The organism is Pseudomonas sp. NFACC16-2 (assembly GCF_900119205.1).
Lineage (GTDB): Bacteria > Pseudomonadota > Gammaproteobacteria > Pseudomonadales > Pseudomonadaceae > Aquipseudomonas > Aquipseudomonas fluorescens_Q.
Window position 1 is genome coordinate 1 of sequence record NZ_FPIX01000026.1, and the last position, 55,797, is coordinate 55,797.

The window sequence follows — 55,797 nt, forward strand, 5'->3', positions numbered from 1 at the left end:
GATTGCTAAATAATTGCTACAGAAAGGGGGGGGATAGCGCACCTAAGCAAGTAGGGCGGCGTGGGCGGCGGTTAATCGGTCCAATCCATCATCGGGGCGACGGAGAAGCGGCGGGTGAGTGGAGCGGTTTGTAGGGGCATTGGGGAGTCTGAGTTATCGGGGCGAATGGGGCGCAGTTTATCAGGGATGCTTGTCAGGTACTTGGCGGGTTCTCAAGCCTGGCCCTCAATCTTCCGTGACAACCAGAAAGAGCGCCTGCTCGGTTTAGGGTTTCTAAGCAGACCTTGTGTTAACGATTTATTGTGGCTACGATAATTGCATGCAGATTACCTATGACCCAGCCAAAGACGCTCGCAACATCGAAGAACGTGGACTTCCGTTTGCCCTCGTGCGGGACTTTGAATGGTCTACAGCATTGATCCTGGAAGATGATCGATTCGACTACGGCGAGTGTCGTTATCGGGCGATGGGATACATAGGGGATCGGCTGCATGTCGTAGTGTTTACCCCACGGGGTGACGCGGTCCACATCATCAGCTTTCGTAAAGCCAACAAACGGGAGGTCAAAAATTATGACCAAGAAACCCAGTCCTGAGAGGGTCGATACGGCAAACCCCGAATGGTCGACCGAAGACTTTGCCAAGGCCAAACCAGCCAGCGAGGTGCTTGTTGGGTTGTTTGGCAAAGCTCAGGCAAAGGAAATGCTCAAGCCAAAGCGTGGTCGACCCAAGTCGGTAGCCACTAAAGAGCACGTCAATGTTCGTTTCGATGCTGACGTGCTGGAGAGATTCAGAGCTTCTGGCCCGGGCTGGCAAACGCGGATGAACGCCGCCTTGGCTGATTGGCTCAAAACGCATACACCCGAAGAATTGAAGGCTTAGTCGCCAAATATTATTCGCAAAAATAATTAGCCGTCGATGAGGCGGCTTTTTGCTGCCTGCTGATTAGCTTTGTCTCGGTAACGGTATAATAAATCCGTCCACTTTTTCAGGATTTGGAGGCGATCACCGTCTACGCGATACGGAATCAGATAAGACCCGTTTGGGACTGCCCATTCTCGCGTCTGTTTTGATTCCAGCGCCGGGCACGCATCGCTGCCACTTGGTCATCGGAAGCGAATTTGCCTTGGTCAGCTTCCTTTACCGCAAGTTCGATCTGTGTGGTCAGCGCTTTTTCATGTTCGATGTAGTCGCGAAGAACGTCCATCGCCAGGTAGCTCGCACTTTGGCCGTTGGTCTTGGCCAGATCGGCGAGGGAGTTCGATAGGTCTTCGGGCAGATTCAGCGATATGCCGGACATGGCAGCCTTGATGGTGGACGTTTTCGGGCATCTTACGCCGTTGACCGAGCGCTTGAATCAGCAGGCCGTCGCAAGGTATGTCTCGACGTGAATTGTTTCCCTCTTGCGCAGATCTGAAAAGCCTCACAGACGCCGCCGTCGAGGGTACATTTCTGCGGGTAATAGCATGACGTTGATCTCACATCGAGAATCAAAGTAAATGAGACTGCCCCATTCTCACTGGCTCATGCTTATGCTGATTATGGTTTCGGTTTGGATGTCTACCAAGCTCAATGCACCGTCGGAAAATGCGCAGCCAGTGTCGATATATACGACATTGCCCAAGCGCATAATGCTGGGTACTGTTGAATGACCAACATAGAGTCGGTCTATTCCTTTAATGGGCGTGTGGTCGTTTTGCTCGATTTTTTCTCTGGCATACAGGGCTGTCTTCAAGGCTTGTCGCTGATGCTGTGCCCCCGATTTTCCAGTGATAGCATCTTTAGCTTCCTGCCAACCATCATTACTCCTGATGACAGGAGCTTCGGCATGGACTATTCCAATTGTTTGATCACTTGATAAATTTATCTCAATGATCAGTGGAAGTGCTTGCAGGGCTTTTGATAGTTCTTGCTGAATATCGGGTTGTAACTCGTAGAGCCAAGCACCACCGTTTCGGATATGTCGGGGTATGTCACCATGGCCGGAGATGCAGTCAATGAGCATCTGCTCATGATTGCCGCGCACGGCGTGGAACCACGGCTTTTCAAGCCAGTTCAATACGTCCATGGAATCGGGGCCGCGGTCGATAAGGTCTCCCACGGAAAAGATGCGATCCAGCTCAGTGTTGAAGTCTAGTTTGTTCAAGGCTGCTGTTAGAAGTTTGAAATGCCCGTGGATGTCGCCCACCACAAAGTCGCGACCTTTTTTGTTGGGTGGGAAAGATCTCGTCCTGTACATTGTCAGTTCTTTAGCAGACGTTAATTGACGGCGACTGTATCACTTGGCGAAATAAACCGTAAGTCGGTGAGCGAGGGAATAACGTTGTACGGTCAAGCTTGAATCGCCTGCCCGATACATTTCTCAAAAACCTGCTCCATAGGCCCCATGACGCTGTTATAAGCCGCAATGTTGGCAAAGATCCACTCGTCCTTCTCAATCCCCCACCAACTGATTTCAAACCCGGCATTCATGATGAGGTGTTCAAACAGGATGCGTTGCGCACGACCGTTGCCTTCGCGGAAGGGGTGTACGACGTTGATGTCGGAATAGGCCTCTGCAACGGCGACGATCAGCTCAGCCCGCTCCATGCCCTCGAACCAGTTGGCCGCCGTCATGTTCATGAAGATCTTGTTGGCTTCCGCTTGCATGTACTGGGGTTGGCAAAAGCGGGTGGCTTGTTTGGACATGCCAACGGTACGCAACTCGCCGGCCCATTCGAACAGGTCTGAAAAGAGGATTCGATGAATGTTTTGAAGGTAGGCCAGGCTGTAGGGGGGAGGGCTGAATTCGACGTTGTCCGCTGCGATGGCCGAGAGCTGTTGTTCGGCTTCGCTTAGGGTCGGTTCATCACGGATATCGAGTTTGTTGCGAAGGACCGCGGAGCCGGGGTAGCAGTAAGCGTCTTCACCGACTCCATATTTGTCAGCCATCAGGTTCTGGTCTGGGTGAAGGCCTTCAAGACCTCTTCACGCGTTGGCATTTTGCGTTCGCCGTCCGCGAAGGTCGTTTTGAAACCTTCCAGACGGAGGCTGGCCGCGTAGTTGGATCTACGCGTCCTGGCGGCATAGGCCTTTTTGGTTTCAAGGCTGACATTGCCCATGGACTGGACCTCAAATCGCGCTGGTGGGCGGATTATAGCCCATCCCGTTGGCGTGGCCTACGTTGCGCCTGGACGAATCAGGTTTGACTGTGCGAGGCCGTTTTCGGGCTGACTATTCCAGATTGTGAGCAGTCTTTGATAGCAGGCCTGGCGCAGTAGATGGTTGATGATGCCAAGGCGTTGGGCGCTCATTCGTTTCGAGATTTGTCCTTGTCGCCCCTAGCTGCGCAGCCCAATCCATCGCCGGACACCCCCATCGGAAATTTCCCTCAAATTGTGTCGCTCCCCGCTGACTGTCCACCCAATCACCTCGTGCGCTAAGTTCTCTCCGTCGCTGCAAATTCAGCGAGAGGGTGTGGAAGCCCTCACAAAAACCTAGCGCGTTGCACCGCTAAATTAAAAAGCAGACGCTTTTCCTAGGTCTGCTGTTAAATTACGGCGGCTGTACGCGGGGCGCCTTCGGGTGCGCCGGGTCCTAGGTTCTCGGTCTTCCACACCCGCGTACAGCTGCCACCCACCAGGTGGAAGTGGTGAAGGCAGTTCCTTTACATAACCTAGGTACAAGCCAATGAAAAAGCTCACCCCCAACCCTCCGAAAGCCACAACCAATCCAAGGTGGTTTTCGTCTAGCGTCCCCCAAGAATATCTCCTGCCAAATATCCGAATCTCGATCCCGGATTCGCTCTCTTTGCCAGCGGCATCCCAATCCGCCACTGACCTCCCATTCCCGCAGGAGTAACCCCTCATGTCCCGTTACATGCCCATCACCGGTATCGAAAACAATTTCCACGCGCTCTTGATCGACACAGAAGCACCGTTGGACGTGCTGCACGACACCGCCGCTTACCGCATCGCCGCTGTCACTCAGTTGCTGGAAAACCTCGCCATGCGTTCCGACATTAGTACGGACGCCGTGATACTTCATGATTTCGCCCAAGTGCTAGCGATCCCCCTGCGCGATGGGTGTGATTTGCTGGATGTGATTGGGCGGCGATTGCAGGCGCAGGTCTTGGCGTCGTAAGAGAAGTGGGCGACCTCACGAGGTCGCCTGCACTGTCTTGTTCATCACCCTGTGCAGTTTGCAATCCTGTCGGAGCGAGCTTGCTCGCGATAGCGGTGGGTCAGTTGATGGCGATGTTGGATGTGTTGCCGTCATCGCGAGCAAGCTCGCTCCCACAGGTTGATCTGCGTTTCGATGGGTTTGCTTATATCCCCCCTAGGGGGATAGGGTGGCGAGCGTAAATTCATCGAAACCCAAGGCTCAAACCATGACTGAGCACGACCACGAACATCCCCACCAAAGCCATGCGGCGATCATCAAGCGTCTCAAGCGCGCGGACGGTCATTTGCGCAGCATTATCACGATGATCGAAGAGGGCCGTGAGTGCGTCGACATCGCCCAGCAGTTGCATGCAGTGGAGAAAGCGGTGTGCCAGGCCAAGCGGACGTTGATCCAGGATCACATCGATCACTGCCTGGAGGACACCGTTTCGTCGTTGAATAAAGGCGAGCGCGCGCCGCTGGAAGCCTTCAAACAAATCACCAAGTACCTCTAGGCCCGACATGCCCAATTTTGCTGAACTGCTGCAACAGGGTGGCACGCACGCCTGGCTGTATTTCCCCAGCGCTATCTTGCTGGGCGCCTTGCATGGCCTGGAGCCTGGTCATTCGAAAACCATGATGGCGGCGTTTATCGTGGCGATTCGGGGCTCGGTCAAACAGGCAGTGTTGCTAGGCCTGGCGGCGACGCTGTCCCACACCGTCGTGGTGTGGCTGGTCGCCCTCGGCGGCATGTACCTGGGCCAGGGGTTGGACGCTGAAACCACCGAGCCGTATTTCCAACTGGCATCCGCTGCGCTGATCGTTGCCATCGCGCTGTGGATGCTGTGGCGTACCTGGCGTGGCGAGCGGATGTTCAGGTTCGAGCAGGGACATGACCACCATCATCACGATCACGATCACGATCACGATCACCACCACCATGAACATGACCACGGGCATCCCGAACCCAAAGGCCTGGCGCTGTCGCTGGAGGGCTATCAGGATGCCCACGAGCAGGCACATGCCAACGATATCCGTAAGCGCTTCAACAATCGGCAGGTCACCACCGGCCAGATCATCGTGTTCGGCCTGACGGGCGGGCTCATTCCTTGCCCCGCGGCCATTACCGTGCTGCTGCTGTGCCTGCAAGTCAAAGAGGTCGCGCTGGGTGGCCTGCTGGTCCTGTGCTTCAGCATCGGCCTGGCGATCACCTTGGTGACCGTGGGGGCTGCGGCGGCCATTGGTGCACGACAGGCTTCCAATCGCTGGCCTTGGCTGGGCACCGTTGCTCGCCGGGCACCTTACTTGTCCAGTGTATTGATCATCGGCGTCGGTCTCTACGTGGGCATCCACGGCTGGATCGGCTTGAGCGCGTAGCCTCCACCGATCAGTTCGCACCTTCTGGCGCAGTGGGTGCGTTGCCCGGCCGCTGCAGCGAAGCGCCTTCCAAGGTCTTCCACAGCTTACGCATCGTTGGGTTGCGATTGGCAATCGCACAGTACGAGCGAATCTCCAATCGCGTGCTCCATTGCTCGCTACCGGCCCGCACCAACAGTCCGCGCTCCAACTCGTCGGCCACCGCACTCTGCGGCAGCCAGGCCACGCCGTAGCCTTCGATGGCCATGCGCATCAGTAGCATCGCCATGTCCGCTTCATAGCAGCGCTCCAGGGTGATCGGTTCAGGGCCGTTGTTGATGACGATGTCCGCGACGCGCCCCAGGAACGTCGTTGCCGTGTAGGCCAGGTAGGGCACCGGTTTGCCGGCGCGGCCGGGCAGGCGGAACAGCGGTTCGCCCTTGCGGTTGGGCGCGCACAAGGGGATGAACGCATCGTGGCCGAGCACCAGGCTGCCAAAACGCTCGGGGTCCAGCAGGATGGGGGCAAACGGATGGTGATAGACCATCATCAAGTCGCAACTGCCTTCCTCCAGTGCAATGACGGCGTCATGAATATTGGCGGCCACCACCCGGGCGTTGAACTGTTCGTTGTGTTGCTGGAACTGCGAGAGCCACTTGGGCAGGAAGGTCATCGACAGGCTGTGGCCGGCGGTGATCTGGATCGAGCGTCCGGGCATTCGTTCCACGTCGCGCAGCGTCGAGCGCAACCTCAGTAGTCCGGCGAGGGCCTCTCGGCTTTCATCGCAGAAGGTGACTCCCGCGGGGGTGAGTTGGACAGGGTAGGTGCCCCGGTCCACCAGCTTGACGCCCACCCATTCCTCGAGTGAGCGGATACGCCGGGACAAGGCCGATTGCGTCACGCAACGAACCTCGGCGGCGCGGGAGAAGTTTTTCCATTCGCCAATCGCCAGAAGATCATCCAGCCATTTGAGTTGCATATCGGAATCCCCGTTGTGAGCGCTTGATTTTACTGCGCGATCCCCCGGCCCAGCGCAGCCTTTCGCTAACTATTCCAAAAGCGCATGGGGTTAGCAGGATTACTCATCATCCTTCCGGATCCGCTCCTTAGAATCGATCCTGCCAAGTAAAAAAACTCCAAGAACTACTTGAGGACAGCACCGTGAAGAAGAATAAGCTCCCACGTCGAATTGCCATGGGCATTGCCCTGGGCGTACTTGTTGGTTGGGCGTGTCACCATTTCGCAGGGAGCGAGCAAAGTGCCAAAGAGATCGCCAGTTACTTCTCGATGGTCACTGATATTTTCCTGCGCATGATCAAGATGATCATCGCGCCGCTGGTTTTTGCGACGCTGGTCGGGGGTATCGCTAGCATGGGTAGTTCCCGTTCCGTCGGCAGGATCGGGGCTCGGGCGATGGCCTGGTTTGTCACCGCCTCGGTCGTCTCGCTGCTGATCGGCATGGGGCTGGTCAACCTGTTTCAACCCGGTGCCGGGCTGAACATGGACGTGGCCCAGCACGCAACGGCGGCCGTGCCGGTCAACACCGGCGACTTCAGTCTCAAGGCGTTCATCGGTCATGTGTTTCCGCGCAGCATTGCCGAAGCGATGGCCAACAACGAGATCCTGCAAATCGTGGTGTTTTCGTTGTTCTTCGGCTTTGCACTGGCCGGCGTGAAACGGGCGGGTTACACCCGGATCACCGATTGCATCGAAGAGCTGGCGAAGGTGATGTTCAAGATCACCGACTACGTGATGGCGTTCGCGCCGATTGGGGTGTTTGCCGCGATCGCCTCGGCCATTACCACCCAGGGGCTTGGCCTGCTGGTGGATTACGGCAAGCTGATTGCTGAGTTCTACCTGGGAATCCTGATTCTCTGGGCGCTGCTGTTCGGTGCCGGTTACCTGTTCCTTGGACGCTCGGTTTTCCACCTCGGCAAGCTCATCCGCGAACCGATTCTCCTGGCCTTTTCCACCGCCAGCAGCGAATCCGCCTACCCGAAAACCATCGAGGCGCTGGAAAAGTTCGGCGCGCCAAAACGTGTGTCCAGCTTCGTGTTGCCCCTGGGCTATTCATTCAATCTTGACGGCTCGATGATGTACCAGGCGTTCGCCATCCTGTTCATCGCCCAGGCCTACAACATTGATCTGAGTTTCACGCAGCAGTTGCTGATTCTTCTGACGCTGATGGTCACCAGCAAGGGCATGGCCGGTGTCGCGCGGGCTTCGGTGGTTGTGGTCGCGGCCACGTTGCCGATGTTCAATCTTCCCGAGGCGGGGCTGCTGTTGATCATCGGCATCGACCAGTTCCTCGACATGGCCCGTACCGCCACCAACGTGGTGGGTAACAGCATTGCGACGGCGGTTGTCGCCAAGTCCGAACCCCACGAAGAGGCCGACGAGGACGAGGGCGCAGGTGCCCCGGTTCGGTCACGATCCGAGCCGGTGCCGGTGGCTTGAGGATACGTTCATGAAGGCTAAAGCGAAGTCGAGTCACAAGGCTTCTGTGGTGCGCAAGTTGGGCATCGTCGGTGGGCTTGGGTCTCTGGCCGGGGGCGATCTGTTCTTCAAGTTGGTCAAGTCCCGGGCGGTGCTCGAGGATCAGGGACGCTACCATTTCCTGTTCGAACAGCACCCGTTCAAGGACGTGCTGCTGCCGCTGGACCAGGGCGCGAGCATGACGTCGCGCAAGTTTTATGTGTTCCAGGTGTGCAAGTCGTTCGAGGACAGTGGCTTCGATGCGGTGATGCTCCCATGCTTCGCCAGCCATACCTTTCGCGCTGAAATCGAGGAGGAACTGGGCATTCCCGTGCTGGACATGATGGTCGCCTTGACCCGGCACGTCAGCCACACGGTGCCGCCCCAGGCGACGTTGGGGGTGATCGCCTCCGACTTTGTGCGCCATTGCGGATTGTTCGAGCGATATTTCGGGAAAGACTTTCGGATTGTTTACCCCGACGCAGCCGCTCAAGTGGGGTTGATGGAGGCGATGTACGGTCTCAACGGCATCAAGGACGGTCATCTCGATGGCGTGCCGCTTGAGGCGATCTATCGGGCGTGTCTCTCATTGCAGGCCCAGGGTGCGACGGTGATGCTGCCCGGCATGACCGAGCTGTCCCTGGTTTGTGCCGATTTGCAGCGTCGCGGGATCACCGTGCTGGACATCAATGAGATCTACGCCGACTTCGCGACACTGGACCCGCAGCCCAGGCGCCCACCTTTCAAGCTGGGCATCGTGGGAGGCGTCGGGCCTGCCGCCACAGTGGACTTCATGGCCAAGGTGGTGGCCAATACCCCGGCGGGAAAGGACCAGGACCACATCAAGATGGTGGTCGAGCAAAACCCGCAGATACCGGATCGGACGGCCAGCCTGCTGCGCGATGAAACCGACCCGACGATGGCGATGTATGCCACCTGCAAACGCCTCGAAAGTGCTGGCGCCAATGCCATTGCGATTCCCTGCAACACCGCCCATGCCTTCGTCGAGCGGATCCAGGCCCACCTGAGGGTGCCCATCGTGAACATGTTGAGTGAGACGGTGGAGTGGATCGCGCGGACCTATGGTTCGGGCAAGGCGATTGGCCTGCTGGCGACTTCCGGTACGGTGCAGAGCCAGGTCTATCACCAGGCGGCGCGCCATGCCGGGCTCCAGGTCCTCACGCCAGGTGTCGATTACCAGGCGATGGTCATGGACGCCATCTACGGACCGCGGGGTATCAAGGCCGGCTTCACACAGGGGCTCTGCAAGGAGCAACTGTTGCTGGCGGCCGAGCATCTGTGCGAGCTGGGGGCGGGGGTGTTGATCCTGGGGTGTACGGAGTTGCCGCTGGTGCTGGCGCATTGCGAGGCGTTCGATATCAATGGGCACAGGGTGGCGCTGGTTGATCCGACGATGATTCTGGCGTTGAGGTGCGTTGCGTTGGCGCTAAGACTGAAGATCCGATGAGAGTCGTGAAAGCGACTGAAGCCGTGAACTAGGCCACAAATGAATCAGTGGACCAGGTCACAATGAGTCAAACCACCTTGGTGTGGTTGGCCGGCCCACGCAACGCTGCAATGTCCCGCTTGGGCGGCACACCAAACAAACGGGCGTATTCGCGGCTGAACTGGGAAGGGCTTTCATAGCCCACCTTGAAGGCCGCACTCGCCACGTCCACGTGCTCGTTGAGCATCAAGCGTTTTGCTTCGTTCAACCGCAGCCACTTCTGGTATTGCAGTGGGCTCATCGCCGTGAGCTGACGGAAGTGGTGGTGAAACGTCGGCGCACTCATTTGCACCCGCGCCGCGAGGTCGTCTACGTGCACGGGTTCGGTGTAGTTCAATTTCAACCAGTCGATGGCCTTGGCGATCCGGTAGCCCTGGCTATCGACCGAAACGATCTGCCGCAGTCGGGCGGCCTGGTCGCTGAGCAGCAGCCGGTAGTGAATCTCACGCTGGATCAACGGCGCCAGTATGGGGATCGCTTCGGGTTCATCCAGTAACCCCAGCAGGCGTGCGAATGGCGCCAGCAAGTCTGGCGTCGCGGTGCCGATTCCTGCGCCGATCCCGACCGCTCGATCACGCGGCGGCGACAGGCTGCCTTGGGCGATCAGATCGGCCACCATGCGCAAGTCGAGCCTCAGGACCAGGCCCAGGCAGGGCTGTTCCGGGCTGGCCTGCAGCACTTCGGAATTGGCCGGGATGTCCAGGGAGGTCATGAGGAACCGCCCGGTGTCGTAGCCATAGGCTTCGCCGCCGATCCACACCTGCTTCTCGCCCTGGGTCACCAGCACGATGCTCGGTTCGATCATGCAGATCACCGGCGGCGCCGGGGCTTCGCGCCGGAAGAAGGCGAGGCCGGGAATGGGCGTTTCGAAGTCGCCCGGGTGTGGTGCCCAGGCGCTAATGACGGCGGTCATTGTCTCTTGTACGGATCGGCGTTGGACGGCCATGTCGGCTCCGGGTGTCATCTCGGCTCAAGCGCTATAGGCAGAACATTAACGCGCTAAACGAAGCGCTGCCTATGCGCGATGGAAGAACTCATAGGATCAGGCAAGCATCTCAGCGTAATGCGTTAACGGCCGGCTGGATCGAGCGCTGAAAATACTCCCTCACTCAATCCGCCAAGGCGTCTTCCAGGGCGACGTCGAGTATCGCTTCGCGGTCGATAACGCGACGTCGACCGGTTGATAGACGCGTCAACGGATTGCTCGCGTTAGCAATCTGCCTAAGGCGGTGGTGTTGGATGTGCCGCCGTCATCGCGAGCGAGCTCGCTCCCACAGACCCATCAAGCAACACAGGATTGTCATTCAATGACCGATAACCCATTGTCACAAGACCCGCCCGCCTGGGGCGCGGTACTTGCCATGTCGCTCGCCGCGTTCGTGCTCGTTGCTTCGGAGTTCATGCCCGTCAGCTTGCTGACGCCGGTAGCGGCCGATCTTCATGTCAGCGAAGGGCAGGCCGGCCAAGGTATTGCCGTCTCTGGCGCCTTTGCTCTGATCACCAGCCTGTTCATCGCCTCGATTGCCGCACGGGTCGACCGCAAATGGCTTCTGCTGGGGCTGACTTTGCTGATGATCGTTTCAGGCACCGTGGTGGCGTTCGCACCGAATTACCCGGTATTCATGCTCGGTCGCGCGTTGATCGGCGTAGCGATTGGCGGCTTCTGGTCGCTGTCGGCGGCCACGGCCATGCGGCTCGTGCCGGACGCTCAGGTTCCTCGGGCACTGGCCGTCGTCAATGGCGGCAATGCCTTGGCGACGGTGGTCGCTGCGCCGCTGGGCAGCTTCCTGGGGGCGATCATCGGTTGGCGTGGCGCGTTTTTCTGTATCGTGCCCGTCGCCGCCATCGCCCTGGTCTGGCTGCTGCTACGCCTGCCCTCCATGCCTTCGCAGGCGAAGCGGGGCGGCACCAATGTCTTCAAGTTGATGACCCGGGCACCGGTCGCGCTGGGCATGCTGGCGGTCAGCACATTTTTCATGGGCCAGTTCATGTTGTTCACCTACCTGCGCCCGTTCCTTGAAACGGTGACGCAGGTGAGTGTTTCCATGCTGTCCTTCATGCTGCTGGTGATCGGTGTAGCGGGTCTGCTGGGCACCTTTCTGATCGGGGGCTGCTTGAAAAACAACCTCTATCGGACGCTCATCGTCATCCCGCTGTTGATGGCGGCAATTGCCATTGCCCTGGTGGGGTTCGGCGGGTCGGTAACGATCGCGACCTTCCTGCTCGGCCTTTGGGGCCTGGTGGCCACGGCGGCGCCCGTAGGTTGGTGGACCTGGCTTTCGCGAACGCTGCCGGAAGATGCCGAAGCCGGTGGCGGTCTGATGGTGGCGATCGTCCAGCTCGCCATCGCCGCGGGCGCGACAGTGGGCGGCCTTCTGTTCGACCTGAGTGGTTATCGCGCGACCTTCGAAACCAGTGCGGCGGTGTTGGGCGTTGCCGCTGTTCTTGCGTTGCTGGCTGCTCGGTCAGCGGTTCGGGAATCTTCATCGACCACACAAGCAACGTCCTACAGCACGGTGGGTTGAGATAAATATCCGTCAGTCGAGGAAGGACCTGGTGTAAACACCGTTGAAAGGGCGACCTCAAGGGTCGCCCATTTGCGTTAAAGCCCCAGGCCTTGCTCTACCAGCGCGAGCAAGGTGTCCTCGTCCAGCATGACGGGTTCTGGACGCGGTTGTCCGCTCAGGCGCAGGGCCTGGATATGCCAGAGCGATTCACCATGTTCGCCAAGTTTGCGCACGATGCAGTGTTCCTGCCCCTTCATATGAACTTCAATACATCCCTCTCCCTTGGACGAGAAACGTGCAATGGGGTCGAATGAAATGCGCTGATGATTGCCTTCGATCACCAGTTGATCGATCGCGTAGCTGTACGTCGAACCGCTGGAATGACTTTCAAAGACGTGGGTGGGGTTGCGCCGAATGTCCAGGCCCGCCTCGCACACGGGCGCCAGCCATATTTCGATCTGGCGATACAGTTCGTAGACCTGGGCGGGCCAGTGTTCGATCGCCAGGTCGGCGCAGTTGTCGGTATCGGCGCGGGTTTGCTGGGTTTTCCTCAGTTTGGCCGCTAGCTCGTCTGCCTTGCTCATGTCGATTCCCTTTCGTAATGATAGGTTGAGCTTAGCTGATGGGCTGGGGTGTTCATTTGCGCTGGGTCATAGGGTGGAGTGGGGAGCAAGCGCCTTCACGACATGTAAGCGGTGGCTGGGATTCGGTAACACTTAAACTGCCAAGGCGCTGATCACGTGTTTCGGATCATTATGAATCGCTCGCAGCAGCGCTTTGGCGGGGCCGGTTGGCTCGCGTCGTCCTTGCTCCCAATTGCGAAGCGTGCCCAATTGGACGTCGATCAGTGCTGCGAATTTGGCTTGGGTCAGGCCGGTAGCCTTGCGTATTTCTTTCACTTGCAACGCATCGACGATGAATTCCCGGGACGGCTGGCATTCGCCTCGGACGATTTCATCCATCTGTTGTACGCTTTCCATCAGCTCATCGAAAAATTTGCTCATGGTTATCTCCAGTGCTCGACAATCATTTTTAATGCTTTGCGTTGATCGACAGTCAAATCTTGCTGTTCATTTTTCGGGTATATCATCAACAGCGCGATCCGCGAGGCATGGACGAAGTGGTAGTAGATCACCCTGGCCCCACCCCGTTTGCCATGGCCTTTGGCTGCGATGCGGATCTTTCGGATCCCTCCAGTGGCTTCCATTACATCGCCAGCGGAAGGATCACGGACCAGTATTTTCTGTAGGACAGCGAAATCATCGTCATCCATCAGTTCTTTGACCCGACGGGTAAAAATTGGAGTTTCAATCATTGCTAATGTACGCCAGTGGCTTACTTTCGAGCAATCCTATTGAACTTCGCCTTCCGATTCACCCCGTGAGTTGTAACCAAATTCGGGAATGCCCCGATGATCAGGACAGGACACAGGACCGAGCACCCACCATGCGCATGACAGCTCTGAGTAACAACGACCTGGGACCTTTGCGCGATGCGCTCACCCTGGCTGGTCTACCCGTTGACGATCTGGCGTATCCCGGTCGACAGTTCTTCAGCTTCAGCGACCAAGATGTTGTTGTGGCGTTTGGTGGCATCGAGGGGGAGGGGGCTGACCGGTTGCTGCGCTCGCTGGTTGTCCTCGAGGGGCAGCGGGGGAAGGGCGTTGGCGCGGCGGTGTTGGCCGCTATCGAGGCGTTTGCAAAACGTGAGGCTGTAGGGCAGCTCCATCTGCTGACTGACAGCGCCGCCGCGTTTTTTACCGGCCAGGGCTATCAGGCGCGGGACCGATCGCTGGCGCCTGCTTCGATCGGGGCGACGGCCCAATTCAAAACCTTGTGCCCGGCTTCGGCGACCTACCTGGGCAAACGTCTCGTCTAGCGCAGCAAGTGCACCACCAGCCCAGCCAGCCCGCACGCGATCAACATTTGGATCACCCCCAGCTTGTAGCGAAACAGCGCAACGGCCGCTGCGATTGCGATGATTGCCGACGGCCAGTCCAGCGCACCTGCAAAACCATTGGGCCAGAGTACGTGGTAACCGAAGAAGCACGCCAGGTTGAGGATCACCCCGACCACCGCCGCGGTAATCGCAGTCAGCGGCGCGGTGAATTTCAGCGCGTTGTGCGTCGACTCCACCAACGGGCCACCGGCCAGGATGAACAGGAATGAGGGCAGGAACGTGAACCAGGTCACCAGTGTGGCCGCGACGGCCCCGGCGAGAAACGCCTGTTCGGGACCAAACACCTGCATCACGTAGCCGCCGACGAAACCGACGAAGGTCACGACCATGATCAGCGGCCCGGGCGTGGTTTCGCCCAGGGCCAGGCCGTCGATCATTTGTGTCGGCGTCAGCCAGCCGAAGTGTCCGACAGCACCCTGGTACACGTAGGGCAAAACCGCATAGGCACCGCCGAACGTCAACAATGCAGCCTTGGTGAAGAACCAGGCCATTTGCGTCAGCGTGCCTTCCCAGCCGAACACCGCGGTCAGCAGGCCCATTGGCAACGCCCACAACAGGGCACCGATGATCGCCAGGCGGGCGAGGCTGAAAGCGCTGAACCGGACGTGGTCCGGGGGCGGGGTGTCATCGTCGATCAATGCCGGGCCGAAGGATTGGTGCTTGTCATCGTGGCCGCCCAGACTGAATTTTTCCGGTACCCAGCGCCCCCCCAGGTAACCGATGACGGCGGCACCCAGCACGATCAGCGGGAAGGGCACGTTGAAGGCGAATATCGCGGTGAACGACGCCGCAGCGATCGCCCACAGCCAATTGTTCTTGAGTGCGCGGGAGCCGATCCGGTGGGCGGCATGCACCACGATTGCCGTTACCGCTGGCTTGATGCCGTAGAAAATGCCCGCCACCACCGGCACTTCGCCAAAGGCGACATACAGCCAGGACAAGGTGATGAGGATGAACAGCGAAGGCAGTACGAACAATGCCCCGGCGATGATCCCGCCCCAACTGCGGTGCATCAGCCAGCCCAGGTACGTGGCCAGTTGCTGGGCTTCTGGCCCCGGCAGCAACATGCAGTAATTGAGGGCATGCAGGAATCGTCGTTCGGAAATCCAGCGTCGGCGCTCCACCAACTCCTGGTGCATGATCGAGATCTGCCCCGCAGGGCCGCCGAAGCTGATGAAGCCTAGTTTGAGCCAGAACCAGAAGGCCACGCGCAGGCTGACGGCGTCGGGTCGGATCAGGGGCTGTTCGTCATCGGTTCGGGTCGATTTGCTCATGGGCGACGGGGCACGTAAAAGTCAAAGGCGATCTACGTTATGGGGCGTTACGCAATTTAGATAGCCCCCCGGCAAGGTTTGCTTGTAAAAAACAGCCCTTCAGAGATTTGAAACACAAGGTTGGAACAATCATCGCCCGATCATCTTGCTTTCGCACAATCGCCCCAAGGAGTGGGTCAATGAAACAACGTCTTGCCATTGTTGTGCTGATGGTACTGACACTGGGTTCCATGGCCTCGGCCAATGCCCGCGAATCCGGCAATGCACGGGCGCAATCCGTGGCCGGGGTATTCGATTACTATTTGCTGGCGCTGTCCTGGTCGCCGACGTTCTGCCTGACTCACCAGAAGGATGCGCAGTGTTCCGGCAAGGGTTACGGCTTTGTGCTCCATGGCCTCTGGCCGCAATACACCCGGGGCGGCTGGCCGCAATCCTGTGCGCCCCAGGTGCCGTTGACGGCGGCGGAGCAGCAGAAGGGCCTGACCTTGTTTCCCACCCGCAAGTTGATGGCGCATGAATGGTCCAAGCACGGCACTTGCAGTGGCCTGGGCGCCATGGGCTATCTGGAGGTTGCCGACAAAGCCTTGGGCGCGGTGAAAATCCCACCGCAGTTGCAACCGCTCAACGCCTCGTATTATTTCGAGGCTGATGAAATCATCCGGCTGTTCCGCCAAAGCAATCCAGGCATTGCGCCCGACGGCATTGCGGTGATTTGCAGAGGACCTCAATTGTTGGAAGTGCGAGTGTGCATGGACAAGGACCTGGCGTTCGCCGCGTGTGGCAGGGGCGTCAGGACACAATGCCGGGCCGGGGAGATCCGGGTGCCCCCGGTACGATAAGAGTCACAACCCTGCTCTGTGGCGAGGGGATTTATCCCCGCTGGGCTGCGTAGCAGCCCTAAAGCAGTGAACTCAATCTTCCTGGCACACCGAGTTGCCTGGTTTTTTGGGGGGCGCTGCGCGCCCGACGGGGATAAATCCCCTCGCCACAGGGAATTTCTTCGTTCTGAAGAGGGCATTTTTATCGGCTGGCAGGCGGTTTTTTGGATCCACTGCAGCCACCCATCGGCTCTGCTGCACAGGCAAATTGCCGCCTCACAAGCGGTAGGCTAAGCTCACGAATATTGGGGGCTTTGAGCGAATTCGCTCATGTTTTGCCCCCTTCAGGAATTCGCTTGCCTATCCCTATTCTCGATCCTTTCCATGCCCCTGGCGGTGCCTTGAAGCGCCTGCCGTTGCTCAAGGCAGCGGTGACGTTTATCGCGGCGGTGTGCCTGTGCTTGTGCGGTTTGCTTTACCTGCAGCTGGAGCAGTCCCGCAGCCACGATCTGGAGTCGGCCCGCGTCGCTTCGACGACGCTTACCCGGGCCATGGCCCAGCAGGCCCAGGACACCTTTCTCCAAGCTGATCTGGTGTTGGCCAGCCTGGCAGATTGGATCCAAGTCGATGGCTATGGTCCCGCCGTACAGCCGCGCTTGCAGCAAACCTTTGCCCGACGTGTGCAATCCCTTGAGCAATTGCATGGCCTGTTCCTGTTCGACAAGCACGGTCACTGGGTGGTGACCTCTTTTGACAACCTGCACAGAGGCGCAGGGGTGGCGGATCGGGATTATTTTACTTTCCACGAACAGAATGCCTCCTTGATCGCTCATATCAGCCCGGCGATCCGCAGCCGGCAAAACGGCGAGTGGATCATTCCCGTTTCCCGGCGCTTGAACGATCAGGATGGCAACTTCCAAGGCGTGTTGATGGCCGGCATCAAAATGTCGTATTTCGACCGATTTTTCAGGAGCTTCAATCTGGATGATCAAGGCGAGATGGCCCTGGCCTTGTCTGACGGGACACTGTTGGCGCGTCGACCTTTCGATCAGGCGCGAATCGGTCATCCGCTGGGTGAAGAGAATATCTTCAAGCATGACGCGGCAAGCGTGATGGCCGGCGATGCAGTCAGCCGATCAGCCATCGATGGCGTCGTCAGGCTGTATGGGCACCAACATTTACAGGCTTATCCGCTGGTGGTCACCGCCGCGGTGTCCGAAGAAGCGATCCTGTCGGGGTGGCATGACAGGGCTTTCCAATCCAGTCTGATTGTCGGCCTGGTGGTGCTGGGCATTTGCTTGTTCGGCTGGGTATTCGTGCGCCAGGTACGTAACAGCGAACGGATCGAGGCTGACTTGCGCAAGGCTCAGGAAGCGTTGGAGCTGATTGCCACCCATGACAGCCTCACCGGGCTGGCGAACCGGCGTCTGTTCGAACGGGCCTTGGACGTCGAATTCGGGCGGGGCGCCCGTCAGCGCAGTCCCTTGAGCCTGATCATGCTCGATATCGATTTCTTCAAGCGCTACAACGACGCCTATGGGCACGTGGCCGGGGACCATTGCCTGGCGGAAGTGGCCAAGGTGCTCAAGGACTGTTGCCATCGCAAGGCCGATCTGGCGGTGCGGTATGGCGGCGAAGAGTTTGCGGTTTTGTTGCCCGACACCAATCTTTCGGGGGCCATGGCGTTGGCCGAACAGATCCGCCGCAGCGTCATCGACAAGCACATCATCCATTCCGGCTCCCCGACCGGCTACCTCACGGTGAGCCTGGGCTGCTATGCCTTTGTGCCCAGCAGCCTGGACAGCATCGAAGTCTTCATCCAGCGGGCCGATGCGGCGCTTTACCAGGCCAAGTACAGCGGCCGCAACCGTGTGGCGGTGCTATCGACGGAAGGTGGGCTCGATACGCTGGCGCGCTCGGATCGTTGAGATCGGTTGGAATCATCGGCAACGTGCCACGGTCCATTGTTCAGACACTGCGCTGGTGCCATAGACGAGGTGTGTAGGTTCTTTCGCAAAAAACCGTGGGCTCGCCAAATGATCAGGCAGCGGGTGCTAAGGTTGGGAGCATGACTGGCCGCGGATCCTCACCGTTCTCGATCGGAGCCAGCGTTGACAGGACAGGAGCAGATCAATGGATTCCGCTGCCGATACCCCTTCCAACACGGCGCGTCACACACCGATTACCCGTCGCCTGGTTGTGGCGCTCGGGGCATTATTTGTCCTGGGCGTTCTGGTGGCGATTGCCGCGTTGTTCAATATTGCGCAAAAGCTGGACGCGGAGGATGTGCGCAAGACGCATTTCTATATCGAGCGTGCCCTCGAGAATCGCATCACCGCTTCGAAAAACTACATTGCCAGTTATGCCTACTGGACCACGGGCTACGAGCGCCTTAACGGCGAAGTCGACGTGCAATGGGCCTACGCCGAACAGAACATGGGCAAGACCCTGTTCACCAATGATGAATACGAGGGTGTGTTTGTCATTGATCGGCAACGCACCAAATATGCCGTGGTGCGCGGGCGCAATGTCCAAGGTGATGCCGCGGTTTATATGAATGCATCGCTGACGGACCTGGTCGACCAGCTCCAGGCGCAGCCCGACCTGACGATGTCCATGACCCGCTACACCTTGTTCGAGGGCTGGCCGGCCATCGTGACGGCTTCGGTGATCCTGCCCAACGACGAACGGCCCCAGGTCGAGTCCAAAGGCACCTCGGTCTTGCTGTTCGTCGATCAACTGACGCCAGTCAAACTGCGCAAGTTGGGCCAGAGTTATGGCCTCACCGACTTGAATCTCAAGAAAGACACCGAGCTTGAGCCCGGCCAGCCGGCCGTGCCACTGGACAGTACCGGCTTCAGCCTGGTGTCTCGCCTGGAGCGACCGGGCCAGCAATTGCTCTGGTCCCTGTTGCCGCCGCTGGGTGGCGCGTTGCTGATTCTGGCACTGCTGACCGCCTACTTTTCTCGCTATGCGTTGCGCACGGCACGGCATGTGGACGCCAGTTACGACAGCCTGGAACAGTCGGCGCATGCCCTGGAGGCCAGCGAAGAGCGCTTCCGGGCCGTGGCCGAGGCGGCTTCCGACTGGATTTGGGAAATCGACGGGCAGCAACGCATCACTTACCTGTCGGGGCGTTTCAATACGGTCACCGGGTTTTCCGACCAGCAATGGCTAGGGCAGGACATCGAACAACTGCTGTATTGCGACACCACGCCGATTGCCCTCTGGCTGGGCAAGTTGACGGAGGAACAGAACGCCAGCAACTTGCGCTGTTCCTACCGTGATCATTCCGGGCAATTGCGTTTCTGCCGCGTCTCGGCACGCCCGATCTTTAACAAGGCTCAGGTGGTGGGCTATCGCGGCACCGCCAGTGACATCACCGATGAAGTGGCGGCCCATGCCCAGGTCCAGCACCTGTCGATGCATGATGCACTGACCGGCCTGCCGAACCGTAACAAGCTGGCGCGACACCTCGATGATGCGCTGGTGGCCAAGGAGCATTCCGCGCCGCTGACCTTGCTGATGGTCGACCTGGACAACTTCAAGCCGATCAACGACTCCCTCGGCCACCCGGCCGGCGACGCGGTGTTGCTGGAAGTGGCCCAGCGACTGCGCGACTGCACCCGCGAGCAAGACCTGGTGGCGCGCCTGGGAGGGGACGAGTTCGTGGTAGTGCTCAACGGGATGGAGCACACCACTGAGATCGATCGATTCTGCGAGCGGCTGATCGACAGCCTGCAGCAGCCGATCTTCTACGAAACCCATTCGTTGCACATCGGCGCGAGCATTGGCATTGCTGTCAGCCGCCGCCAGGGTTATATACCCGCAGAACTGATCCGCTGCGCCGACATTGCCTTGTACCAGGCCAAGTCCGAGGGCAAGAAAACCTGGTGCTATTTCGCTTCGCAGATGAACGATCAGATCCAGCATCGTCGCCAACTGGAGAGCGACCTGCGCCAGGCGGTGAAGAAAAACGAATTCGTCCTGCATTTCCAACCGCGCTACACCGTCGATGGTCGGGAGATCGTGGCGGTCGAGGCGTTGGTTCGCTGGCAGCATCCGACCCAAGGCTTGTTGAGCCCCGACGCCTTTATTCCATTGGCCGAGCAAACCGACCTGATTGTCCCGCTTTCGCGATGGGTATTGCGCGAGGCCTGCGAAACCGCACTGACCTGGCCGGGAGAATTGATGGTTTCGGTCAACCTTTCACCGGCGCAGTTCGAGCGCAGCGATGTGGTGGAGGATGTGCGACAGGTGTTGATCGAAACCCGTTTCCCGGCGAGTCGCCTGGAACTGGAGATCACTGAAAACGTGATGCTCAACGACGTTGATGGCGCTCTGCAGGTCATGAATGCCCTGAAGGAACTGGGCGTGCGCTTGAACATGGACGATTTCGGTACCGGTTATTCGTCCCTCGGTTATCTGCGCACCTATCCATTCGATGGCATCAAGATCGACAAGCGCTTCATTGCTTCGATGAGCAACAGCAGCAATGACCGCGCTGTGGTGCAGGCGATCATCAACCTGGGCAAGGCCATGGGGCTGACGGTGACTGCCGAGGGCGTGGAAACCCTGGCCCAGCTCGGCTCACTGGGCTCGGACCAGTGCCACGAGGTGCAGGGTTATTTCCTCAGCCGGCCGATCGACAAGCAAGCCTTTGCACACCTACTGGAGAGTAGCCTGCCCCTGCCGAAAACGGGTTCCTGAAAACCTGTTGCAACCACCCAGTCCGGTTGTCGGTCACAACTGTGACTGGGCATTTCGAGTTCTGGCGCTATGAAAAACCTTCGGATCGCGACCTTCAATATCAATGGCATCCGGGCCCGGCTGCCCAATCTGCTGGAATGGCTGGAGCGGGAAAAACCCGACATTGCCTGTTTGCAGGAGCTCAAGGCCGTGGACAATGATTTCCCGGCGGCGGAGCTGGAGTCGGTGGGGTACGGGGCGATCTGGCATGGGCAGGCATCCTGGAACGGCGTCGCGATCCTGGCCCGTGACGCGCAGCCGCTGGAGAGCCGCCGAGGCCTGCCTGGTGGGGATGACGACAGCCACAGTCGCTATCTGGAGGCGGCGGTGCATGGCGTGCTGGTGGGTTGCCTGTACCTGCCCAACGGCAATCCGCAACCGGGTCCCAAGTTCGACTACAAACTGGCGTGGTTCGAACGGCTGATCGACTACGCCCAAGGGTTGCAGGCCAGCGATCACCCTGTGGTGCTGGCCGGTGACTACAACGTCGTACCCACCGACATGGACATCTACAACCCGCGCTCCTGGCTCAAGGATGCGCTGTTGCAGCCAGAAAGCCGCGCGTGCTACCAGCGACTGCTGGACCAGGGCTGGACCGATTCGTTGCGCCACCTGTATCCAGATGAGCGGATCTACACTTTCTGGGATTATTTCCGTCAGCACTGGCAGAAAAATTCCGGGCTGCGCATCGATCACCTGCTACTCAACCCGGCGGCCAGCGCGTACCTGAGCGAGGCCGGCGTGGACGCCTGGGTCCGGAACCAACCCCACCCCAGCGACCATGCGCCCACCTGGATCCGGCTGGCGTCACGCAAGCGGCGGTGACCAGGCGAAACATCCCGGTCGATTGTTGTCTCTGTGAGGGGAATGCCTTATACCTGGCGCCCAACAGCGGTGCGCTTGTCGTGAGCGCAGCGCCGACCCTGGAAAAGGACACACCTCATGAGTCACCTCCAACTGAGCGACACGGCCCGCTATCTGCTGCGCCTGGGTTTCGACGCCCCCCCAGCGCCGACCCTCGACACGTTGCGTCAACTGCAACGGCGCCACACCGCCGAGTTCCCTTTTGAAACCCTGTCGACGTTGCTGCGTCAACCCGTGCCCATTGACCTTGAATCGGTCGAACGAAAAGTGTTCGAACAAGGGCGCGGCGGCTATTGCTATGAACTCAACCAACTATTTTTTGCGCTGTTGCTGGAGTTGGGTTTCGACGCCCGCGGCATCACCGGGCGCGTGGTGATGAACGCGCCTGAAGGCTCTTGGGCTGCCCGGACCCACCGGTTGAGCCTGGTGACGTTAGACGGCGTGCGCTACATCACCGACGTCGGCTTTGGTGGCATGGTGCCCACTGCGCCGTTGCTGCTGGACAGCCGTGAGGCCCAAACCACCCCCCATGAGCTGTACCGCATCGAAACCCATGCGGACGGTTACCTGCTGCGCGCCAACGTCGACGACGAATGGCGGCCAATGTATCTGTTCGATCTGCAACGCCAGGAAGACATCGACTACACCCTCGGTAATTGGTACGTCAGCAGCCACCCGGAATCCCCGTTCATGGGCCGGTTGATGGTTGCACGCACCGGTGACGGGTTGCGCAAGACCCTGAACGGCAACAGCTACGCGGTGCACCGGATAGGGCAGCAGAGCGAACGCCGGGTGATCGCCGATGCCGATGAATTGATTGACTTGCTCGAACAAGAGTTTGGCCTGCGCGTACCGCCGCGCGAGCTGTTGCGGCCGGCGATTGTGAAGGTGCTCCAGCCATAAGAAGGCTGTTGGCCGGGGGTACCTGTTCCTGGGTAGGGCAACAAGTTGTATACAACTATATGGACATTTGTCCTGAGTTTTGAATACAGTGTGCCCATAACAAAAAACAGGGAATCCCCGAACCATGAAAACGCCCCATGTTTCACTCCCACGGCCCGAGGACGAAAACCTTGGCGTCGGCGCGAATATGGCTTACGGCCTGCAACATGTGTTGACCATGTACGGTGGCATCGTCGCCGTGCCGTTGATCATCGGCCAGGCGGCCGGGCTCTCGCCCGCGGACATCGGTCTGTTGATTGCCGCGTCATTGTTCGCGGGGGGCTTGGCAACATTGCTGCAAACCCTCGGCCTGCCGTTTTTTGGCTGCCAATTGCCCTTGGTGCAGGGCGTATCGTTCTCGGGCGTGGCGACCATGGTGGCGATTGTCGGCAGCGGCGGGGAAGGCGGCTTTCAAGCCATCCTGGGCGCGGTGATCGCCGCGTCGCTGATTGGTTTGCTGATTACCCCGGTGTTTTCGCGCATTACCCGGTTCTTTCCGCCGTTGGTCACCGGCATCGTGATCACCACCATCGGCCTGACCCTGATGCCGGTAGCGGCGCGCTGGGCCATGGGTGGCAACAGCCACGCCGCTGATTTTGGCAGCATGGCCAATATCGGCCTGGCGGCGGTGACCCTGGTGCTGGTGCTATTGCTGAGCAAAATGGGCAGCGCAACCATCTCACGGTTGTCGATTCTGCTGGCGATGGTCATTGGTACCGTCATCGCCGTGTTCCTTGGCATGGCGGACTTTTCATCGGTCAGCCAAGGCCCGATGTTCGGCTTCCCGACACCGTTCCATTTCGGCATGCCGACTTTCCACATCGCCGCGATCCTGTCGATGTGCATCGTGATCATGGTGACCCTGGTGGAAACCTCTGCCGACATCCTGGCGGTGGGCGAGATCATCGACACCAAGGTCGACTCCAGGCGCCTGGGTAACGGCTTGCGGGCTGACATGCTGTCGAGCATGATCGCGCCGATCTTCGGTTCCTTCACCCAAAGCGCCTTTGCCCAGAACGTCGGGCTGGTGGCGGTGACCGGGATCAAGAGCCGTTTCGTGGTGGCGACCGGCGGGGTCTTCTTGGTGGTGCTCGGCCTGCTGCCGTTCATGGGCCGGGTGATCGCGGCGGTGCCGACCTCGGTACTGGGCGGTGCCGGTATCGTGCTGTTCGGCACCGTGGCTGCCAGTGGCATCCGCACGCTGTCCAAAGTCGATTACCGGAATAACGTCAACCTGATCATCGTCGCCACCTCCATTGGTTTTGGCATGATTCCCATCGCCGCACCGAATTTCTATGACCATTTCCCGAGCTGGTTCGCGACCATTTTCCATTCGGGCATCAGTTCTTCGGCGATCATGGCGATCGCGCTGAACCTGGCGTTCAACCACTTCACCGCCGGTAACTCCGACCAGCAGTCGGTTTTCGCCGCCGGCACCGAGCGAGTGTTGCGCTATCAGGACCTGGCAGCGCTACGTGAAGGTGATTACTTCAGCGATGGCAAGCTGCACGACTGCGATGGCAACGAGATTCCCGTGGTGGCTGAGCCTGTTCACGGGGCGGCGGAGCATGCGCCGATCCGTCTGAAAAGCAGCGAGCACGTCTGACAATTCCCTGTGGCGAGGGAGCTTGCTCCCGCTGGACGCGAAGCGGCCGTGTTTTAGGACTGCTGCGCAGCCCAGCGGGAGCAAGCTCCCTCGCCACAGGGGTTATCCAGTGGACATGAAAAAGCCTGTGATCATTGATCACAGGCTTTTTCGTGCCGCCCGGGAGCCGGTTACCAGCGACCGTAATGACCGCGCGGCGGACCATAGTAGTAGCCCCGTGGTGGCCCGTAATACACCGGTGCCGGGCGATAGTAGATCGGTCGCTCTACATACACCGGCTGCGGCTGGTAGTAGACCGGTGGCGGGGCCTGGTAGTAGACCGGCTGTGGCTGGACATAGACCGGTTGCTGCACATACACCGGCCGATCACGGTTGATGATGGCTGAGCCAACGATGGCCGAACCGACGATGGCACCAAAAACGGCGGGCCCCTCCCAACCACCACGACCGTGGGCGGATGCCTGGCCGGTGACCGCGAGTGCCCCCATGAGCAGGGCGATGATGGGAAGTCTACGATTCATGGCTGTTCCTCGTTTCGGCCCCGGCGCCTGTGGTCTGCAACAGACCCGATGAGGGTCGCGGGGATACTTGCTCTGACAACGATTTTCTCAGGATTTGCGACGCCGTTGGGTAAATATTGTGTAAGGTCTGTAGGGCTTTTTCTTTACCGCGCCGCGTCATCCAGGGGCCTGAGACCGGGCTGGGCTGGCGGTATCATCATCGAATAAAACCTTTCACAGCGGCGATTCCGTCTGTCCGAAAGTGAATTGCAAGGAGACACGCATGCAGATCAATCCCAACAAAGACACCCAACTGTGCATGTCGCTATCGGGGCGTCCCGGAAACTTCGGCCTGCGTTTTCATAATCACCTGTATGAACAATTGGGGCTGAATTTCTACTACAAGGCGTTTAGCAGCCAGGATTTGCCTGGAGCCGTGGGCGGTATCCGTGCCCTGGGGATTCGTGGATGCGGTGTGTCGATGCCGTTCAAGGAAGCCTGCATTGCCCTGGTGGATGAGCTGGATCCTTCCGCCGCCGCGATCCAGTCGATCAATACGATCGTCAATACCAACGGCCATCTGAAGGCCTACAACACCGACTACATTGCCATCGCCCAGTTGTTACAAAGCCACGCGGTGCCCAAGGACTCGACCTTTGCCTTGCGCGGCAGCGGCGGCATGGCCAAGGCTGTGGCCAGTGCCTTGCGCGATGGGGGTTACCAGAACGGGCTGATCGTTGCCCGCAATGAAGCCGCGGGGCGAGCCCTGGCCGAGTCCCTGGGGTATGAATGGCAAGCTGGCCTGGGTACCCGGCGGCCACAGATGTTGATCAACGTCACGCCGATCGGCATGACTGGCGGCCCGGAGGCCGACCAGTTGGCGTTTGAGCCCGAGACCATCGTCGCGGCCGAGACTGTGTTCGATGTCGTGGCGATCCCGTCGGAAACGCCACTGATCGTGCGCGCCCGCGCCGAAGGCAAGCGGGTCATCACCGGGCTGGAAGTCATTGCGATCCAGGCCCTGGAACAGTTCGTGCTGTACACCGGCGTGCGGCCCAACCTGGAGCAATTTGAAAAAGCCGTGACCTTCGCCCGGTCGGCGTAGGCACTGCTATTCCAGCCGCGACAGGCGTTCTTCCAGGGCTGCGATCCGGGCTTCGAGTTCTTCGATGCGCTCCAGCGAGACAGCGCCACCGGCGCCACGCTCCACCGGATGCTGGCGGGCGGCGAGAATCGCTTCGATGTCCGCCGGATCGCCCATGGCGTGTACATAGCGGTCTTCGCGCTGGCCGGCCTGGCGTGGCACCAGCAACGCCAGACCGCGGGCGATCAGACGTTCGAGCTGGTGCACCACTTGTTCGGCGTCTTCGAAGTCGTGCATCCGACCGCTGCGGGTCAGTAGCTCATTGACTGTTTGCGGGCCACGCAGGAACAGCAGACCCATCAGGACCACCTGGGCTGGCACCAGCTCCAGGGCTTTGTCGACCCGATGTTCCCAGCGGTCGGCGCGGCTGCCCATCACCAGTTTGGTAAAGCCGCGACCTTCCAACGCCCGCAGGCTCTGGCCGACCTGGCCCGGGTTGAGGTTCATCACCGGTTCGCGGCTGGTTTTCTGGTTGCAGGCCAGTACCAGGGCGTTGAGCGTCAGCGGGTAGGTCTCGGGGTTGGTGGCCTGTTTTTCGACCAGCGCGCCGAGGATGCGGATTTCCGTGCTATTGAGCCGTGGTTCTTCAGCCTGGCGTTGTTCTTCGATGCTCATCGCGCGTTCCCTATGCTGTGGAAGCCGCCTAGCCTAATCCTTGCGTAATAAAAGACAAGCTGTGCGACAAGCCGTGGCTATAATCGCAGCCGTTTGATTCATTCTTTCCTGCCACCTGCATGAGATCGCCATGACTATTTCCCTGTACGCCGCTTCCGTCCCGGTTTTCAAGCAGATGCTCAACGCGTTGAGCGACGTTCTGAACAAGGCCGAAGCCCACGCCACCGCGAAAAACATCGACCCGAACGCCTTCCTGCAAGCTCGCCTGTACCCGGACATGTTCCCGCTGGTGCGCCAGGTGCAGATCGCGGTGGACTTCGCCAAGGGTGTATCCGCCCGCCTGGCCGAGGTCGAGGTGCCGAAGTATGAGGACAGCGAGACTACGTTCGCCGAGCTGCAAGCCCTGATCGCCAAGGTCTTGGCCTTTATCGACGGCATCAGCCCTGCGCAGATCGATGGCAAGGAAGGCATCGAAATCGTCACCCGTCCGGGCACGCCGAAGGAAAAGCGCTTCAGCGGCCAGAACTACCTGCTGACCTACGGCCTGCCGCAGTTCTTCTTCCACGTCACCACCGCCTACGCCTTGCTGCGCCACAATGGCGTGGAAGTGGGCAAGCGCGACTACATGGGCGCGTTCTAACCCCGCCGGCATGAAAACGCCCGGGACGGTGTGGGCCGTTCCCGGGCTTTTTTGTGGCTGTCTGGCACATCCTCGGCGGATGTATCACCGCTATCGCGAGCAAGCTCGCTCCCACAGGGGATCTATTGTGCAGCGGCTATTGTGTGAGCGCCGCTGGCCTCTGTGGGAGACGATGACGACCGAATAGCCACCGCAGTTGTTACGCCGTACGCGCGAGCTTCTCTTCCTCACCCAGGCATGCCGCCGCGGTGAACAGCACATCCGTAGACGAGTTCAACGCCGTCTCCGCCGAGTCCTGCAGGACACCGATGATGAAACCCACCGCGACCACTTGCATGGCGATTTCGCTGGGAATGCCGAACAGGCTGCACGCCAGGGGAATCAGCAACAGCGAACCACCGGCCACCCCGGATGCGCCGCACGCGCAAATGGCCGCGACAACGCTCAGCAGCACGGCCGTTGGCACGTCCACCACAATACCCAGGGTGTGTACGGCCGCCAGAGTCAGTACGGTGATGGTGATGGCGGCGCCGGCCATGTTGATGGTCGCGCCCAGGGGGATCGACACCGAATAGGTGTCTTCGTGCAGGCCCAGGCGTTTGCTCAGTTCCAGGTTCACCGGAATATTCGCCGCCGAGCTGCGCGTGAAAAATGCCGTGATACCGCTCTCACGCAGGCAGGTGAATACCAGCGGGTAGGGGTTGCGACGCAGTTTCCAGAACACGATGAGTGGGTTGACCACCAACGCCACGAACAGCATGCAGCCGATCAGTACGGTGAGCAGGTGCAGGTAACCAAGCAGCGCGCCGAAGCCGGAAGTGGCCAGCGTCGAGGCTACCAGGCCGAAGATCCCCAGTGGGGCGAAGCGAATGACCAGGCGCACGATCACGGTCACGCCGTTGGACAGGTCTTCGAGCACGGTGCGGGTGGTCTGGCCTGCATGGCGAATGGCGATGCCCATGCCGATGGCCCAGGCCAGGATGCCGATGAAGTTACCGTCCATCAGCGCCCGGACCGGGTTATCCACCACGCTCAGCAGCAGGCTTTGCAGCACCTCGCTGATGCCCCCGGGCGCCGTGACCGCGACGTCTTGGGTCGATAGCACCAGGCTGGACGGAAACAGTGTACTGGCAACCACCGCGATCACCGCCGCGGCGAACGTGCCCAGCAGGTAGAGGAACAGGATGGGGCGGATATGGGTTTCCTGGCCGTGCTTGTGGTTGGCGATGGATGCCATGACCAGTACGAATACCAGGATCGGCGCTACGGCCTTGAGCGCGGACACGAAGACCTTGCCGATGAATGCGGTGGACTTGGCCACGTCGGGCGCCAGCCATGCCAGGACAATACCGGCGATCAGACCGATGATGATTTGCGTCACCAGGCTGGTGCGTTTGAGGCGTTGCATAGGGGTAACGGACGAAGCTGTCATAGCGGCATCTCTGATTTTATTGTGTGCGACGGTCGACGAGTCAGGGCAACAAGCGGGCAGGCCACATGAGCGGACCGTGGGAAAGTACGGCGTTTGCAGGCCGCGGACTTTATCACAGCCGGTAACAAATCTGACGGACCTGTGACAGTCCGTCACCCTTATCCGGGGCCTGGCATGCGTTTGTAAGACGCGCGCATTCTGTTAGGCTTTGCCGTTCTCACTTTCTTACTGCCAGCGGGCCCTTAGGCTAACGCTGGTGTCGTCGTTTCGCTGGAGTTCTGCATGTTGTTACCCATTTTCCTGTTGTCGGCCGCCGGTTTTACGGTGCTGACCACGGAATTCGTCATCGTTGGCCTGTTGCCCTCTATCGCCCGCGACTTGCAGGTCAGCATCCCCCAGGCCGGGCTACTGGTGACGTTGTTCGCGTTTACGGTGGCGGCGTTCGGGCCTTTCCTGACGGCCTGGTTCGCCCGCTTTGAGCGGCGCAAGTTGTTTATCAGCGTGCTGGTGATGTTCGGTCTGGCCAACATGCTCGCCGCCGTTGCCCCCAACATCTGGGTGATGGCCGTTGCCCGGTTGATCCCGGCCCTGGGCCTGCCGGTGTTCTGGGCGCTGGCCAGTGAAACGGCGGTGGACATTGTCGGGCCACAGTTGGCCGGCCGGGCCATCGCCCGAATCGGCTTTGGCATCGTCTGTGCCACGGTGTTCGGCATCCCCGTGGGCACGTTGATTTCCGATGCGTTTGGCTGGCGCAGTGCGTTCGCGATCCTGGCGGTCATCGCCTTCGCCAAGGCCTTGCTGCTGTTTATCTACTTGCCGAAAACCAACCTGCACCAGCATCAGGTGAGCTTTGGTTCGCAATTCAAGATCCTGCGCAGCCCGTTGATGCAAGGGCATGTGCTGTTGTCGATCCTGGTGTTCAGCGGCATGTTCACCGCCTACACCTACCTGGCGGATATCCTCGAACGCCTCGCTGGGTTCGATGGCACCCTGGTGGGCTGGTGCCTGATGGGCTTTGGTGCAGTCGGGCTATTGGGCAATTCCCTGGGCGGTCGTGCGGTGGACCGGCATCCGTTGATTGCATCGATGGTCTTCTGCCTGTTCCTGATCGGCGGCATGGTGGCGTTGGTGCCGAGCATTCATTCGCCCCTCGCGCTGGCGGCGGCGATGGGCATCTGGGGCGTAACCCAGGCGGCCTTGTTCCTGGTCAGTCATGTGCGGCTGATGAAGGCGGCTCCGCAGGCCCCGGCCTTTGCCGCATCGTTGAACATCGCCGGGGCCAACCTGGGGATTGGCCTGGGGGCGATGGTCGGTGGCCGGGTCATCGATACCCTGGGCCTGGGCAGTGTCGGGTTTGCGGCGGCCGGGTTCATCTTCGTATCGATTCTGCTGGCGTTGCTGCTGATGACCTTCAAACCTCGTGTTACCTGCTAAGTGCTGAACAACTCGCGACGCGCGCCTTCGGCAATCGCGACGATGCCGGGGTGGCTGACCTTGCGCTCCACGGAAATGGCGTAGAAGGATTCGCTCACCGCATCGGTCTGGCCGATCACTTCTACGCCGTACTGGCGCTTGACCTCTTCGGCGATCACGCTCGGGCCGATGAAAATCCCGCTGCCTGATTGGCCGAAGGCCTGCATCAATGCGCTGTCGTCGAACTCGCCGACGATACGCGGCTGGATCTGTTGCTCGGCGAACCAGCGTTGCAAGCGACTGCGCACCACGGTTTCCGGCCCGGGAATCAGCAGTGGAGCGTCATGCAGGCCGTGGGGGAAATCCTGCCCGTAGCGTTCGGCCAGCGCGGCGGTGGCGAAAAAGCTGATCCCGCATTCCCCCAGTTTCTGGCTGTAGCCCTTGATGTCCAGGTGGGTCGGCATCGGGCTGTCGGAAATCACCAGGTCCAGACGCTGGATTGCCAAGTCCGCCAGCAGCCGTTCGAGCTTGTCCTCGCGACAGGTGATGCGCAGCGGCTCACTCAACTCCATGGTCGGCGCAAGCAGCCGGTAGACGATGGATTTGGGCACCACATCCGCCACCCCGACCCGAAACAGGGTTTGCTGCTCGTTGGGCTGGGCTCGCAGCATCAATTCCAGCTCGCCACCCAACTGGAACATGTGTTCGGCGTAGGGCAAGGTCTGGCGGCCGGCCTCGGTCAGTTCCAGTTGCCGTCCGACGCGGCGAAACAGCTTGATGTTATAGGTCTGTTCGAACAGGGAAATCTGCCCGCTGATGGTCTGTGGGGTCAGGTTCAACTGCTCGCAGGCGCGCACGATGCTGCCGGTTTTAGCCACCACCCAGAAATAATGCAGTTGTCGATAATTGAGCATGGGATCACGTTGCTTCGTAAAAACCGAAGTATAACCGCTGAAAATACGAATTTTCCTGAAGTATTCGCGTCTCTAGAATGCCTTGCCATTGGTGGGCCACTTTCGTGCTCCTTTTATTCTCCCAAGAGGCATTCATTCCATGACATACAAATCCCTGGGGCTGGCAGCCCTGCTTGTGATGTCCGTAACGACACTGGCGGGTTGTGAACAGGCTGAGAAAAGTGCCCAGCAACTGATGGGCCAGGCTGCGGAAACCGCCAAGCAGGCCATTGATGACACCCACAAGGCCGCCGAACAGGCGATCAGCGAAGCCACCGGCGGGTTGATCAGCCCGAAGAAAAAACCGGCGGACGAAGCTGACGAAACACAAACCCCGACCAAAACCATCTAACACGTCACATCAGTCAGGACTGACCCATGGATTATCTTCTACAGCTCGCCGCCAGCCCCACCGCGTGGATCGCCCTGGCAACTCTGGTGGTCATGGAAATCGTGCTTGGCATCGATAACCTGATCTTCATTTCGATTCTGACCAACAAGCTGCCCGCCCAGCACCGTGCCAAGGCGCGGCGGATCGGGATCGGCATGGCGCTGATCCTGCGCCTGGGCTTGTTGAGCACCATTGCCTTCATTGTGCAGTTGACCGAACCGGTCATCGAAATCCTGGGCCAGGCGTTCTCCTGGAAAGACATGATCCTGATTGCCGGCGGCCTGTTCCTGCTGTGGAAAGCGACCACTGAAATCCACCACAGCATGGACCCTGCACCGAATGATCCCAAGTCGGCCACGTCCGGCGTGACCCTGGGCTTTGCTGCAGCAATCGGTCAGATCCTGATGTTGGACCTGGTGTTTTCCATCGACAGCATCATCACGGCTGTGGGCATGACCGAGCATTTGCCGATCATGATCATTGCGGTCATTGTGTCGGTGTTGGTGATGCTGCTGGCGGCCGAGCCGCTCGCCAAGTTCATCAATGACAACCCGACGGTGGTGATGCTGGCCCTGGGTTTCCTGATCATGATCGGCATGACGCTGATCGCCGAAGGCTTCGGTGCCCATGTGCCCAAGGGCTATATCTATGCGGCCATGGCGTTCTCGGCGGCGATCGAAGTGTTGAACATGTTGTCCCGTCGGGCCAGGGAAAGGGCGTTGGCCGACAACGCCTGATGCCAGGCAGACAGAAGCCACCCGGGTCCAGGCCCGGGTGGCTTTTTTGCGAGGGGTTGAAAAGCGAATGCTCAGTGTGCGGTGGCGTGGCGTCGCGCGGTTTTTCTGGTTTTTTCCGACTGCGCAGGTGGCGCGTGATGATGGCGCCGGGTGATCCGGAGCACACCCCACAGCATGGCCGTGGCTACGCTCAGCCAGCCGAATATCAGCATCAGAATTGTCGTGGTCAGGCTCATCTGTGCCTCCTTTTTATCCCGGTCCGGGATCACGCACCTAATACATGGACAGTCTAGTCGTCCAAGTGTTGCAGGTAATCGATCCGTGGCGTTCGGGCACGGATCGGTTCGTTCTATCGCGCTCGTAAAACTGCCGTTATGGCTATACCCAGGGCTTTGCGCGCCTTATGATCGTCGACCCAAGCCTGGCCCGGATGCCGGGTGTCTGAACAAGAGAGTCATCATGTCGCCGGTTATTTCATCTTTTCGATCACTGGTCCTGACGCTGTCCTGCCTCGTTGCCCTGGTGGGGTGTGCGGGCAGCGTGTCGCCGCAGATCCAGCGCCTGCCCGAGCGGGTGGAACTTAACAGCGTGCCGTTCTTTCGCGGCGAAATGTACCAGGGTGCCCCGCAGTCCCTGGCTGCCCTGCTGACGTTGCAAGGCACGGTGATCACGCCGGGGCTGCTGGAGAAACCGTTGCACCTGCCGGGTGGCGAAGCCGGTTTGCAACTGAATATGCAGACCCTGGCGCGTGAATACGGGTTGCTGGTGTATCCCCTCGACGCCAAGCTACCCGCGTTGTTGGAACAGGTCGCGGCGGGCTATCCGGTGCTGGTGCGCTATATCGACGGTTCGGCGTTCTGGGCCGAGCCTCGGTATGGGATTCTCGCCGGCTACAACCGTCAGAAGCAGACGGTATTGCTGCGCTCAGGCATGAACCGGCGGCAATTGATGAGCTTCAGTGCCTTCGAGTCGGCCTTCCAGAGCGCAGGTGGCTGGGCGGTGCTGGTCCAGCGGCCTACACAGCTTCCGGCCAATGTCGACTCGCAGCGGTGGCTCAAGGCGGCGGTCGAATTGGGCGGGGCAGGGCAGGAACAAGCCGCGGCACGGGCCACCAAGACCTTGGAAGCGGCGCATTGATCGCTCACCCCGTTCGTCACTTGCCGGGCACAACCTGGCAGGCCTGAGGCTCTTATCGTCAGGGTTGGGCATTTTCCGACCGTGATTGGAGGAGGCACGCATGGCGCAGTCGAAAACACCTACGGGGCCACATTCGTCAGAGCATTCCAGCGGCGATGACTTGGGGTTCGATCCGGATTCACCGGATCTTGAGGATCCCCAGGTCGATCCGGTAGGGCCGGCCAAGGCGCCCCTGGACAAGAAGGATGAGCGCAAGCCCAAGCCCTATGATCCGCTGGGTGACTTGAAGCCATAAATAACCTGTGGTTATTGGGAGGCTTCCACCACGCCACTCTGGCGGCTCTTGAGATTCTTGGCGGCCTTGTATTGCAGGGCCACCGCTGGTACCGCGGCGCTTTTTCCGGTTTCCACCCAGCTACGAATCCGGCTGGCATCGGCGAAGTGCGTGTACTTGCCAAAGGCGTCAAGGATCACCAGCGCCATCGGGCGATTGCCCATTTTCGTCACCAGCACCAGGCAGTGACCGGCCTGGTTGGTGAAGCCAGTCTTGGTCAACTGGATATCCCAGTTGGCCTTGTGGACCAGATGATCGGTGTTGCGAAATCCCAGGCTGTACACAGGCTTGCGGAAGGTAACGGTCTTTTCCTTGGTCGTGCTCAGTTCGCTCAGCAGCGGATACTTGCGCGCGGCGATCAGCAGCTTGGTCAGGTCCCTGGCAGTCGAGACGTTGTGGATCGACAGGCCCGTCGGTTCGACGTAATGGGTGCTGGTCATGCCCAGCGCCTTCGCCTTGGCGTTCATGGCGGCAATGAACGCCGCATAGCCCCCCGGATAGTGGTGGGCGAGGCTGGCGGCGGCGCGGTTTTCCGAAGACATCAGGGCGATCAGCAGCACGTCCCGGCGCGACAGCTCGCTGTTGAGCTTGACCCGGGAAAACACGCCCTTCATCTCTGGGGTGTTGGCGATGGTGATGGAGATGTACTCATCCAGGTTCTGTTTGGCATCCAGCACGATCAGGCCGGTCATCAACTTGGTCACCGATGCGATGGGCACCACCACGTCCGGGTTGCTCGAATAAACGACTTTATCGGTCTGCAGGTCCAACAGCATCGCGCTGCCCGAGGCGACTTGCAGTTTGGCGGTATCCCGTGGGGCTGCGATGGTTTCCTGTGCAGCGACATTCTGCGTGATAAAACTGCCTGTGAAAGCGATGAACAGGCTGATGATCGAAAGACGGATTTTCACGCGAGTAGGCTCGATAGAGTTGAAGGTGCCGTTGAGCAACGACTTTTAAAAAAAAACGTCGCATTTTAGGAGTATGGGCGACAGCAGCGCTATATGCCTGTACCGCCAAGGCTTATGAATAAATAAAGTTTCATGGCGGGGGATTTTGGCGAAACGAATCTGAAAAATGTGTAATTTGGCGGCTAAAGTCCGTCGCCGGAAACATCTGCGGGAGCGAGCTTGCTCGCGATAGCGGTGTGTCAGTCAACTGGATGTTGGCTGGTCCATCGCTATCGCGAGCAAGCTCGCTCCCACAGGTTTTTTGTTGACGCGTATCAGCTGTGCAGCGTTTCAGCCGCGTACAACGTGTTTTCCAGCAGGCAGGCGCGGGTCATCGGGCCTACGCCGCCAGGTACCGGCGTGATCCAGCCGGCGCGGGGCAGGGCGGTCTCGTAGACCACGTCGCCCACCAGCTTGCCATCTTCCTGACGATTGATGCCCACGTCGATGACGATGGCGCCTTCCTTGATCCACTCGCCTTTGACCAGGCCGGGTTTGCCGGCGGCCACCACCACCAGGTCCGCGCGGCCGACATGGCCAGCCAGATCCTTGGTGAAACGATGGGTCACGGTCACGGTGCAGCCGGCCAGCAGCAGCTCCATGGCCATTGGACGACCAACGATGTTGGACGCACCCACCACTACGGCGTCGAGGCCATACAGGTCCACGCCAGTGCTTTCCAGCAACGTCATGATGCCTTTCGGGGTGCAGGGACGAAGCAACGGGATGCGCTGGGCCAGGCGACCGACGTTATAAGGATGGAAGCCATCGACGTCTTTGTCCGGGCGGATACGCTCCAACAGCTTGGAGGCGTCGAGGTGTTCAGGCAGCGGCAGCTGGAGCAGAACGCCGTCGATGTTCGGGTCGTCGTTCAAGCGATCGATCAGATCGGCCAACGCTTGCTGGGTGGTTTCGGAAGGCAGGTCGTAGGCCTGGGAAAGGAAGCCGACCTCTTCACAGTCTTTACGCTTGTGCGAGACATAAACCTGAGAGGCAGGATCGCTGCCGACCAGGATCACCGCAAGGCCGGGCGTGCGCAGGCCTTGCTGGCGGCGCTCGGTGACTCGTTGGGCGATCTGCTGGCGCAGGCTGGCGGCGATCGATTTGCCGTCGATAAGTTGTGCAGTCATTGCGCGTGGTTAACCATCGAGAGGGGAAAAAAAGAGAACGCATTCTCGCATGCCGGGGCGTGAGGGCAAAGGCGCTTGGTCTGCAAATTCCCCTAACCCCTTTAATTAAATGAATTTTTTTTAAAAAAGAGTTGACGACCTATCGGGCCGTCTATAACATTCGTCGCACTTGTCGGGCACAGCCTAGCACTGGTTAAGAAGGTGGAGCGGAGTTGGTTGTTTAAACTCAGCAAAACTGAAAGCACTTAGTTTGTAATCGTCCAAGAATACAGATTAAAAAGGCGCCCGTAGCTCAGCTGGATAGAGCATCCGCCTTCTAAGCGGATGGTCGCAGGTTCGAGTCCTGCCGGGTGCGCCAATTAGGCAGCTTTGGCACAAGTAAGGCAGCAAGGCAATATGGTGGGCGTAGCTCAGTTGGTAGAGCACGGGATTGTGACTCCCGTTGTCGTGGGTTCGATCCCCATCGTCCACCCCATATTCTAGAAAGGCGCCAGATCTAACAATCTGGCGCCTTTGCTTTAAAAGCTTGATACGCGGATGTGGTGGAATTGGTAGACACACTGGATTTAGGTTCCAGCGCCGCAAGGTGTGAGAGTTCGAGTCTCTCCGTCCGCACCATACAAGTCGCTATTTAAATAGCAGAAAACGGCGCAGTACCTGAAAAGGGCTGCGCCGTTTTTGTTTTCAGTGGTTCTGTGTTTGGTGTCGGTACGGTTTTTTGGCGCTGCGCGTAGCGATCGGTTCTTCGCGAATGTGTTTCGCGATGATGCGTGACATGTCCGTCGGTCCCCTTGTGGGGGCGGGCGTCGCGCGATCGGGCAAGCTGCTTCTATATATAGAAGCGTTGGCGCAGAGCCTTGGGCTGAATCGACTGTATTTGCAATCCGGGTGGGGCATGAGCGTTTGTCCCGTCCTAAATCCGGCGCCTGTTTCCAGCGCGTTTTCAGTAGGGTGACTTCTTGAGTTTGACCTACTAGAATGCATGCCCTTGATTCTGGGGTCGGAAACGCCCGGCCAACGTCTGTGCAACGAGGAATATCCATGCAAGTTTCTGTTGAAAATACTTCTGCTCTTGAGCGCCGCATGAGCATCACCGTGCCGGCTGAGCGCATCGAGACTCAGGTCAACAAGCGTCTGCAGCAGACTGCCCAAAAGGCCAAAATCCCAGGTTTCCGCCCAGGCAAAGTGCCAATGAGCGTGATCCGTCAGCGTTACGAAGCTGATGCGCGTCAGGAAGCCGTGGGCGACGTGATCCAGTCTTCGTTCTACGAAGCGGTCGTCGAGCAGAAGCTGAACCCGGCCGGCGCTCCGTCCGTCGAGCCTAAAGTGTTGGAAAAAGGCAAGGACCTGGAATTCGTCGCCACGTTCGAAGTGTTCCCTGAGTTCACGGTTGCCGGTTTCGAATCCATCGCCGTCGAGCGCCTGAGCGCTGACGTATCGGATGCCGACCTGGACAAGATGCTGGACATCCTGCGCAAGCAGAACACTCGTTTCGAAGTGACTGAGCGTGCCGCCCAGAACGAAGATCAACTGAACATCGATTTCGTCGGCAAGGTCGACGGTGAAGTGTTCGCCGGCGGTTCCGCCAAGGCTACTCAGTTGGTGCTGGGCTCTGGTCGCATGATTCCTGGCTTCGAAGACGGCCTGGTTGGCGCCAAGGCCGGTGAAGAGCGCGTTCTGAATGTGACCTTCCCTGAGGACTACCAGAACCTGGACCTGGCTGGCAAAGCCGCCGAGTTCACCGTGACCGTCAACACTGTTTCCGAGCCGAAACTGCCTGAGCTGAACGAAGAGTTCTTCGCCCAGTTCGGTATCAAGGAAACCGGTCTGGAAGGTTTCCGCGCCGAAGTTCGCAAGAACATGGAGCGTGAGCTGCGCCAGGCCATCAAGTCCAAGGTCAAGAACCAGGTCATGGACGGTCTGCTGGCCTCCAACCCGATCGAAGTGCCAAAGGCTCTGCTGGACAACGAAGTGAACCGTCTGCGTGTGCAGGCTGTTCAGCAGTTCGGTGGCAACATCAAGCCGGACCAGCTGCCTGCCGAATTGTTCGAAGAACAAGCCAAGCGCCGCGTCGTACTGGGCCTGATCGTCGCCGAAGTGGTCAAGCAGTTCGAGCTCAAGCCTGACGAAGCCCGCGTTCGCGAGCTGATCCAGGAAATGGCCTCGGCCTATCAAGAGCCTGAGCAAGTCGTGTCCTGGTACTACAAGAACGACCAGCAACTGAACGAAGTCCGTTCGGTTGTGCTGGAAGAACAAGTTGTGGATACTGTTCTGCAGAAAGCTAGCGTGACCGATAAAGCGGTCTCTTACGAAGAAGCGGTCAAGCCGGTGGAAGCTCCACAAGCCGATTGATGGTTCTGCGGTAAGAAATAAACACCCATAAGCCAGCCTTCGCGCTGGCTTATGCGTATTCAAGACATAACTATTTGGGAGTGACTGCGAGACATGTCCCGCAATTCTTTTTATCAGCAGAGCTCTGACATCCAGGCCGCAGGCGGCCTGGTCCCGATGGTTATCGAGCAGTCCGCCCGCGGCGAACGTGCCTATGACATCTACTCGCGTCTGCTCAAGGAACGCGTCATCTTCCTGATCGGCCCCGTTGAAGACTACATGGCCAACCTGGTCGCGGCGCAGCTGTTGTTCCTTGAAGCGGAAAACCCGGACAAGGATATCCATCTGTACATCAACTCACCTGGCGGTTCGGTGACTGCGGGCATGTCGATCTACGACACCATGCAGTTCATCAAGCCTGACGTTTCCACCATCTGCATCGGCCAGGCCTGCAGCATGGGCGCTTTCCTGCTCGCCGGCGGCGCAGCGGGCAAGCGTCACTGCCTGCCTAACTCGCGGATGATGATTCACCAGCCATTGGGCGGCTTCCAGGGCCAGGCGTCGGATATCGACATCCATGCCAAGGAAATCCTTCACATTCGTTCGCGCCTGAACTCGTTGCTGGCCCATCATACCGGCCAAAGCCTCGAAACCATTGAGCGTGACACCGAGCGTGACAACTTCATGAGCGCGGAGCGTGCGGCCGAATATGGCCTGATCGACTCCGTGATCAACAAGCGTCAAATGCCTGCCTAAGCCGCTCAATATGCAGGTGGTTGGGATGACCGGCCGCCTGCGGGCTTGAAAAAGCCCGCAATTGCCTTCATCTTGTGTTGCAAGCCTATCGGATTTGGATCGATCGAATGACTGACACCCGCAACGGCGAGGACAACGGCAAACTGCTTTATTGCTCCTTCTGTGGCAAAAGCCAGCATGAAGTGCGCAAATTGATTGCCGGCCCCTCGGTCTTCATTTGCGACGAGTGCGTCGACCTGTGCAATGACATCATCCGCGAGGAGGTGCAGGAAGCCCAGGCCGAGAGCAGCGCGCATAAATTGCCTTCGCCTAAAGAAATCAGCGGCATCCTTGATCAGTATGTGATTGGTCAGGAACGTGCGAAAAAGGTACTGGCCGTAGCGGTGTACAACCACTACAAGCGCCTGAACCAGCGTGACAAGAAGAATGACGAGGTCGAACTCGGCAAGAGCAACATCCTGCTGATCGGCCCGACAGGCTCGGGTAAGACCTTGCTTGCCGAAACCCTGGCCCGCTTGCTGAACGTTCCGTTCACCATCGCCGACGCAACCACCCTCACCGAGGCGGGTTATGTAGGTGAAGACGTCGAGAACATCATTCAGAAGTTGTTGCAGAAGTGCGACTACGATGTGGAAAAGGCCCAGATGGGCATTGTCTACATCGACGAAATCGACAAGATTTCGCGCAAGTCCGACAACCCGTCCATCACCCGGGATGTTTCCGGTGAGGGCGTGCAGCAGGCCTTGCTCAAGTTGATCGAAGGTACGGTCGCTTCCGTTCCGCCCCAAGGTGGCCGCAAGCATCCGCAGCAGGAATTCCTGCAAGTCGACACCCGTAACATCCTGTTCATCTGCGGTGGTGCGTTCTCCGGCCTGGAAAAGGTTATTCAAAACCGTTCCACCCGTGGCGGCATTGGTTTCAACGCCGAAGTGCGCAGCAAGGAAGAGGGCAAGAAGGTCGGTGAGTCCCTGCGTGAAGTCGAGCCTGACGATTTGGTCAAGTTCGGTCTGATCCCGGAATTCGTCGGTCGTCTGCCGGTCCTGGCGACGCTGGACGAGTTGGATGAAGCTGCGTTGATGCAGATCCTGACCGAGCCGAAAAACGCCCTGACCAAGCAGTATGCCAAGCTGTTCGAAATGGAAGGTGTAGACCTGGAGTTCCGTTCCGACGCGCTGAAATCGGTCGCAAAACGTGCCCTGGAACGCAAGACCGGTGCGCGTGGATTGCGCTCGATCCTCGAAGGCGTATTGCTCGACACGATGTACGAGATCCCCTCGCAGTCAGAGGTGAGTAAAGTCGTGATCGATGAAAGCGTCATAGAAGGCAAGTCCAAGCCATTGTATATCTATGAAAACAATGAGCCGGCTGCCAAGGCCGCACCGGACGCTTAAGCGTCCCGCTGCCGGAACAAAGAAGGGGCCTTCGGGCCCCTTTGCTTTTTGCGCGTTTTAGACGTGTCTTAGCGCTTGTTTTTTTTCGAGGCTGCCCCCATCTTGGTTTCAAGCTTACTTCCATCTGTTTCCGGCCCGAGGGCCGCCGTAGAGGCGAAATCATGAAGACAACCATCGAATTGCCTCTCCTGCCATTGCGCGATGTCGTGGTGTATCCGCACATGGTTATCCCGCTGTTCGTGGGGCGCGAGAAGTCCATCGAAGCCCTTGAGGCTGCGATGACGGGTGACAAGCAGATTCTTCTGCTGGCTCAGAGAAATCCTGCCGACGATGATCCCGGCGAAGACGCACTGTATCGCGTAGGTACGATTGCAACGGTTCTGCAATTGCTCAAGCTGCCCGACGGCACCGTCAAGGTCCTGGTCGAAGGCGAGCAGCGTGGTGCTATCGAGCGTTTCAGCGAAGTGGACGGCCATTGCCGGGCCGAGGTGTCGCTGATCGAAGAGGTCGATGCGCCCGAGCGTGAATCAGAAGTGTTTGTCCGCAGCCTGCTGTCGCAGTTCGAACAATACGTGCAACTGGGCAAGAAGGTGCCTGCAGAGGTCCTGTCGTCGCTTAACAGCATCGATGAGCCTGGGCGATTGGTCGATACGATGGCGGCCCACATGGCCCTCAAAATCGAGCAGAAGCAGGAAATTCTCGAAATCATTGATTTGTCGGCCCGTGTCGAACACGTGCTGGCACTGCTCGACGGCGAAATCGATCTGTTGCAGGTCGAGAAACGCATTCGCGGTCGCGTCAAGAAGCAGATGGAGCGCAGCCAGCGCGAGTACTACCTGAATGAGCAGATGAAGGCCATCCAGAAAGAGCTGGGCGATGGCGACGAAGGTCACAACGAAATCGAGGAGCTGAAAAAGCGCATCGATGCTGCCGGCTTGCCCAAGGATGCACTGGCTAAGGCCCAGGCCGAGCTGAACAAGCTCAAGCAAATGTCGCCAATGTCTGCCGAGGCCACCGTCGTGCGCTCCTACATCGACTGGTTGGTCCAGGTGCCGTGGAAAGCCCAGAGCAAGGTGCGTCTGGACCTGGCGCGTGCCGAAGACATCCTCGACGCCGATCATTACGGCCTGGAAGAGGTCAAGGAACGTATCCTGGAATACCTCGCCGTGCAGAAGCGCGTGAAGAAGATCCGTGGCCCGGTCCTGTGCCTGGTTGGTCCTCCAGGGGTCGGTAAAACCTCCCTTGCGGAGTCGATTGCCCACGCCACCAACCGCAAATTTGTACGCATGGCCCTTGGCGGCGTGCGCGATGAGGCGGAAATTCGGGGCCATCGCCGTACCTACATCGGTTCGATGCCAGGAAGATTGATTCAAAAGATGACAAAGGTCGGCGTGCGCAATCCGCTGTTCCTTTTGGACGAAATCGACAAGATGGGTAGCGACATGCGCGGCGATCCAGCCTCTGCGTTGCTCGAAGTCCTCGATCCTGAGCAGAATCACAACTTCAACGATCACTACCTGGAGGTCGATTACGACCTGTCGGACGTGATGTTCCTTTGCACCTCCAACTCCATGAACATTCCGCCAGCGTTGCTGGACCGGATGGAGGTGATTCGTCTGCCGGGTTACACCGAGGACGAGAAGATCAACATCGCCGTGAAATACCTTTCGCCCAAGCAGATCCAGGCCAACGGCCTGAAAAAAGGCGAGCTGGAATTCGACGAGGAAGCGATTCGCGACATCATCCGCTACTACACCCGCGAAGCCGGTGTGCGTGGCCTGGAACGGCAGATTGCCAAGGTTTGCCGCAAGGCGGTCAAGGAACATGCGCTGGAAAAACGCTTCGCGGTCAAGGTCACTGCGGACCTGCTGGAGCACTTCCTGGGCGTACGCAAGTTCCGCTATGGCCTTGCCGAGCAACAGGACCAGATCGGCCAGGTGACTGGCTTGGCCTGGACCCAGGTCGGTGGTGAGTTGCTGACCATCGAAGCCGCCGTGGTGCCGGGCAAGGGGCAACTGATCAAGACCGGTTCCCTGGGCGACGTGATGGTCGAATCGATCACCGCTGCGCTGACGGTGGTTCGCAGTCGCGCCCGGAGCCTGGGTATTCCCCTGGACTTCCATGAGAAGCGCGATACGCATATCCACATGCCTGAAGGGGCTACGCCCAAGGACGGCCCAAGCGCTGGTGTAGGCATGTGCACGGCCCTGGTTTCGGCATTGACCGGTATTCCGGTGCGCGCCGACGTCGCCATGACGGGTGAAATCACGTTGCGTGGCCAGGTCCTGGCGATTGGCGGCCTGAAGGAAAAACTGCTGGCGGCACACCGTGGCGGGATCAAGATCGTGATCATTCCCGAAGAGAATGTCCGCGACCTGAAGGAAATTCCTGACAACATCAAGCAAGATCTTCAGATCAAACCCGTTAAATGGATTGACGAGGTCCTGCAAATTGCGCTGCAATACGCGCCGGAGCCCTTGCCGGATGTGGCTCCGGAGATTGTCGCGAAGGAAGAAAAGCGAGAGTCTGACTCTAAGGAAAGAATTAGCACGCATTAATACGCATTTGCCTGGGGGGCTTCCTTGACAGTTTTTTAGAGCCCTTGTTATAAAGCGGCTCTATAAGTGTCTGCAGGCCATTCAGCACTCGTTTTTGCTTTCACCAAAAAAACTTAGAATCATCTCAAATAGATATAAGGGGACTTAGAGTGAACAAGTCGGAACTGATTGATGCTATCGCTGCATCCGCTGATATCCCGAAAGCTGCTGCTGGCCGTGCGCTGGACGCTGTAATCGAATCCGTCACTGGCGCTCTGAAGGCTGGCGACTCCGTTGTTCTGGTTGGTTTCGGTACCTTCTCCGTGACTGATCGTCCTGCTCGTATCGGTCGTAACCCGCAGACCGGTAAGACGCTGGAAATCGCTGCTGCCAAAAAGCCAGGCTTCAAAGCTGGTAAAGCACTGAAAGAAGCCGTTAACTAAGGTTTCGTTGAGTTTATCCGGGTCGGGGTCATGCCTGGCTTGGCAGCGGAGCGGTAATACGGCCGGTTGCAACCGGTCTGGCACGCCAGGGCTTGCAGGTTAGAGCCCGGTCCGCTCCGCCAGTTACGAGAAGGCGCATCCTCGGATGCGCCTTTCTTCTATCCGGATTCTACCCACGCTCCACGGTTGCCTAAATTTGAAGTTCAACCGTTTCTGGGGGACGCATGCTGCAGAATATCAGGGACAATTCACAAGGCTGGATTGCCAAGACCATCATCGGGGTCATCGTCGCATTGATGGCGTTGACCGGTTTCGATGCCATTTTCAAAGCCACTACCAACAGCAACGAAGCGGCCAAGGTCAACGGCGAAAACATCAGTCAGAACGAGCTGAGCCAGGCGGTCGACATGCAACGCCGTCAGCTCATGCAACAGCTGGGCAAGGATTTCGACGCCTCCCTGCTGGACGAAAAAATGCTGCGTGATTCGGCGCTCAAGGGCCTGATCGACCGCAAGTTGTTGCTGCAAGGCGCACACGATGCGAAATTCGCTTTCTCCGACGCTGCGCTTGATCAAGTGATCCTGCAGACGCCTGAGTTCCAGGTCGATGGCAAATTCAGCCCCGAGCGTTTCGATCAGGTGATCCGCCAGCTGGGTTATAGCCGTATGCAGTTCCGCCAGATGCTGGCTCAGGAAATGCTGATCGGTCAGTTGCGCGCCGGCCTGGCGGGCAGCGGGTTCGTCACCGATGCCCAAGTGCTGGCATTTGCACGCCTGGAAAAACAGACGCGTGATTTCGCCACCTTGAACATCAAGGCGGACCCTGCCTCCGTCAAGCTGACCGATGATGAGGTCAAGGCTTACTACGACCAGCACGCCAAGGAATTCATGACGCCTGACCAGGTGGTCATCGATTACCTCGAACTGAAGAAGGCCTCTTTCTTCGATCAGGTCAGCGTCAAGGACGAAGACTTGCAGGCGGCCTATCAGAAAGAAATCGCCAACCTGTCCGAACAGCGTCGGGCTGCACACATCCTGATCGAAGTGAACGACAAGGTGACCGAAGCCCAGGCCAAGACGAAGATCGAAGAGATCCAGGCTCGCCTGGCCAAAGGCGAGTCGTTTGAAGCGTTGGCGAAGGAGTTTTCCCAGGACCCGGGTTCGGCTAACAACGGCGGCGATCTGGGCTACGCCGGTCCTGGCGTCTACGATCCGGAGTTCGAAAAGGCCTTGTATGCCTTGAACAAGGACCAGGTATCGGCACCGGTACGCACCGATTTTGGCCTGCACCTGATCAAGCTGCTGGGAATCGAAGCGCCTGAAGTGCCTACATTTGCCAGCCTCAAGGACAAACTGACCCGCGAGCTGAAGACTCAGCAGGTGGAGCAGCGTTTCGTTGAGGCGACCAAGCAACTGGAAGATGCCTCGTTCGAAGCGTCCGACCTGGCGCAACCCGCCCAGGATCTGAAGCTGACCGTCCATACATCGGCCCCTTTCGGTCGTGAAGGCGGCGAAGGGATTGCGGCCAATCGTGCGGTCGTTACTGCGGCGTTCAGTCCGGAAGTGCTGGATGAGGGTGCCAACAGCACCGCCATCGAGCTGGACCCGGAAACCGTCGTGGTGCTGCGTGCCAAGGAGCACCGCAAGCCCGAGCAACTGCCGCTGGAAAGCGTGGCAGGGCCGATTCGTGCTCAATTGACCAAGGAACATGCCAGCGCGGCAGCCAAGACCCGTGCCGACGAGCTGATCGCCAGCCTGCGCGATGGCAAGGCTGCACTGGACAAGCCGGTCGAAGGCCAAGGCTGGAAAGCTACCCAGGCGGCTACCCGCAACCAGGAAGGCATCGACCCGGCGGTGCTGCAAGCACTGTTCCGCATGCCTAAGCCTGAGTCCAAGGACAAGCCGACGTTCACCAGCGTGACCTTGCCTGATGGCAGCCTGATGGTCGTGCGTTTGAATGGCGTGAACGAAGCCGCGGCACCGACTGACGAAGAGAAGGCGGAATATCGCCGCTACCTCGCGTCCCGTGTTGGCCAGCAGGACTTTGCGGCATATCGCAAGCAGTTGGAGAGCCAGGCAGATATCAAGCGTTTCTAATTGCTTGAGGTTTGGCCAAGCCTGATTGTAATGCTGTTCGCTTTAGAGAAAACGGCGCTTCTTCAGAACTGGGAAGCGCCGTTTTTTTGGGCTTGGGTTTTAGGTTTTGGGTGTATGTCCAAATAAAACCACGTCTCTGGAAACGGAATAAAAAACTTCATTGACCGCTGAAGTGGACAGCATTAGCCCGAACCGTCAGGTTTTTGTATCTGCTTGTTGCCTGGAAAACGGGTGTTCGTCGATCTATCCGGTTGGCGTCTTTTTCCTGCAAACAACCCCCAGTAAACTTGTAACCCCTTTGAAACAAGATTAGCCACGCTGCCGGGTCGCGTTCTGTTGCACAATACGCCCCGGACCGTTTTTCTCAGGATGTTCAATGTTCAAATCATTTCCCATGCGCACCGTCGGGCTTGCACTGTTGCTGGCCGCCGCAGCCGGTTGCTCGTCGAAGAAAGCCGCCATTTACGAGCACGAGAGTTTCGACGACTCCGGCACGTTCTCGCGCACTTATCCAGTGAGCGACGCGGCGACCTGCGAGGCCGGGCGTCGGGCGTTGCTCAGCCAGGGCTACATCATCACCAGCAGCGATCCGAAGCTGGTCAGCGGTCACAAGAGCTTCCAGCAGACCGGCGACACCCATATGGAAATCAGCTTCAACCTGGTCTGTGCCGAAGACGGCGGTGGCCATCGTGCGACGATGTTCGCCAACGCCTTGCAGGATCGTTATGCCCTCAAGAAGATCAACAACTCCGCCAGCCTGGGCGTGGGCGTGTTGGGTTCGGTATCGATGCCGATCGGCTCTTCGGATGATTCGATGGTCAAGGTTGCCAGCGAAACCGTGTCGGCGGCCAAGTTCTATGAGCGCTTCTTTGCCCTGGTGGAGCTGTTCCTGCCTCCCGAGGCGAAAAAAGCGACCGATAACGCCGATAACGCCGAGAAACCGAAAACTGAACTGGGCATTCCGGAAACCAAGGTCGAACCGGCTGCCCTGATGCCTGCTCCAGCGCCTGCGCCGGAGCCGGAGCCGGAGCCGATTGCCCCTGCGCCAGCCACCCCGGTGGAAGAGGCCGCGCCGGCCCCCGTCGAAACCACTCCCACGGTCTCGGAGCCCGTCGCACCGCCGAGCGAACCAGCGCCGATTGCACCCGAGTCGATTGCGCCCGAGTCGTTCGAGTCTGCGCCGACGACGCAAACCGTTACACCACCGCCACCACCGTCCAGCTCGTTACCGCCCCCGACCGAGCCGATCCAGCCGCTTCCATCATCCTGAGGTTCAGTGGCAGGGAGTAACGCCCTGTCACTCTTTACACAGTAATTTCCCGACCCTGTGCTACGTTTAATTCATGAAGCCTTTGCTTCATGTTTTATTCATAAAGCAGCTTTATGCTGATGCCAGCGCCATAAGGCATCGGTTTCAATGACAGGGGAAGGACACGTAATGGATGATTATCAGGAAGAGCTGCTGGAATACCAGGCGTATGAACTGGACCCGTTGGAACCCGCCGAAGATGCGACGGAGTTGTAAGGATCGCGACAAGCTACAAATGGTAAGCACCTAGCCAGGTTCTTGAAGCTCAAACCCCTCGGTGACTACGACGAAACTCTCCGGGTGTCTGGTTGTTCCAGCGCTTGAAGGCTCGTTGAAATGCCTCGGCTGAGGCGAATCCCAATAGATAAGCGATCTCGCCAAACGCCAGTTCGGTATCGCGTATGTAGGTCATGGCCAGGTCGCGGCGGGTGTCGTTGAGGATGGCGCGAAACTGCGTGCCTTCCTCGGCCAGCTTGCGACGCAGGGTCCAGGTTGGCAGCTTCAGGCGAGCCGCCACTTCTTCCAGGTCGGGTTCCCGGCCGCCGTTGAGCAACGGTCCCAGCAGTTGGATGATGCGCTCGCGCAGGCTGCGGGTGCGGGTCAGTTGTTCCAGTTCCCGTTCACACAACTGAAGCAGATGGTGCCAGGTGCTGGGGCAATGCTGTGGGTTGCGCTGGGCGAGGCTGTCCAGGCCCAGGCGCAGTTGATTCTGTTCGGCGCCAAATTGGATCGGGCAGTCACCGAGCGTGCGGTAGGCCTCCACGTATGCCGGCGCCTCGAATTCGATTTCGATGCGTTCTGGCCGCAGCGCGATGCCGCTGACGCTGGACAGTTGCGCAAGCCAGCCGGCAATGATCGAGTCCACGACAAAGCGGTTGTAGGCGTTATACGGGCTGATGGAATAGAACCGTAGCCAAGCGCCTCGGGCATCTTCATGGAAACTCGATTGGCCGCGATAGTTGGAGCCGTACAGCGGCTCGAAGTGGATCATGCAGCGGGCGGCCTCGCGCACGGTGGGCGCCTGGGCCGCGGTAACGCCCGCCAGCCCGGCCTGGCTCAAGCGGCCGAGTTGGCCCATGCGCAGGCCCAAGGCCGGGTCCTGAGTTTGTTGAATCGCGGCGTGGCCCAGGCGCATGTAGCGTGGGATCGACAATCGTGCCCCGGGCTCGGCCAGGCGCGCGGCATCGAGACCGTACTGTTCAAGCAGAGGTTGAGGGTCTTGCCCATGGCTGGCGACGGCGTCAGCCAAGCTATGGACAAAGCCCACAGACAGGTCGCCCAGGCGCATCGGCTGCGGTTTCATGTTCACAACCACAGGTTCAGCAGGCGGGCGCCGCGGGCGTTGCCATCGGGGAAATGTTGGCCGTTGTGGCTGATGAAGCTCTGGCCGGCGCTGCCGCTGTCCCAGAACTGGCCCCGCAGGAACACGCTGACGCCGCCCTGGGCCTGGCTGATGGGCAATTGGCCGGTCAGTGTCAGGCGATGCCAGGCTTGGCCCTCGCTCACTTCACCTGGCTTGAGGCTCACCTCGCTCGGCGTGGACAGGCCTTTATAACCGCTCCAGGGTTTGTCCCATGTGTCGCGACCGAGGATGAATGCGGGCACTGCAATCAGTTGCGCGCCCTGGTCGTTGAGTTGCCGGTAGTGGAGCGGGTACCAACTGTCGCTGCCGATCAGCACGCCCAGGCGCCCGGCGGGGGTGTCGATGACTTGGACAGCAGTCGGGCGGTCGGCCCCAAGCACGTCACGTTGTTCAAACACCGGATGTCGTTGGCGTTGTGGCTGGCCGATCGGCCGGCCATCGCTGCCGAACACCAGGCTGCTGTTGTACAGCGCACCGCGACCGATCTTCAGTTCACCGTCACTGACACTGGGCTCGGGAAGCACAATGGAGCCGGCCACCAGGGTGATACCGAACTCCTTGGCCAGCCCACCGAACAGCGCTTGATAGTCATGGGCCATGCGCTCGGCTTTCATGCGCAGGTAGGCATCGTCCAGTCGGCTATCGCCTTGAGCGCTGATCAATGCCCGGATAAACGCCAGCGGATTACTGACCGCCAGCCAGTTCATGGCCTCCTTCAGGCTGGTGGCCTGGTACAACTCGTCTTTTTCGCCGCCGACCATCAACCAGGTGCCGATGTGCTCGGGCAGCACCACCACGGTCCTGGCATTGAGAAAGCCCTGGTCGCGAGCCGTCTGCAGATAGGCTGCCAGTTTGCGATGCAGGCGCTCGGGGCTCTGGTAGTCGGTGGGGAACAGTTCGGGTTGGATGCCCAGCAGGTTACCGCGGTCGGCGGGTGTGCCCTGATCGACCGCCAGGCTGATGCGCAGGTCCGACAGGTAATGACCCGTCGGACGATCCGTCGTCCACAGTGCGTAGGTGATCAGGGCGGCAATCAAGGCCAGAGAAAACAGCAGGTACAGAAATTTGCGCATGGGAGAACAGTCAGCGGCCGTGTGCAGGTTCGTGATTTTTCATCAGGAGCTACAGGGCAGGGTACGGTAAAACAAGGGATTAGCGAAGGGCGGGCGCTGATTTGTACTTGCGCCAGGCCTGCGCCAAGGCGTCCATGGAATCCTTGGACACCCTGCGCGCGAGCAAGGCGCACTAATGACTTTTGGCCTTCCTGATGCGGATCAGAATCAGCAGCATGATCAACAGCACCGGTGGCGTCATGCCCAGCAGTGCCTCGCGGGCCGAGAGGCTTGCGCCCAAGGTGTGCAGCCCGCTATAGACCAGTTTGAACAGATTGATCAGGTAGTAGGTGATGGCAATGATCGACAGGCCTTCCACCGCGCGTTGGATCTTTATCTGTGCATCGGCGCGTGCATTGAGGCTGCGCAGGATCTCGGCGTTCTGATCCTCCATTTCGACCTGTACGCGTGCTTGCAACAAGTCACCCAGGTTGGCGACGCTCATGGCCAGTTGCTCGAGGCGCTGTTCGGTGGCTGCGCAATAACGCACCGTGGGTTTGAAACGCCGTTCGATGAACACGCCCAGCCGCTGGCATTCCCCCAGGTGACTTTCACGCAACTCCCCCAGGCGCTCGAACACCAGTTGGGCATAGGCGCGGGTGGCGCTGAAACGGTGGCGATTCTTGACCGTGCTGCTGACGACCTGGCGAGACAGCAGGGCGATGTTCTCCAGCAGGGCCTTGGCATGCACGCCGCTGGCATTGGCGTTGCGTTCGGACAGGCTCACCAGGGTGCGATCGAATTCGTTCAGTTGCGGGTCCAGTGCCTTGGCGGTATTGAGCGACAAGGACGCCATCATGCGATAGGTCTCGATTTCCAGCAGGCGCCGGATCATGCGGCCCTGACGATAAGCGTTGAGCCGTCGGTTGATGAACAGCAGGCGGTTGGTGCCGTCCTCGGTCAGGCGAAAATCGCTCCAGACCACCGCATCGCCACCGCCCACGCAAGAGCCGCACGGGTCCTTGAAACCGTAGCTGGGCAGGTCGAGACCGGCTTCGGCGCGCACCACTACCTGAACGGCATTGATGAGGTGCTGGGAATGGCCTTCGATACCCTGGGCAAGGCATTCGGGCAGCGTTGTCCAGTGCAGTTCGTTGGTGCTGGCGGGAACGACCAGGGTCAGGGTGAAGAACTCGGCGTGGCGCTCCCACTTGAGTGGATGGCCTTCAAGGCGGGTGATGCCTTGTGCGGCCTCTGCTGCGACGGTTTCCGGGCACAGTCGCTCGAGCAACGCGTTGCACTGGGCATTGTCGCCAAGAAACGCCAGGTGGAAGACGTGGGCCGGCTCGTCGAAGTACAGCGACGGGCGGGCGTGCAACTCGTTGTGCAGCATTTTTCGTTGGGGATGCATGCGAGGGCGACCGTGTTATTAGGGTTATTTTAGGGTTGAGCACCTGGACCAGCGTTGATAGGACTGGTGCATTCCAGCGAGAGTCACGCGCAGCTGATCGGTGCGCTGCACATTTGGATCATTAACTTGTCAGTTACGGTCATTGAGCGCCCGCATCCGGACTCTTACGCTGTGGGTCATGACAGACGCAAGCCGCAGAGTTTGCGCTTTTCCCCGTGATCGCCCGTTGTGGAGTTACCGATGACCGCCTCTCATTACCCGCATCTGCTGGCCCCGCTGGACCTGGGTTTCACCACGTTGCGCAACCGTACCCTGATGGGGTCGATGCACACCGGCCTGGAAGAGAAACCCGGCGGCTTCGAACGCATGGCGGCGTATTTTGCCGAGCGCGCCCGGGGCGGTGTGGGCCTGATGGTCACCGGTGGGATCGGGCCGAATGACGAGGGCGGCGTGTACTCCGGGGCGGCCAAGCTGACTACCGAAGAAGAAGCGCTCAAGCACCAGATCGTGACCCGGGCCGTACACGAGGCCGGTGGCAAGATCTGCATGCAGATTCTCCATGCCGGGCGCTACGCCTACAGCCCCAAGCAGGTCGCACCGAGCGCGATCCAGGCACCGATCAACCCGTTCAAGCCCAAGGAGCTGGACGAGGAGGGTATCGAGAAGCAGATCAGCGATTTCGTCACCTGTTCGGTACTGGCCCAGAAGGCCGAATACGACGGTGTCGAGATCATGGGTTCGGAAGGTTATTTCATTAACCAGTTCCTGGCGGCCCACACCAACCACCGTACCGACCGTTGGGGCGGCAGCTATGAAAACCGCATGCGCCTGCCGGTGGAAATCGTGCGTCGGGTGCGTGAGGCAGTAGGCCCGAACTTCATCATCATCTTTCGCCTGTCGATGCTCGATCTGGTGGAAGGTGGCAGTTCGTGGGACGAGATCGTCCAGTTGGCCAAGGCCATCGAGCAGGCCGGCGCAACGATCATCAACACCGGTATCGGTTGGCACGAAGCGCGGATTCCCACCATCGCCACCAAGGTTCCACGGGCGGCGTTCAGCAAGGTCACGGCCAAGCTGCGTGGTTCGGTAAGCATCCCGCTGATCACTACCAACCGCATCAACACTCCGGAAGTGGCCGAGCAGATCCTCGCTGAAGGCGATGCCGATATGGTCTCCATGGCCCGGCCGTTCCTGGCCGATCCGGAGTTCGTCAACAAGGCCGCTGCCGGTCGCAGCGATGAAATCAATACCTGCATCGGCTGCAACCAGGCGTGCCTGGATCACACCTTTGGCGGCAAGCTCACCACTTGCCTGGTCAACCCCCGGGCTTGCCATGAAACCGAGCTGAACTACCTGCCGGTGACTCAGGTGAAGAAAATCGCCGTGGTCGGTGCCGGCCCCGCCGGGTTGTCCGCGGCCACGGTGGCGGCCGAACGTGGGCACCAGGTGACGCTGTTCGATTCGGCCAGTGAAATTGGCGGGCAGTTCAACATTGCCAAGCGCGTGCCGGGCAAGGAAGAGTTCTTCGAAACCCTGCGCTACTTCAAACGCAAATTGCAGACCAGCCATGTCGAGCTGTGCCTCGATACCCGGGTGGATGTGGCGCAATTGGTGGCCGGCGGCTACGACGAGATCATCCTCGCCACCGGCATCGCGCCGCGCGTGCCGGCGATTCCCGGGGTGGAGCATGCCAAGGTGTTGAGCTACCTGGACGTGATCCTCGAGCGCAAGCCGGTGGGCCGCAGCGTCGCGGTGATCGGTGCCGGCGGTATTGGCTTCGACGTGTCGGAGTTCCTGGTTCACCAGGGCGTCGCCACCAGCCAGGACCGTGAGGCGTTCTGGAAGGAGTGGGGCATCGACACCCACCTCGAGGCCCGCGGCGGCGTGGCCGGGATCAAGGCTGAACCCCATGCACCGGCGCGCCAGGTGTTCCTGCTGCAACGCAAGACCTCGAAGGTCGGTGACGGCCTGGGCAAGACCACCGGCTGGATTCACCGCACGGGCCTGAAGAACAAGCAGGTGCAGATGCTCAACAGCGTCGAGTACCTGAAGATCGACGACGACGGCCTGCACATTCGCATCGGCGAAACCGGCGAGCCGCAAGTGCTGGCCGTGGATAACGTCGTGATCTGCGCCGGCCAGGATCCGCTGCGTGAGTTGCAGGAGGGCCTGGAAGCGGCGGGGCAGACCGTCCACCTCATTGGCGGCGCCGACGTGGCGGCGGAACTGGACGCCAAGCGGGCGATCAACCAGGGTTCGCGGTTGGCGGCGCAGTTGTAAGGTTCAATCCCAGGAAAACCCTTGTGTGCGAGCTTGCTCGCGATTGCGGTGAGTCAGTTGCATGGATGTTGGCTGATCTGCCGCTATCGCGAGCAAGCTCGCTCCCACAGTGGGGAGGGGTGAACCTGAAGTCCCCCGCCAGCTGTTAAGATACCGGCCCGTTTCCACCCGATCTGTCGCCATGTTGCTTCCCGCCCTCGACTGGCATCCCCAACCCCGACTCGAACCCCTTCACCTGGACTGGCTCGCCCGTGCCGGTGTCGAAGTGGCGGTGTTGCGCCTGGACCGGATCGATCCACTAATCAGCGGCAACAAGTGGTTCAAGTTGGTCCATCACTTGCGCGCCGCCCATGAGGCCGGCGCCGAGGGGGTCATGAGCCTGGGCGGGGCGTATTCCAACCATTTGCATGCGTTGGCGGCGGCCGGCAGGCGCTTCGGCTTTCCCACGGCCGGGCTATTGCGCGGTCACCCCCGGGACACGCCGACGGTGCGCGACCTGAAAGCGTTTGGCATGGACTTGCACTGGTTGGGGTATGGCGGATACCGGGAGCGGCACGCAGCGGATTTCTGGGAACCGTGGCAGATCCGCTATCCACATTTGCATCCGGTACCCGAGGGCGGTTCGGGATTGCCTGGGGCGCAAGGCTGCATGACGTGGGTGGCCAGTGTCCGTGAACAATTGGCGGCGCTGGGATGGGCGGATTATCACGGCTGGTGGTTGGCTTGCGGTACTGGAACATCGCTGGCCGGACTGGTGCTGGCCGAAGCGGGACAGCGCCCGGTCTATGGCGTGCTGGCGGTGCCCCAGGACCATGGCGTGGTGCAGCAAGTCGAACGCATCGTGGGGGAGGCGGGCCTTTGCAGCCCACCTTATGAATTGTTCGACGGCAGCCGTGGCGGGTTCGCCCGGGTCGATACCGAACTCACCGAGTTCATCGAAAACACGACGGCCATCGAACTGGAGCCGTTGTACACCGGCAAAGCCTTGATGTTGCTCAAGACGCAAGTCGAGGCCGGACGGTTTGCCCCGGATACCCGTCTGGTCTTCGTCCACACCGGCGGTTTGCAAGGCCGCCGGGGGTTCGAGTAACGGCGCTCAGCCGCGTTTGGGCATCATCCGCAGCAACGTGTTGTCCCGTACCACATAGTGGTGATACAGCCCCGCCAAGGCATGCAGGCCAATCAGCCAATAGCCGATGGTGCCGCCCAGCACGTGCCAGCCTTCCAGTTGCTTGGCGAAATCCTTGTCTTGATTGATGAGCAAGGGCAGATCGAAACCGTAGAACATCACCTGATGCCCTTCGGCGCTGGTGATCAGCCAGCCCAGCAGCGGCATGGCGATCATGAACAGGTACAGCGCCCAATGCATCAGGCGAGCGAGAACGGTTTGCCATGCAGGCGATGCCGGGAAAATCGCCGGAGCCTTCCCCATGCTGCGGGCGAACAGGCGTAGCCAGACCAGCAGGAACACCGTCAGGCCGAGCATGAAGTGCGCTTCCTTGATCAGGGTCCGGCCGCCACTGCCCTTGGGGAAAATCCCGCGGAACTCGATGCAGGCATAAACCACGGCCAGCAGAACCAGCATCAGCCAATGCAAGGTGACCGTGACGGTACTGTAGCGGCTTTCTGAGTTTTTCCAGGGCATTGCAGGTCTCTCCAACGATCAGGGTAGAGCGCCGTCTAGAGCGGCGTTATCCGTTTACTGTAAGCCCGTTTCGCTGGGTTTGCATGAGCTAGATCAGTTTTGCCGGCATGAAGACACAGGGTTGAGTCAGGGAGTCAAGTCCGGCGGATTCAGCAGCCAGTCCAACAGCAGCCCCGCATCATGGTCCCCACGGGGTGATTTCGGCAGCGTGGCGGTATGTGCGCCGGTATCGACAGCCCCAGGGCACAGCACCGGTCGATCAGGGTCGCCATCGAGAAAACTCACCAGCACTTCGCTGCCGGCCATCAGGCTGGGGCTGCCATCCAGCGTCAGCCGCGACACGGGTAGCGTAATGCCGTCCTGGTCCGGCGCCCATAGGCTGACACGCACCTGGCCACGTTCATCGGGGCTGGCCGGCTGGCCGGTGCTGCCGAGTACATGGGCCAGGTGGTATCCGGGGACGGGGGGCTTGGGGTGCTTGAGGGCTGGCCTGAATGTGGTGGACCAGGGAATGGCGGTGAACCGGTTGCGGTAGTCACGGGCCGACGGTGCGGCGGGCAGGTCCGGCTCCAGGATCGAGAACTGCCGTCCGCGATGCTGGACCTCGGTGATCAACCATTGATCGTTGAAGGTGGAAACCGGGTGTTCGCAGACCTGCACGATGTCGCCGCCGTGCAGGGCCGGTTGGGTACTGTGGCCATGGATTTCCCGTTGCCGGCAGCGCAGCCGTTCAAGGTGGCGGCGACCGGCCTGGTAACGGTGAGCCAAGGCCGGGTTGCCGCGCATGGCTTCGTGATCGAGCCGCTCAAGGGGTTGATTCGCCGCCGAGTCCTCGGCTTCGGGCGGGGCCCGGTCACTGAACCCGACGGGCCGTCCAGGTGTCATCGGATGGTGACGCAAATACAAGCGTTTGATGGCCGGCAGCAGGCTCTCGTTCGGGCGCAGGGGCAGCTCGATGGGGCGCGCGGAAAAGCTCTTCGGGTCTTCGGCAAACACCAGGACATGGCCCTGGAGAGCGTGTTCGAAGTGGTAATGAATGCCTTCTTCCTCACACAGTCGTTGCAGGAGGGTCAGGTCGCTTTCGTCGTACTGGATGCAAAACGGGCGACACGGATACAGCCCATGGGGCAGTTCGAAACGGTAGCTGTCGACGGGTAGCGCGTGTTCTTCCAGCAGGCGTTGCAGCAGCTGCACCACGCTGAGCCGATGGAAAACCCGGCGCTGTGGGCCTTGCTCCAGTTGCTGGAGGTAGGGAACCAACGTCACACGATAGCCGATACGCCGCGGCGCCAGGGCTCTGAGGCTAACGCTGTGGACAATCCCATGGACGCCTGATTCGCCTTCCAGGCGCAGGAAGGCCGGATGCCCCAAGAGCAGCTCGGGATCTATCGGCGGGGCCAGGCCGATCAGTTCGAGGTCAAAACGGTATGGCTGGTTGAGGGCTTCGCGGCCATTGAACCGCAAGACTTGCAGTTGCAAGCCGCTTTGCGTGAGCGTCAGGCTGAAGGGACTTTCCGTGTCGTTGCGCATCGCAGCTCCTACTGGCAGGGAGAGAGGCGCAGAGGGTACGAAACCGCAGGGGAAAACGGTGCTTGTGAGTCGCTATTTC

53 protein-coding genes and 3 tRNA genes are annotated in these 55,797 nt (G+C 59.5%); 34 read left to right on the top strand and 22 right to left on the bottom strand.

The features are described from left to right. Positions 1-319 precede the first annotated feature (319 nt). Both BT116_RS19790 and BT116_RS19795 read left to right on the top strand, forming a co-directional pair. Positions 320-595 (top strand): BrnT family toxin, encoded by a 276-nt coding sequence (locus BT116_RS19790; RefSeq protein WP_072346525.1) that lies wholly within the window; start codon positions 320-322, stop codon positions 593-595. Further along, positions 573-881, top strand: coding sequence for a BrnA antitoxin family protein (locus BT116_RS19795; protein ID WP_072346527.1), 309 nt, complete (start codon positions 573-575; stop codon positions 879-881). Before BT116_RS19790 ends, BT116_RS19795 begins: the two co-directional genes overlap by 23 nt. 145 nt (positions 882-1,026) lie before the next feature. On the opposite strand, the gene BT116_RS19800 is transcribed toward BT116_RS19795, so the two are convergent. From BT116_RS19800 to BT116_RS30725, 4 genes are all read right to left on the bottom strand, one after another. Continuing rightward, complete coding sequence (locus tag BT116_RS19800; protein WP_072346529.1) at positions 1,027-1,299, bottom strand: CopG family ribbon-helix-helix protein; 273 nt, start codon at positions 1,297-1,299, stop codon at positions 1,027-1,029. Positions 1,300-1,515: 216 nt separating this feature from the next. Then, complete coding sequence (locus tag BT116_RS19805; RefSeq protein WP_072346531.1) at positions 1,516-2,238, bottom strand: metallophosphoesterase; 723 nt, start codon at positions 2,236-2,238, stop codon at positions 1,516-1,518. Positions 2,239-2,330: 92 nt separating this feature from the next. After that, complete coding sequence (locus BT116_RS19810) at positions 2,331-2,930, bottom strand: putative adenosine monophosphate-protein transferase Fic (protein WP_072346533.1); 600 nt, start codon at positions 2,928-2,930, stop codon at positions 2,331-2,333. After that, a complete protein-coding gene (locus BT116_RS30725; RefSeq protein ID WP_003199786.1) occupies positions 2,930-3,100 on the bottom strand; it encodes a YhfG family protein in 171 nt (56 codons plus the stop codon). Before BT116_RS30725 ends, BT116_RS19810 begins: the two co-directional genes overlap by 1 nt. Before the next feature lie 745 nt (positions 3,101-3,845). Between BT116_RS30725 and BT116_RS19815 the strand changes: the two genes are divergently transcribed. From BT116_RS19815 to BT116_RS19825, 3 genes are all read left to right on the top strand, one after another. Then, on the top strand, positions 3,846-4,121 hold the full coding sequence (locus BT116_RS19815; protein WP_013692639.1) for a hypothetical protein: 276 nt from the start codon (positions 3,846-3,848) through the stop codon (positions 4,119-4,121). A gap of 247 nt (positions 4,122-4,368) precedes the next feature. Then, entirely contained in the window at positions 4,369-4,656 is a 288-nt protein-coding gene (locus BT116_RS19820; RefSeq protein ID WP_053183374.1) for a metal-sensing transcriptional repressor, read from the top strand. A 7-nt stretch (positions 4,657-4,663) separates the two neighbouring features. Continuing rightward, positions 4,664-5,518: a nickel/cobalt efflux protein RcnA gene (locus BT116_RS19825; protein ID WP_072346535.1), complete on the top strand. Its 855-nt coding sequence runs from the start codon at positions 4,664-4,666 to the stop codon at positions 5,516-5,518. Positions 5,519-5,528: 10 nt separating this feature from the next. Here BT116_RS19825 and BT116_RS19830 read toward each other — a convergent pair whose 3' ends face one another. After that, positions 5,529-6,476, bottom strand: a complete 948-nt coding sequence (locus tag BT116_RS19830) for a LysR substrate-binding domain-containing protein (RefSeq protein WP_072346537.1) — start codon at positions 6,474-6,476, stop codon at positions 5,529-5,531. A 182-nt stretch (positions 6,477-6,658) separates the two neighbouring features. Between BT116_RS19830 and BT116_RS19835 the strand changes: the two genes are divergently transcribed. Together BT116_RS19835 and BT116_RS19840 are read left to right on the top strand one after the other, a co-directional pair. After that, positions 6,659-7,954 carry a dicarboxylate/amino acid:cation symporter gene (locus BT116_RS19835; protein ID WP_072346540.1) on the top strand — a complete coding sequence of 432 codons (1,296 nt, stop codon included), beginning with the start codon at positions 6,659-6,661 and terminating at the stop codon, positions 7,952-7,954. A gap of 10 nt (positions 7,955-7,964) precedes the next feature. Further along, entirely contained in the window at positions 7,965-9,440 is a 1,476-nt protein-coding gene (locus BT116_RS19840) for a cysteate racemase (RefSeq protein ID WP_072346542.1), read from the top strand. Between the two features lie 67 nt (positions 9,441-9,507). Here the strand turns inward: BT116_RS19840 and BT116_RS19845 are convergent, their stop codons facing one another. Next, positions 9,508-10,425 carry an AraC family transcriptional regulator gene (locus BT116_RS19845; protein WP_072346544.1) on the bottom strand — a complete coding sequence of 306 codons (918 nt, stop codon included), beginning with the start codon at positions 10,423-10,425 and terminating at the stop codon, positions 9,508-9,510. 361 nt (positions 10,426-10,786) lie between these two features. Here BT116_RS19845 and BT116_RS19850 point away from each other — a divergent pair, with 361 nt between their 5' ends. Next, the gene (locus BT116_RS19850) at positions 10,787-12,004 is read left to right on the top strand and encodes an MFS transporter (protein WP_072346546.1); all 1,218 of its coding nucleotides are present in this window, start codon (positions 10,787-10,789) and stop codon (positions 12,002-12,004) included. Between the two features lie 77 nt (positions 12,005-12,081). Here BT116_RS19850 and BT116_RS19855 read toward each other — a convergent pair whose 3' ends face one another. From BT116_RS19855 to BT116_RS19865, 3 genes are all read right to left on the bottom strand, one after another. Then, on the bottom strand, positions 12,082-12,570 hold the full coding sequence (locus BT116_RS19855) for a hypothetical protein (RefSeq protein ID WP_072346548.1): 489 nt from the start codon (positions 12,568-12,570) through the stop codon (positions 12,082-12,084). 132 nt (positions 12,571-12,702) lie between these two features. Next, a complete protein-coding gene (locus tag BT116_RS19860) occupies positions 12,703-12,990 on the bottom strand; it encodes a helix-turn-helix domain-containing protein (protein WP_072346550.1) in 288 nt (95 codons plus the stop codon). Positions 12,991-12,992: 2 nt separating this feature from the next. Continuing rightward, positions 12,993-13,301, bottom strand: coding sequence for a type II toxin-antitoxin system RelE/ParE family toxin (locus BT116_RS19865; RefSeq protein WP_072346553.1), 309 nt, complete (start codon positions 13,299-13,301; stop codon positions 12,993-12,995). Between the two features lie 131 nt (positions 13,302-13,432). On the opposite strand from BT116_RS19865, the gene arsN2 reads away from it, so the two are divergent. Further along, positions 13,433-13,864, top strand: coding sequence for an arsenic resistance N-acetyltransferase ArsN2 (gene arsN2, locus BT116_RS19870; RefSeq protein ID WP_072346555.1), 432 nt, complete (start codon positions 13,433-13,435; stop codon positions 13,862-13,864). Here arsN2 and chrA read toward each other — a convergent pair. Continuing rightward, the gene (gene chrA / locus BT116_RS19875) at positions 13,861-15,219 is read right to left on the bottom strand and encodes a chromate efflux transporter (RefSeq protein WP_072346557.1); all 1,359 of its coding nucleotides are present in this window, start codon (positions 15,217-15,219) and stop codon (positions 13,861-13,863) included. The two genes, arsN2 and chrA, sit on opposite strands and share 4 nt — an antisense overlap. Before the next feature lie 179 nt (positions 15,220-15,398). On the opposite strand from chrA, the gene BT116_RS19880 reads away from it, so the two are divergent. From BT116_RS19880 to BT116_RS19905, 6 genes are all read left to right on the top strand, one after another. After that, complete coding sequence (locus BT116_RS19880) at positions 15,399-16,058, top strand: ribonuclease T2 family protein (RefSeq protein ID WP_072346559.1); 660 nt, start codon at positions 15,399-15,401, stop codon at positions 16,056-16,058. Positions 16,059-16,393: 335 nt separating this feature from the next. Beyond that, entirely contained in the window at positions 16,394-17,965 is a 1,572-nt protein-coding gene (locus BT116_RS19885) for a sensor domain-containing diguanylate cyclase (protein ID WP_072346561.1), read from the top strand. Between the two features lie 205 nt (positions 17,966-18,170). Beyond that, positions 18,171-20,747 carry a bifunctional diguanylate cyclase/phosphodiesterase gene (locus tag BT116_RS19890; RefSeq protein ID WP_072346563.1) on the top strand — a complete coding sequence of 859 codons (2,577 nt, stop codon included), beginning with the start codon at positions 18,171-18,173 and terminating at the stop codon, positions 20,745-20,747. A gap of 69 nt (positions 20,748-20,816) precedes the next feature. Continuing rightward, positions 20,817-21,611 carry an exodeoxyribonuclease III gene (gene xth, locus BT116_RS19895; RefSeq protein WP_072346565.1) on the top strand — a complete coding sequence of 265 codons (795 nt, stop codon included), beginning with the start codon at positions 20,817-20,819 and terminating at the stop codon, positions 21,609-21,611. A gap of 117 nt (positions 21,612-21,728) precedes the next feature. Beyond that, complete coding sequence (locus BT116_RS19900; RefSeq protein ID WP_072346567.1) at positions 21,729-22,553, top strand: arylamine N-acetyltransferase family protein; 825 nt, start codon at positions 21,729-21,731, stop codon at positions 22,551-22,553. A 124-nt stretch (positions 22,554-22,677) separates the two neighbouring features. Continuing rightward, positions 22,678-24,198, top strand: coding sequence for a nucleobase:cation symporter-2 family protein (locus BT116_RS19905; RefSeq protein WP_072346569.1), 1,521 nt, complete (start codon positions 22,678-22,680; stop codon positions 24,196-24,198). 170 nt (positions 24,199-24,368) lie between these two features. Here the strand turns inward: BT116_RS19905 and BT116_RS19910 are convergent, their stop codons facing one another. Continuing rightward, on the bottom strand, positions 24,369-24,719 hold the full coding sequence (locus BT116_RS19910) for a hypothetical protein (RefSeq protein WP_063322141.1): 351 nt from the start codon (positions 24,717-24,719) through the stop codon (positions 24,369-24,371). Between the two features lie 262 nt (positions 24,720-24,981). Here BT116_RS19910 and BT116_RS19915 point away from each other — a divergent pair, with 262 nt between their 5' ends. Further along, positions 24,982-25,803, top strand: coding sequence for a shikimate 5-dehydrogenase (locus BT116_RS19915; RefSeq protein WP_072346571.1), 822 nt, complete (start codon positions 24,982-24,984; stop codon positions 25,801-25,803). A 6-nt stretch (positions 25,804-25,809) separates the two neighbouring features. Here the strand turns inward: BT116_RS19915 and BT116_RS19920 are convergent, their stop codons facing one another. Then, the gene (locus BT116_RS19920) at positions 25,810-26,457 is read right to left on the bottom strand and encodes a YceH family protein (protein WP_072346573.1); all 648 of its coding nucleotides are present in this window, start codon (positions 26,455-26,457) and stop codon (positions 25,810-25,812) included. A 130-nt stretch (positions 26,458-26,587) separates the two neighbouring features. Here BT116_RS19920 and BT116_RS19925 point away from each other — a divergent pair, with 130 nt between their 5' ends. Next, positions 26,588-27,097, top strand: a complete 510-nt coding sequence (locus BT116_RS19925) for a DUF1993 domain-containing protein (RefSeq protein ID WP_072346575.1) — start codon at positions 26,588-26,590, stop codon at positions 27,095-27,097. Positions 27,098-27,296: 199 nt separating this feature from the next. Here BT116_RS19925 and sstT read toward each other — a convergent pair whose 3' ends face one another. Next, positions 27,297-28,529 carry a serine/threonine transporter SstT gene (gene sstT / locus BT116_RS19930; protein ID WP_072346577.1) on the bottom strand — a complete coding sequence of 411 codons (1,233 nt, stop codon included), beginning with the start codon at positions 28,527-28,529 and terminating at the stop codon, positions 27,297-27,299. A gap of 282 nt (positions 28,530-28,811) precedes the next feature. Between sstT and BT116_RS19935 the strand changes: the two genes are divergently transcribed. Next, entirely contained in the window at positions 28,812-29,963 is a 1,152-nt protein-coding gene (locus BT116_RS19935; RefSeq protein ID WP_072346579.1) for an MFS transporter, read from the top strand. Here BT116_RS19935 and nhaR read toward each other — a convergent pair. After that, a complete protein-coding gene (nhaR, locus tag BT116_RS19940) occupies positions 29,960-30,856 on the bottom strand; it encodes a transcriptional activator NhaR (protein ID WP_060738330.1) in 897 nt (298 codons plus the stop codon). The genes BT116_RS19935 and nhaR overlap by 4 nt on opposite strands. A gap of 139 nt (positions 30,857-30,995) precedes the next feature. On the opposite strand from nhaR, the gene BT116_RS19945 reads away from it, so the two are divergent. Next, positions 30,996-31,247, top strand: a complete 252-nt coding sequence (locus tag BT116_RS19945) for a hypothetical protein (RefSeq protein ID WP_063322134.1) — start codon at positions 30,996-30,998, stop codon at positions 31,245-31,247. 26 nt (positions 31,248-31,273) lie between these two features. Continuing rightward, positions 31,274-32,023: a TerC family protein gene (locus BT116_RS19950; RefSeq protein WP_072346581.1), complete on the top strand. Its 750-nt coding sequence runs from the start codon at positions 31,274-31,276 to the stop codon at positions 32,021-32,023. Positions 32,024-32,094: 71 nt separating this feature from the next. Here BT116_RS19950 and BT116_RS31080 read toward each other — a convergent pair whose 3' ends face one another. Then, positions 32,095-32,259 carry a hypothetical protein gene (locus tag BT116_RS31080; protein ID WP_170845924.1) on the bottom strand — a complete coding sequence of 55 codons (165 nt, stop codon included), beginning with the start codon at positions 32,257-32,259 and terminating at the stop codon, positions 32,095-32,097. A 223-nt stretch (positions 32,260-32,482) separates the two neighbouring features. Between BT116_RS31080 and BT116_RS19955 the strand changes: the two genes are divergently transcribed. After that, positions 32,483-33,160 (top strand): hypothetical protein, encoded by a 678-nt coding sequence (locus BT116_RS19955; protein ID WP_072346583.1) that lies wholly within the window; start codon positions 32,483-32,485, stop codon positions 33,158-33,160. A 100-nt stretch (positions 33,161-33,260) separates the two neighbouring features. Beyond that, positions 33,261-33,455, top strand: coding sequence for a DUF6021 family protein (locus BT116_RS19960; RefSeq protein ID WP_060738326.1), 195 nt, complete (start codon positions 33,261-33,263; stop codon positions 33,453-33,455). An 11-nt stretch (positions 33,456-33,466) separates the two neighbouring features. Here the strand turns inward: BT116_RS19960 and pbpG are convergent, their stop codons facing one another. Next, complete coding sequence (gene pbpG, locus BT116_RS19965) at positions 33,467-34,405, bottom strand: D-alanyl-D-alanine endopeptidase (protein WP_072346585.1); 939 nt, start codon at positions 34,403-34,405, stop codon at positions 33,467-33,469. 314 nt (positions 34,406-34,719) lie between these two features. Then, positions 34,720-35,574, bottom strand: a complete 855-nt coding sequence (gene folD, locus BT116_RS19970) for a bifunctional methylenetetrahydrofolate dehydrogenase/methenyltetrahydrofolate cyclohydrolase FolD (RefSeq protein WP_003199858.1) — start codon at positions 35,572-35,574, stop codon at positions 34,720-34,722. 281 nt (positions 35,575-35,855) lie between these two features. Here folD and BT116_RS19975 point away from each other — a divergent pair. The 10 genes from BT116_RS19975 (at position 35,856) to BT116_RS20025 (ending at position 46,398) form a co-directional block, all read left to right on the top strand. Then, positions 35,856-35,932 (top strand) — tRNA-Arg (locus BT116_RS19975). A 41-nt stretch (positions 35,933-35,973) separates the two neighbouring features. Further along, positions 35,974-36,049 (top strand) — tRNA-His (locus BT116_RS19980). Between the two features lie 58 nt (positions 36,050-36,107). Next, positions 36,108-36,192, top strand: a tRNA-Leu gene (locus BT116_RS19985). 423 nt (positions 36,193-36,615) lie between these two features. Continuing rightward, entirely contained in the window at positions 36,616-37,926 is a 1,311-nt protein-coding gene (tig, locus tag BT116_RS19990) for a trigger factor (RefSeq protein ID WP_063322130.1), read from the top strand. A 93-nt stretch (positions 37,927-38,019) separates the two neighbouring features. After that, positions 38,020-38,661 carry an ATP-dependent Clp endopeptidase proteolytic subunit ClpP gene (clpP, locus tag BT116_RS19995; protein WP_003183177.1) on the top strand — a complete coding sequence of 214 codons (642 nt, stop codon included), beginning with the start codon at positions 38,020-38,022 and terminating at the stop codon, positions 38,659-38,661. A gap of 107 nt (positions 38,662-38,768) precedes the next feature. Continuing rightward, positions 38,769-40,052 (top strand): ATP-dependent Clp protease ATP-binding subunit ClpX, encoded by a 1,284-nt coding sequence (gene clpX, locus BT116_RS20000; protein WP_063322129.1) that lies wholly within the window; start codon positions 38,769-38,771, stop codon positions 40,050-40,052. A gap of 161 nt (positions 40,053-40,213) precedes the next feature. Next, complete coding sequence (gene lon, locus BT116_RS20005) at positions 40,214-42,610, top strand: endopeptidase La (protein ID WP_057448844.1); 2,397 nt, start codon at positions 40,214-40,216, stop codon at positions 42,608-42,610. 149 nt (positions 42,611-42,759) lie between these two features. Further along, a complete protein-coding gene (locus tag BT116_RS20010) occupies positions 42,760-43,032 on the top strand; it encodes an HU family DNA-binding protein (RefSeq protein ID WP_002552737.1) in 273 nt (90 codons plus the stop codon). Between the two features lie 224 nt (positions 43,033-43,256). Next, positions 43,257-45,128: a SurA N-terminal domain-containing protein gene (locus BT116_RS20020; RefSeq protein WP_072346587.1), complete on the top strand. Its 1,872-nt coding sequence runs from the start codon at positions 43,257-43,259 to the stop codon at positions 45,126-45,128. 376 nt (positions 45,129-45,504) lie between these two features. Then, complete coding sequence (locus tag BT116_RS20025) at positions 45,505-46,398, top strand: DUF2242 domain-containing protein (protein ID WP_072346589.1); 894 nt, start codon at positions 45,505-45,507, stop codon at positions 46,396-46,398. A gap of 304 nt (positions 46,399-46,702) precedes the next feature. Here BT116_RS20025 and BT116_RS20030 read toward each other — a convergent pair whose 3' ends face one another. From BT116_RS20030 to BT116_RS20040, 3 genes are all read right to left on the bottom strand, one after another. Further along, positions 46,703-47,740, bottom strand: a complete 1,038-nt coding sequence (locus BT116_RS20030; protein WP_072346591.1) for an AraC family transcriptional regulator — start codon at positions 47,738-47,740, stop codon at positions 46,703-46,705. Positions 47,741-47,742: 2 nt separating this feature from the next. Then, on the bottom strand, positions 47,743-48,873 hold the full coding sequence (locus BT116_RS20035; RefSeq protein WP_072346593.1) for a carbon-nitrogen hydrolase family protein: 1,131 nt from the start codon (positions 48,871-48,873) through the stop codon (positions 47,743-47,745). Positions 48,874-49,045: 172 nt separating this feature from the next. Beyond that, positions 49,046-50,263 (bottom strand): DUF3422 domain-containing protein, encoded by a 1,218-nt coding sequence (locus tag BT116_RS20040; RefSeq protein WP_072346595.1) that lies wholly within the window; start codon positions 50,261-50,263, stop codon positions 49,046-49,048. 240 nt (positions 50,264-50,503) lie between these two features. On the opposite strand from BT116_RS20040, the gene BT116_RS20045 reads away from it, so the two are divergent. Beyond that, complete coding sequence (locus BT116_RS20045; RefSeq protein ID WP_072346597.1) at positions 50,504-52,543, top strand: oxidoreductase; 2,040 nt, start codon at positions 50,504-50,506, stop codon at positions 52,541-52,543. Positions 52,544-52,724: 181 nt separating this feature from the next. Next, positions 52,725-53,633 carry a 1-aminocyclopropane-1-carboxylate deaminase/D-cysteine desulfhydrase gene (locus tag BT116_RS20050; RefSeq protein WP_072346599.1) on the top strand — a complete coding sequence of 303 codons (909 nt, stop codon included), beginning with the start codon at positions 52,725-52,727 and terminating at the stop codon, positions 53,631-53,633. A gap of 6 nt (positions 53,634-53,639) precedes the next feature. On the opposite strand, the gene BT116_RS20055 is transcribed toward BT116_RS20050, so the two are convergent. Both BT116_RS20055 and BT116_RS20060 read right to left on the bottom strand, forming a co-directional pair. Beyond that, positions 53,640-54,188 carry a cytochrome b gene (locus tag BT116_RS20055; RefSeq protein WP_063322121.1) on the bottom strand — a complete coding sequence of 183 codons (549 nt, stop codon included), beginning with the start codon at positions 54,186-54,188 and terminating at the stop codon, positions 53,640-53,642. Between the two features lie 126 nt (positions 54,189-54,314). Further along, complete coding sequence (locus tag BT116_RS20060; protein WP_072346601.1) at positions 54,315-55,718, bottom strand: type VI secretion system Vgr family protein; 1,404 nt, start codon at positions 55,716-55,718, stop codon at positions 54,315-54,317. Positions 55,719-55,797: the final 79 nt, after the last annotated feature.

Coding starts and splice junctions, on each gene's coding strand:
- BT116_RS19790 (WP_072346525.1), top strand. CDS start 320: ATGCAGATTACCTATGACCCAGCCAAAGACGCTCGCAACATCGAAGAA.
- BT116_RS19795 (WP_072346527.1), top strand. CDS start 573: ATGACCAAGAAACCCAGTCCTGAGAGGGTCGATACGGCAAACCCCGAA.
- BT116_RS19800 (WP_072346529.1), bottom strand. CDS start 1,299: ATGTCCGGCATATCGCTGAATCTGCCCGAAGACCTATCGAACTCCCTC.
- BT116_RS19805 (WP_072346531.1), bottom strand. CDS start 2,238: ATGTACAGGACGAGATCTTTCCCACCCAACAAAAAAGGTCGCGACTTT.
- BT116_RS19810 (WP_072346533.1), bottom strand. CDS start 2,930: ATGGCTGACAAATATGGAGTCGGTGAAGACGCTTACTGCTACCCCGGC.
- BT116_RS30725 (WP_003199786.1), bottom strand. CDS start 3,100: ATGGGCAATGTCAGCCTTGAAACCAAAAAGGCCTATGCCGCCAGGACG.
- BT116_RS19815 (WP_013692639.1), top strand. CDS start 3,846: ATGTCCCGTTACATGCCCATCACCGGTATCGAAAACAATTTCCACGCG.
- BT116_RS19820 (WP_053183374.1), top strand. CDS start 4,369: ATGACTGAGCACGACCACGAACATCCCCACCAAAGCCATGCGGCGATC.
- BT116_RS19825 (WP_072346535.1), top strand. CDS start 4,664: ATGCCCAATTTTGCTGAACTGCTGCAACAGGGTGGCACGCACGCCTGG.
- BT116_RS19830 (WP_072346537.1), bottom strand. CDS start 6,476: ATGCAACTCAAATGGCTGGATGATCTTCTGGCGATTGGCGAATGGAAA.
- BT116_RS19840 (WP_072346542.1), top strand. CDS start 7,965: ATGAAGGCTAAAGCGAAGTCGAGTCACAAGGCTTCTGTGGTGCGCAAG.
- BT116_RS19845 (WP_072346544.1), bottom strand. CDS start 10,425: ATGGCCGTCCAACGCCGATCCGTACAAGAGACAATGACCGCCGTCATT.
- BT116_RS19850 (WP_072346546.1), top strand. CDS start 10,787: ATGACCGATAACCCATTGTCACAAGACCCGCCCGCCTGGGGCGCGGTA.
- BT116_RS19855 (WP_072346548.1), bottom strand. CDS start 12,570: ATGAGCAAGGCAGACGAGCTAGCGGCCAAACTGAGGAAAACCCAGCAA.
- BT116_RS19860 (WP_072346550.1), bottom strand. CDS start 12,990: ATGAGCAAATTTTTCGATGAGCTGATGGAAAGCGTACAACAGATGGAT.
- BT116_RS19865 (WP_072346553.1), bottom strand. CDS start 13,301: ATGATTGAAACTCCAATTTTTACCCGTCGGGTCAAAGAACTGATGGAT.
- arsN2 (WP_072346555.1), top strand. CDS start 13,433: ATGCGCATGACAGCTCTGAGTAACAACGACCTGGGACCTTTGCGCGAT.
- chrA (WP_072346557.1), bottom strand. CDS start 15,219: ATGAGCAAATCGACCCGAACCGATGACGAACAGCCCCTGATCCGACCC.
- BT116_RS19880 (WP_072346559.1), top strand. CDS start 15,399: ATGAAACAACGTCTTGCCATTGTTGTGCTGATGGTACTGACACTGGGT.
- BT116_RS19890 (WP_072346563.1), top strand. CDS start 18,171: ATGGATTCCGCTGCCGATACCCCTTCCAACACGGCGCGTCACACACCG.
- xth (WP_072346565.1), top strand. CDS start 20,817: ATGAAAAACCTTCGGATCGCGACCTTCAATATCAATGGCATCCGGGCC.
- BT116_RS19900 (WP_072346567.1), top strand. CDS start 21,729: ATGAGTCACCTCCAACTGAGCGACACGGCCCGCTATCTGCTGCGCCTG.
- BT116_RS19905 (WP_072346569.1), top strand. CDS start 22,678: ATGAAAACGCCCCATGTTTCACTCCCACGGCCCGAGGACGAAAACCTT.
- BT116_RS19910 (WP_063322141.1), bottom strand. CDS start 24,719: ATGAATCGTAGACTTCCCATCATCGCCCTGCTCATGGGGGCACTCGCG.
- BT116_RS19915 (WP_072346571.1), top strand. CDS start 24,982: ATGCAGATCAATCCCAACAAAGACACCCAACTGTGCATGTCGCTATCG.
- BT116_RS19920 (WP_072346573.1), bottom strand. CDS start 26,457: ATGAGCATCGAAGAACAACGCCAGGCTGAAGAACCACGGCTCAATAGC.
- BT116_RS19925 (WP_072346575.1), top strand. CDS start 26,588: ATGACTATTTCCCTGTACGCCGCTTCCGTCCCGGTTTTCAAGCAGATG.
- sstT (WP_072346577.1), bottom strand. CDS start 28,529: ATGACAGCTTCGTCCGTTACCCCTATGCAACGCCTCAAACGCACCAGC.
- BT116_RS19935 (WP_072346579.1), top strand. CDS start 28,812: ATGTTGTTACCCATTTTCCTGTTGTCGGCCGCCGGTTTTACGGTGCTG.
- nhaR (WP_060738330.1), bottom strand. CDS start 30,856: ATGCTCAATTATCGACAACTGCATTATTTCTGGGTGGTGGCTAAAACC.
- BT116_RS19945 (WP_063322134.1), top strand. CDS start 30,996: ATGACATACAAATCCCTGGGGCTGGCAGCCCTGCTTGTGATGTCCGTA.
- BT116_RS19950 (WP_072346581.1), top strand. CDS start 31,274: ATGGATTATCTTCTACAGCTCGCCGCCAGCCCCACCGCGTGGATCGCC.
- BT116_RS31080 (WP_170845924.1), bottom strand. CDS start 32,259: ATGAGCCTGACCACGACAATTCTGATGCTGATATTCGGCTGGCTGAGC.
- BT116_RS19955 (WP_072346583.1), top strand. CDS start 32,483: ATGTCGCCGGTTATTTCATCTTTTCGATCACTGGTCCTGACGCTGTCC.
- BT116_RS19960 (WP_060738326.1), top strand. CDS start 33,261: ATGGCGCAGTCGAAAACACCTACGGGGCCACATTCGTCAGAGCATTCC.
- folD (WP_003199858.1), bottom strand. CDS start 35,574: ATGACTGCACAACTTATCGACGGCAAATCGATCGCCGCCAGCCTGCGC.
- tig (WP_063322130.1), top strand. CDS start 36,616: ATGCAAGTTTCTGTTGAAAATACTTCTGCTCTTGAGCGCCGCATGAGC.
- clpP (WP_003183177.1), top strand. CDS start 38,020: ATGTCCCGCAATTCTTTTTATCAGCAGAGCTCTGACATCCAGGCCGCA.
- clpX (WP_063322129.1), top strand. CDS start 38,769: ATGACTGACACCCGCAACGGCGAGGACAACGGCAAACTGCTTTATTGC.
- lon (WP_057448844.1), top strand. CDS start 40,214: ATGAAGACAACCATCGAATTGCCTCTCCTGCCATTGCGCGATGTCGTG.
- BT116_RS20020 (WP_072346587.1), top strand. CDS start 43,257: ATGCTGCAGAATATCAGGGACAATTCACAAGGCTGGATTGCCAAGACC.
- BT116_RS20025 (WP_072346589.1), top strand. CDS start 45,505: ATGTTCAAATCATTTCCCATGCGCACCGTCGGGCTTGCACTGTTGCTG.
- BT116_RS20030 (WP_072346591.1), bottom strand. CDS start 47,740: ATGAAACCGCAGCCGATGCGCCTGGGCGACCTGTCTGTGGGCTTTGTC.
- BT116_RS20035 (WP_072346593.1), bottom strand. CDS start 48,873: ATGCGCAAATTTCTGTACCTGCTGTTTTCTCTGGCCTTGATTGCCGCC.
- BT116_RS20040 (WP_072346595.1), bottom strand. CDS start 50,263: ATGCATCCCCAACGAAAAATGCTGCACAACGAGTTGCACGCCCGCCCG.
- BT116_RS20045 (WP_072346597.1), top strand. CDS start 50,504: ATGACCGCCTCTCATTACCCGCATCTGCTGGCCCCGCTGGACCTGGGT.
- BT116_RS20050 (WP_072346599.1), top strand. CDS start 52,725: ATGTTGCTTCCCGCCCTCGACTGGCATCCCCAACCCCGACTCGAACCC.
- BT116_RS20055 (WP_063322121.1), bottom strand. CDS start 54,188: ATGCCCTGGAAAAACTCAGAAAGCCGCTACAGTACCGTCACGGTCACC.
- BT116_RS20060 (WP_072346601.1), bottom strand. CDS start 55,718: ATGCGCAACGACACGGAAAGTCCCTTCAGCCTGACGCTCACGCAAAGC.